We start from the raw sequence: 55,454 nt of genomic DNA, 5'->3' as shown, positions 1-55,454 counted from the left end.
AACTTCTTTTTGTGGGAGCGGGCCATGCCCGCAAGATCGTAGGCACACGCTGCTGCGAAAGCCGTAGGGTGGGCTTCAGCCCACCAAATAGACGCTGCACTCGAGGCCCTTGGGAAATAATCGCCAACACCTCTGCTACCCTGCCCACCACCCAACCCCTTAACGAAAAAGCCCATGCGTCTACCCAGCCGATACAGCCTGTTGCCCTTCCTGCTCTGGTGGCCGAGCGTCACCCGGCGCACCCTGGGCACGGATTTGCTGGTCGGCCTGAGCGGCGCCATCCTCGCCTTGCCGCAATCGATCGCCTACGCGCTGATCGCCGGGCTGCCGGCCGAGTACGGGCTGTATGCGGCCATCGTGCCGGTGATCATCGCCTGCCTGTGGGGCTCGTCGTGGCACCTGATCGGCGGGCCGACGGCGGCGATCTCCATCGTGCTGTTCACCAGCGTCAGCCCCATGGCCAGGCCCGGGAGCGAGGAGTTCGTCGCCCTGGTGTTGGTGCTGACCTTTCTCGCCGGGCTGTTCCAGTGGCTGCTCGGGCTGCTGCGCTTCGGCAACCTGGTCAACTTCGTGTCGCCCTCGGTGATCCTCGGGTTCACCCTGGGCGCCGCGCTGGTGATCGCCCTTGGTCAGCTACCGAATTTGCTGGGCCTCGACGTCGACAGCCAGCGCACTGCCGTGGCCACCCTGCTCGATCTCGGCCAGCACCTGCACCAGGCCGACTGGCACGCGCTATTGGTAGCGGCCTTCACCCTGGCGGTCAGCCTGCTCTGCCGGCGCCTGTGGCCACGCTTGCCGGCCCTGCTGATCGGGGTGATTGCAGGCAGCCTGCTGGTCGCCGCCCTGCCCGGTTTCTTCGCCGGCATTCGCCTGGTCGACGCCTTCGAAGGCACCTTGCCGCCATTCACCCTGCTGCATTTCGAGGTCAACAGCCTGCTCGAACTGCTGCCCGCTGCCATCGCCTGCGGCATGCTCGGGCTGGTCACCAGCCTGTCCATCGCCCGCTCGCTGGCCGCCCGCTCCCAGCAACTGCTGGATGCCAACCAGGAAGTGCGCGCCCAGGGCCTGTCCAACCTGATCGGCCCGTGGTTCTCCGGCTCGTTGTCGGCCGGCTCCTTCACCCGCTCGGCGCTGAACCTGCAGAGCGGCGCCACCTCGCCGATGGCCGGGGTGTTCTCGGCGCTACTGGTGGCCGCTTTTGCACTGTTCTGTGCGCCGCTGATCGCCCATATCGCCCTGCCCAGCATGGGCGCGGCGATCCTGCTGATCTGCTGGGGGCTGGTGGATGTCGCCGGCGTTCGCGCGTTGCTGCGGGTCAGCCGTGCGGAGTTCGTGGTGATGCTGCTGACCCTGCTCGCCACCCTGGTGCTGGAGTTGCAAACGGCGATCTACGCCGGCGTGCTGGCCTCGCTGTTCTTCTACCTCAAGCGCACCTCGCAACCGCGCTTCAAATACACCCGCGACGGCGACGACGAGCTGCTGCGCCTGGAAGGCTCGATCTTCTTTGGCGCCTGCCATTACGTGCAGCAGATCCTGCAGCTCAGCCATGGCGAGCGGGTGGTGGTCGACGCCCGGCACATCAACTTCATCGATTACGCCGGCGTGGAAATGCTCCACCTGGAGGCGCGCCGTCTGCAGGCGCAGAACCGCCAGTTGGTGCTGCGCCACGCCCGCCCCCATGTGGTCGAGGAAATCCACAAGCTCGAAGGCGCCAACTGTCCGGTGCAGTTCGAGGATTGAAACTGCAACGGCCCGTGGCCTGGCCTTGAGCGCAGCGATACCCAGGAATCCCCCGGGTGTCGCTACGCTCGACCCGGGCTACGGACGATCCGCAGGCTAGCGCCAGCCATACCGACGAAAGTAACGCCCCACCAGCAGCAATGCCGCCAGCCCCAGCCCGCCGGCACACACGAACAACCCGTCATAACCCAGCGCCTTGGCCAGCACACCGCTGGCCGCACCGACGAAGCCGCCAAGCAGAATCTGCGTGGAGGCCTGCAGGGTGAAGTCCGCACCTTCGTGGCCGGGGCGGCACTGGCGCATCATCGCGGCGAACAGGGCGACTGTGGACAAGCCATCGGCCGCCTGCTCGCACAGCGTCAGCCCATACACCAGCGATGCATCGCCGCCACGGCTGACCAGCAGCGCCAGCGCGGCCAGGCTCAGCGCCTGCAAGCCGCCGAAGATCAGCAGCGCGCGCAGCACGCCGAGGCGCGCATACAGCAAACCGCCCAACAACGCGCCGCCGATACCGACCAGGCTGCTGATCAAGGTCAGTTGGCCCAGTTCGGCATTGCTCCAGCCCTGATCCACCAGCATCGGCTTGATCATCGGCGAGCCCAGGGCGTCGCCGAGCTTGAAGGTCAGCACCACGGCCAGCCACAAACCCATGCCCGGCAACGCCAGCAGGCCGCGGTAATGGCGCCACAACAGGCCGACGCCCAGCGGCTCGGCCGGCGCGCTGGCAGGCGGCAATTGCCGGGTTTCGGCGAAGCGCCATACCGGCAGCAGCATCAGGGCGACCAGCAGGGTCAGCGCCAGCAACGACAGGTTCCAGCCCACGCGATCGATCACCAGCAACAGGCCACTGCCGCTGACGATCATGCCCACCTTGTAGCCGCCCACCTGCAGGCTGTTGCCCAATCCGCGCCAGCGCTCGGGCAACAGGCGCACGGTCAGGCCGTCGGTGGCGATGTCCTGGGTTGCCGCCGCCAGGTTGACCAGCACCAGGAGGCCAAGCAGCAGCGGCAAGTGTGCGCCGAACAGCGCATCCGGCGAGAGCAGTGCCAGGGCCAGCAGGATCGCCACCACCGTGCCCTGCAGCGGTAGAATCCAGCCCCGATGATGACCCAGGCGCCGCGACGACAGGCGATCCACCCACGGCGCCCAGAGCACCTTGAGCAGCCAGGGCAGTGCCAGCAGCTTGAGCAGCCCGATCACGGCCAGGTCCACACCGTGCTGACGCAGCAACACCGGCAACGCATGGGCGATCAGCCCCGACGGCAAACCCTGGGCACAATACAGCGAGGCCAGGAGCACCAGGGTGGCACCGGCCGGGCGGCGCAAATCGGCAGGAGTGGGCGTCATGGTGGCGTCCGCAGGAGTTCAGCGGCGCAGCATAGCGCAGGCTTGAAAGCGCCAGCAGCCCTGTCATGCTGCGGTAACAACTCGATACCCGAAACCGCCGAAACCGACGAACGTCGGCAGGGCGTTTCGGTCTATTCGCCTATCACCTGCCCCTGCCCCAGCGCCCCCCGTGAGCGAAGCGCGGCGCGCGTTACGTTTGCAACCTCCGCGGAGAACCATGGCCAGCACACTTATCCACACCCTGCGTCGTCGCTGGTTCAGCATCGGCCTGCTGCTGTGCCTGGCCGTCGGCCTGCCGGTCGGCTGCACCAAGCTGGAAGAAAAGGAGCGCGAGCTGGTGTTTCGTATCGAGCCGGGCACCGCCAGCTGGTTCCACGGCCTGCCCGCCGGCGTGAAAGACATGACCCTCAGCGCGCCCGAGTTCGGCGACAGCCAGAACATCCACGCCTGGTGGTGGCCGGCCCGCAAGGCGGACGCGCCGACCCTGCTGTACCTGCACGGCTCGCGCTGGAACCTCACCGGCCAGCTGTTTCGCATCGAGCAGCTGCACGCCATGGGTTTTTCGGTGCTGGCCATCGACTACCGCGGCTTCGGCGAGAGCCGCGGCGAACTGCCTTCCGAGCGCACCCTTTACGAGGACGCCGAGATCGCCTGGCAACGCCTAACCGAACTGCAGCCGGACCCGGCCAAGCGCTTTATCTACGGGCACTCCCTGGGCGGCGCGGTGGCGGTAAACCTGGCCGACTCCCTGGGCCGCGATCGCCATACGCCGCCGCTGGCCGGGCTGATCATCGAATCGACCTTCACCAACCTGGCCGATGCCGCCACCGCGGTGGCCGCCGAGTACACCTCGCTGCCGGTGCGCTGGCTGCTGTCGCAGAAATTCGACTCCCTGAGCAAGATCGGCGACATCAAGGTGCCGGTGCTGATCGCCCACGGCACCGGCGACCGCTACGTGCCGGCGCGCTTCAGCGAGAGCCTCTACCAGGCGGCCAACCAGCCCAAGCGCCTGCTGCTGATCGACGGCGGTAACCACAACAACAGCATGCGCACCGGCAGCCGCGAGTACCGCGAGGCGATTCGCACGCTGTTCTCCGAGCAGAAGATCGGCCAGGGCTGATCGCGCGCAGCCCGGCAGAGGACGAACCATGCAGGTCATCGATCACCAACCCCACGCCTGGTTTCTGCTGGAAGACGGCAGCGGTTTGCTGCTGGACGTGGAGTGCCATCACGGCGCCATCAGTTGCAGCGTGCTGATCCGCCTGAACGAGGAGGAGCTTGCCGAGTACCGCCGCGATGGCCACGCCTACCTGGATCGCCTGGCCGAGGCCATTCATTACAGCGCGCCGATCCTGGCGATCAGCACCTCGCCCTACAAAGCGCGCAAGCTGCGCGGCTACGAGGATCAGGTGCTGCAGGCGATCCGCCAGTGGCAAGCGCAGGCTCAGTCCGGTGGTAAGGCAACCGGGCAGGATTGAAGATCCGTCAGCTGCGCGGCTGAAAGGCGGCGCTTGGGAATCAGCCGCTGATCCTCGGGCTGCAACTGAATGACCACCGCCCGCGCTCCGGCTGCGGATGGTGCGTCGCTCATGGCTCAGCCTTCTCCCTGTCTGCTGCGGCGGCTGTAATGCAGGTCTTGGCGCCCGGCATGAATCGCTCTTAATGGCCTACTCAGCGGGTTAGTTCGCGGGCAGCCTGCAGTTCGCCAAAAACCGGCCGAGTAGCCGAGACGAATGGGCTAGCCACTTGTCAGATAACAGCTAACCTGTTTTTCGTATCAAGATCATTCCGGCCCGGCACCCGCTCCCCAGGCCGCTTGCGTTAGAACGACTCTCACAACAATAAAAGGAAGTTCGACCATGACCCACCCTCACCACCTGTTGTCCGGCCTGGCCCTCTCCTTGGCCATCGCCAGTACCGGCGCCAACGCTGCCGGGCTGACCAGCGAACACAAGCCCTTCGGCAAGACCCGCGACGGCACGCCTGTCGAGCAGTATCAGTTGCGCAACAGCCATGGCATGCAGGCCACCATCATCACCTACGGCGGTGTGCTACAGGCGCTGGAAGTGCCGGACAAGAACGGCAAGGTCGAAGACGTGGTGCTGGGTTTCGATGACGTACAGGGTTACGAGGCCGGCACGGCGTTCTTCGGCGCCACCATCGGCCGCTTCGGCAATCGCCTGGCGGGCGGCGCCTTCGAACTCGACGGCAAGCGCTACCAGGTGCCGCTCAACGACGGCCCGAACGCCCTGCACGGCGGCGCTGAAGGGTTCGACAAGAAGGTCTGGGAAGCCAAACCGGTGAAGGATAAAGATTCGGTCGGCGTGACCCTCACCTACCTGTCCAAGGACGGCGAGATGGGCTTTCCCGGCAACCTGAAAACCGAAGTCACCTACCGCCTCACCGACAACAACGAACTGCACATCGACTACAAGGCCACCACCGACAAACCCACCGTGGTCAACCTCACCAACCACAGCTACTTCAACCTCGCCGGGGCCGGCAACGGCGACATGCTCAAGCAGGTCGCCACCCTGCACGCCAGCCACTACACGCCGGTCAACAAGACGCTGATCCCCACCGGCGAACTGGCCCCGGTCAAAGGCACGCCGATGGACTTCAGCAAACCGACGCCCATCGGCCAGCACATCAAGGACGACCACGAGCAGCTCAAATTCGCCGAAGCCAAACAGGGCGGCTTCGACTTCAACTGGGCGCTGGATACCAAAGGCGACATCAAGCAACTCGCCGCCGAAGTCCACGACCCCGCCTCCGGCCGCCTCCTGCAGCTCTACACCACCGAGCCGGGCGTGCAGTTCTACACCAGCAACTTCCTGGACGGCACGGTGAAGGGCAAAGCCGGCAAGACCTACGCCCACTGGAGCGCCTTCACCCTGGAAACCCAACACTTCCCGGATGCGCCGAACCAGCCGACGTTCGCCTCCACACGACTTGATCCGGGGCAGACGTATACGCAGAACACGGTGTTCAAGTTTTCGGTGAAGTGAGGACGGGCGTTTATAACGAAAAAGGGGCAGATCTAGATCTGCCCCTTTATTTTCGGCTCGATCCCATGTTCAACCCGATATAGCGGCAGCAGGCGAGCAAGTAGCGTCTAACTCGAACCCACTGGACTTTATTCAGCATTTTCCATGAGCCAAAATAAATCTGTCCCTCTTACCTAGAGCTATAAACGTGGTCTGTCCCTGAGGAATCCCCACAAATCTACTCCAGCACCTGAGCTTTTTGGTGTACCTCGTCACGCAGCAATAGCTCCATCTTGGCGAGTGCCGAACAAGATAGATCGCTGGCCGAGCGCCTGAGGTATTCAAGGCCGATACGCCAGAGTGACAGCACGGTTCTATACTTAATGCTGTTGCTCTGAAAGCGGTACGAACTGCCTGTCGTTTTAGCCTGAAGGCCAACCAGGTACAGCGCATAACAAGCCAGTGCGGCGATCAGCAGCAGGCTCTCGATACGGCGTGGGCAGCGCGTCCGGTGCAGATCGAAAGCAAAGCCGAAGCGTAGGCTTTTCACATCGCGAAAACCTTCCTCGATCTGCATCCGCTTGCGGTAGACACCCACTATCTGGTGTGCCGTCCAGTTGGCTGGTGGCAGGTTGCTGGCGAGCAACCAGGGCTCTTGTTCACGGCGAGCGTTCTGCCGGCTGAGCTTGCTGCGCGCAATGCTGCCCGTCACGCGTCGATGCTTTCTGCCCTTGGGCGGTTGGTGAATGCCGTACAACGCAACCTTGTGCGGCGCCCTGCGCGTCATCTCGATTTGTCCAAGCGAGCGCGCTGTCGAGGTTGTCCGCTGGTAGAGCTGCTTGATCGGCTGCCATTGATTTTGCTCGTCGCGATACAGATCACGATTGCGTACACGTCCCACGTAATACCAACCCTTGGCTTCAACAGCCTGGAACCAGGGGCGACGAAACCCGGCATCTGTCACTAGGATCGGCACGCATTGATCGGGGAGCATAAGCTCAAGCGCATCGAGTAGTTGTTTCTGACGTTGGGGGCAGCCTTCACGATCATGCACGCTCTCATAAACGGGCAACGCCCTTCCGGCCAGCGGTATCGAAGCGCGCAGCAAGTAAAGATCAGAAGCCGCATTGATCGGTGACCAATCCACCAGGATCAAGGGATGATGCAGGGAGCCAAGCAGCGCAGTCAGCATTTTCCAGTAGAACAGCGGACGCTCCGACTGAAGCTGGGCGTTACCCAACAAGCGATCCACGCGCTTGATCGAATGCTTGGTGTAAGCCTCCCCAGGCATGGCCCTGCCCAGATCGGTCAGGGTCAGGCGATGCCCATGCAACAAGGCGCTGACGCAACTCATCAGCGCGGTCAGTCGCTTGGCGTGAACAGTGGGGAGTGCTTGGGAAAATGCCTTGTGTAAGAATCGTACTGCCTGCATGAGTCTCGGGGGTTGGTTGGTTTGGCGACTACCAAACTGCCCGATTCATGCAGGCATCCTCAAGCTATCCGATTGATCTGAATAGATATTTTGTGGGGATTCCTCAGGGTCTGTCCCTTATTGGCCCTCCAAGTTGAGTTGTTACAAACTCTACGTAATAGATGATCAGCAAAAAAATCCCGCACAATGGCGGGGCTCGACGATTAACTTTTACACTTCGCCTTCGGCGCCGGCTTGGGCTCGACCACTAAAGGCAACGCCTCTCCAGTGTTCCCGATTGGTAGCATCTTCCGCACAGCCAGGGCACAGAACAGCTTCGCTCCCTCTGGGGTCTGCCCTGGCCCCATGCCCACGAAGACCTCGTAGCTATTTCCCGCCTCAAGGTCGAAGACCTTCGCATCCATAGGGCAAGTCGGCTGGGTGCTGCCGTAGCTGCCCATCACCGCGCCTAGGGTTGAGATCATGAAGGGTGCGTTAGTCGGCACGAGATACTCGGTAGCGACTTCAACGTACATCCCTTCCGCCATACGGATGCCGGGCTTCAGATCGATCATCTTCGGCGCCATACGCTTCGGCATTCCCTCTACCGTCTTCGGCTGCAGCGGAAACTGGGGATACGTCTCGTGCATGCGTCCGCTTTCATACTGCCGGCCAGACACCGCCATCTTGTGGCGGATCTTCGGAATGCAGTTTTCGGTGAGGCTGTCGCCGTAGACGCTCGAATTCGTGATCACCCGAACCTTGGCGGTATCGGCAGACGGGCTCGGTTCTACGTACGGGACGGAGGAGATGCTGTTGCAGCCTGCGAGCGCACCGGCCAATAGGATAAAACTGATTTTTTTCATGAACGTCCTTGAGCTGTAAAGCGCTCCATCGGTAAGAAAAGGCCAAGCTCGGAGGCGAGGCCCTGATATCAACTGCTGCAAGTTTCAGAACAATAGGGGACAGACCACGATTTAGAGGAGGGTTAATCGTGGTCTGTCCCCTATTATTTTCCCTATTATTCTCTATTATTACTTTGTACTTTGGGGCCAATATTTTCTCTGCTGTCCGAAGTAAATGCCGGCCTCTTTTTCAAGGCTAGCAGTGGCTTTTGCAGCAATCAATCCGCCCTAAACGGATCAAACAAAACATTTTTTCTTAAAGACTTCGCCTTAAGCATCAGATCCACCATTAATTTAACCACTTCAGAAACTAAAGGGTTTATACTAGCAACAGCAAACAACTCATTTACAAGCGAGTCAATCTGCGCCCCAGAGAACATATCGTAGTCATCAAAGCTTAAGCTGGAAAGGATTGGAAATTGCTCGGCATCAAGCCGAAAGAAAAAATTTGCCACATCCAAAGGAATCTCAATTTTATCAAGGCAACCATCTCGCCCGATGGATGCTAGGCTCTTATCCCATACCATTAAGCAATACATGATTAGAGAGTCTTTCCAGGAAATGTGTTCACCAAATTACCTTTTGAATCAGTAATCACTGTCATGAAATTTGTAGGCTGCCCCCCAGCTTTGGCATCAATTCCAATAGGCCGTCCCATATCAACTGTTCGAATAAAATTACCAGACATTGGTGATTGGTACGCAGGCGTCTTGACGACCTGTGGACTCTGCAGAACAACCTTCAATTCATCCTTGGAAATTGTAAAAGCAGATTTATTCTCGCCCCAAGCGCCACCATGCTTTTTCCAAGCGTACTCAAGTCCACTACCCTTGACGTTTGCAGCGCCCGTCCGCACATTGACTCGCGAGGCAACAACTCCTTTCGCAGCACTGAGAGCGTTATTAGCTTCTGTTGCTACCGCAGCGTTCCCTTTTGCACCTGAGGCAGCACTCGGCTGCCCCCAACTATGATCCGGTGCTCGCCCGGGATCAATGGTTTCCGGATTGTTCTTCGGCCGCCCTGAGTTGGCATTGATTCTGTCCGCGCTCGACCAGATACCGCTTACAGCCCTTCCTACGGCCGAACCTACACCATCCAATGCCAGATCGACCAGCCCCTCGGCACCCTGAACATAAACATTACGCTCGTTAATCAGTTTTCCGTCGCGATCAACGGCCCCGTTGGCATGTAGCTTCTGGAGGTATTCGTCAGAGGCTTTGCGAAAAAGGGGACAGATTTATTTACTCCGCCACTGCCACGGCCAAAAATAAATCTGTCCCCTTTTCTCTCCAAAGAAGAGCAATTTCAGATTTAAGCTTTTCCAAACTCACCACATAGCCACACGATTCTAAAAACTGAAGAACTCTCCATTCGTCGAACAGATGTCCTTTATCTACTGCCTGGTGAACATCAACTACTAAAAAGGGTTCAGAGGTTTCTCTTAAAAACTTTAGACCTGCGCCATGCTTTTTAAAGACCCAAACATCGTTACCTACAACAATAGACCCGGCCTTAGGAAAGTCTAGCAGCCACCTATGATCACTTGCTTCTGGATAACAAGCCTTAAACGCACCCAGGAGCGAAGACTGTAGCTGGATGTAATCCCTAATGACGTGCTCTAAATTCATTATTAATACCTAGACCTCGACTCAGCGACTTCTCTCATTAGCTGCTCGGCTTCAGCAGGCGTAACTTTATGTACTTTAACAGCAATACATTAAAATCGATGGAATCAGAGTCATTGATTCGAGCATGCGGCTAAATCAATGACCCTGACCCCATCGATTGGGGTGCAAAAACACCGGCGCAAGGCCGGTGTCGAGGGTGTCAGATCAGGTCTGAGGCTTTTACATTTTATACATGCAGGCCTGTCATCCCTGAATTACACATATAGCTGTAATAAGCTGGTTCGGCTGTTCCTCCAGAGGAACCCCCCACCCCGTAACTTCAAGGGCCCCATAATCACGACCGGTATAAAACCACTCTTCGGCCTCATCAAACTCTAAGCTAGTAAATGGCAAAATATCAGATACAAGACTTCCCAAACCTATGCACTCAGACAAAAGCCCCTTGTAAACAAGTCTATGCGCAGGCTCGCCTGGAAAACTAAAGTCATAAACTTTAACTGCGTACACCCTCCCACTACGAATAAGAACAGATAATGCAGGAACTCCTTTTTTTAACTCACTGACAATCTCATCATCAAAAATTGAAAAAGAATAACCGCCATTACCGCGATCATCCAGACCATACCTACTCAAACAAAGTTCTGGCGCCCCTTCAAACCTATACAGCGAAGAATTCTTATCAGTCAAATATTTCGAAAGCACAGCCTCCAGATCGACAGCACTAGCATGTAACGGTATTCCTGCAAGTGATACACCAGGAATAATTGAAGCATCCCAAACTATAGAAAAACTACCTAGCGGCATCATTCGGAAATCCACGCATTGGTTGCAGGGTTGAACTTCACTTTCTGACCTTGCGGATTCAAGTATGTCGTATTCGCATCATAAATGGGCTTAGAAGGCCCCTGAAATGTCGGCCTGTAGGTCGCAGGATCAATAACCTTAGCCTTACTACCATCAACGTATGTAATTTTATAGTACTCCCCCACATGCACTGATTTAACCGAGGCATCAACAGTAGATGGACTATATTGAATCTCTTTAATGCCAGTTGTACCACCTTCAACTTTGTAAACCTGCGCGTTACCAGATGTTCCAGCTTTCGGTGGCACGTATGTGAGATTGGCACCATCCATCTTGAACGACTGCTGAATATCATCAATGGATTTCCCCCAAACATTCGCCGGAGTTTCCACCATATTTCGAGGGATTCCGGCTTGCGCTGCAAGGTCTTCCCGCAGTCCTACCCGTGCAGTTGCAGACGTGGCCGGTACTTCAGCTGCACCAGTTGCTTTTGCACCCTTAATCCTACGCTCAGCCTCAACCTGCCCAGCAAGATTTCCACCAGCCTTAGGTCGCAGTCCGTTTGCGGTCTCATAGTAGAAAACCCCATCCGACGACACCACTTCGGTATTGCCGGTCTTGGTATTGAGCACCCGCCGATAACCATCCGGCAACCCGCCAGCTTCGTTGAAGGCAGCGCCGACTGAACCTCCTTCGCGGTAGTGTTCGGGTAGGCCGGCCAGCGACGTGCCGCCGTGTCCTTGTTTGGGGTCCAAATTGGGAGCGTCAGCCTCCAGCTTGCCCTTCGCAATCGGACCGGCCTCCCAGACATCCGCGCCTGACCTTGGTAGTTTTCTCAGCGCACCACTGCCACCACCTGCAAAGTTGAGTGCAAAGTTGGTTTCCCACTGCGCTTCGACTTTGGCAGCGGCCTCGGGATTACCCTGCAGGCGATACAGAGCAGCCTGGATCTGTGCATCATCACGAGCTTGGGTGTAATTCGCATAGGCCTCGTTAGGCTGGAATGCAGTCTGACGTAGGCCGTTGGCGATCTGTTCGCTAGTCGAAAGCGGCTCGGTTACCAAGCCTTTGCCTAGCTCATACGTACCAACAACAGTGTCGCCTACTGCATTACCTATACCTTTGCCGACGCCAACCAACTGAGCCCCAACGCCAACACCGTCGCCGTAATTGAGGTTGTTCCTGTAGAAGTCCTGATACTCCCAATCGGATGGTGACCGACCGATCAGGTGCTCTGCATTGATCTTGCTATCGAAGAAATCGGTGTGGTTGGACTCGTAACGCTCCAGCAAACCAAGTGTCTCTGCAGCGGTATAAGTCCGCTCGCCCATTTGCGGAACATCGCTCACTGCCTCGTAGCGATTGGCCAGTGGCGCCAGTGCCTTACCCAAATTCGCTAAGGTCGACTCTTCTATCAGCACCTCTTTGCCGGAGATGGTCGATCGCCAGTCTTTGTCGGTGTAGTAAGCAAAGGCCTCAGCCATACGACGACTGGCCTCGTCCTCGCTGATCCCCTCCTCTCTGGCCATTTGTTTAGCCTGACGCTTGATCAGGCGAACCTCTTCAGGGTGCATCTGGCGGTTGTAGGCTGTCGCGTTCTTGGCGAGCTCTGCAGCCTTCGCGAGGTCACCGCCTGTCGCGGTTGCTGCGGCCACACCGACCAGTTGGGAAACCGCCAGCTCGAGATTCTTGTCCTGTTTTATCTGGCCTGACAGTTGTTCGACCAACAGCTCGTTGGCGCCAGCGGCCAAGCCGCCGGTTGCAAAATCACCGCCGGTCGCTTCGCTTAGTAAGCCTCCAATCACAGCGTGCAGTGCAGCTTTCTGTGCACTGCCTTCAGCCCAGTTGACGTCGGCCCACTCACCCAGATTGTCGCTCCAACGACCTTCTGCAAAATCGCCAGCAAAGGTGAAGCCGGTAGCCTGCATCAGGTGATAGACCTGATCGGTCAACGAAACCTGCAGATTATCCGAGAAACTGCCGCCTTGGATCGCCGTCCGGGCAGCCGCCTGTACGGTGCCTTGCACGCCCAGGTAAGTGCCGAACTTGCCAATATCCGATGCCTTACTTAGGTCGAAACCCTTGGTCACCTTGTTGACGTTGTCGCCAGTGACGCCGAAAGCACTATCGAGCACGCCGGTCGTAAACCCGGCAGCGAACGCGGATACCGCGTAGCCCTTCATTGCATCCGAGGATGTAACATCCTTGAACACCGCACCCAGGTTGCCACGATTATTGATCGCGCTGGTTGTCGCGTTGGTCGCAGCGCCAACAGCCACGGCCTGGCCAACGACACCTCCGTATGCTCCTGCAAGCGGTCCTACAATCATTGACATGGCAATAGCAATGATCAGCTGTGAAGCTGGCCCTAATCCAGAATGCTGATATTTGAAGCTTTCATGGATTTCCTTTACCAAACGCCAGTCAACATCTCCCCGCTGCTCAGCCTCCTTCAGCCAAGCCATGTCCGGGTCAGCTTTGACCATGGCATCAATGGTCTGACTAACGGTCTGCTGGTTGACTTCCTTGATGTCGATCTTCAGTCCTTCGACTGCTGAGATTGCAACATCACCTTTGGCGACAAGCGCACTCTGCAACACGGTCTCGTCGGTAGTTCCTTTACCCTTCATCGAGGTCCAGAAGGCATTGTCCTTGCTCTTCTCGTGGCTCTCCTGATCCAGATCCTTCACCGCCTCGAAGGTGATGCCACCGCCGCTTTGCAGTGTCAGGTCGGCGCCGCTGTCCAGGCTCGCGCGTTGGTACAGCTGGTCACCTGCGCTGGCCAGGGTCAGGTTGCTGCCGGTGGTGATCTCGGTGCCGATATGGCGGATGGTGGTGACTTCGTCACGCTGTGTTTCCTTGCTACCCCAACCGCCCTTTTTCTTCTTGTCGTACAGCGAATAGTCGGTGTTCTGGTTGGCGATCAGCGCCAGTTGCTCGCCTGCGTAAAGGTAAGCCTCGTTGCCGGCCTTGAGCTGGCTGGAGGCGAGGACGAGATTGCCGTCAGCCTGTGCCTTCAGGTTGCCGCCCGCTTCGATGACCGAAGCTACCTGTTTGACGTGATCCTCCTGGGAGATGACCGTCTTGCCGCCGCTCTTGCGGTAGTAATCGGAGTGGTTCTCGTCGGCTGACGAGATGATGCTCATGTCACCGCCAGCCGCCAGGTCGATATCACCACCAGCCTTGACGGTGCTGCCGACGACCAGCAGATCGCGGCCGGCAACCGCTTGCAGATCACGGCCAACCTGCACATCGCTGCCGTACTGAGTGATGCTGTTCTGGTAGGAGTGGCCTTTGCGGTCCCAGCTGTTCTGGCGGTTTTCGGCTTCGGCCGAGCCGAGGATCAGATCGTTGCCCGCTTCGAGCGCCGCATCGCCGCCCGCGCTGATGGCACCTCCAATGTTGCGAATGTCCTTGCCAGCCCTGATCAGCAGATCATTATCCGCCTCGATGCGCGCGGCGCTGTCGACGAAGCTCTGCTGACGGTCTGTGTTGCTCGTTGCACTTTGGTGCTCGATGACAGAGCGCTCGTTTTCGATATCACCTGTCAGCGCAACCAGGCTGACGTCCTGGCCTTTAAGAATGCCGCCACGGGCATTACGGATACTGTCCTTGGCCAATAGCTGCAGACGCCCATTCGTCTGCATCAGCCCGGTGTTGCCAATATTCTCACCGCTAGCCTGCAAGTTCTCTGTCGCGCGCAAAGTGCCTGCGTTATTGAGCGCTCCGCCACTGATCAGCGAGAGTTCCCGCCCCTGTATCAGCGCCCCATTCGGCGCCAGCCGGCCTTCGGCCTGGGCCAGGTAGACCACGGGTGCCAGGACTTTCTGGCCATTCACCTCGCGCTCTTCCATCCACACGATGTCGTGGGTCAGGGCGGCGACCTGCTCGGCCGACAGGCCAACGCCCACGGACAGCTGCAGCGCATCCTTGCTGGCGATGGCGTTATCCATGAGGTAGCGGAACTGCGCTTCGTCACTGGTCAGGCCGGCCAGGAAACGCTGCCCGGTGCGGGCCACGATGGCATCGCGGATCAGGCGTTGTTCATAGAGGCCATCGCCGAGCAGTTTCTGCGCGTGATCGGGGTTGTAGTCGAGCTGGTCGAGTAGATAGCTGGAATTGAGGAAGTTGCCCAGGTCGGCGAACGCCGAGTTGGTCTCGATCAGGTAAGGATGAGCGGGGTTGGTGCTCAGGCTGAACAGGCCGTTTTGTCCACTCGGCAGGTTGAAGGTAGGCAATGCAAGCGGGTCGACAGCCTGCTGGGCCAAATCAGCCGGCAGCTGAGGATTGAGGGTTACATAGGTGGCAATACCATTGCCGACCCCGGTGTCTCCTACTCGGTTGCCGCCGGAGGTGTAGGCGAAGCCGGGGCGGATCACATCGCTGTTAAGCTCTTTGTTCGCTCGAATATCTACATTGCCGGCGGCCTGAAGAATGCCGGAATAATCGACCCGGTTGCTGTAGACCGGCTCACCATTGACCTTGATCTTGTATGCATGGCGAGCCAGAAAGCTATTGACCTCAGCCGTGATGTCGCCGGGGTTGTAGCTGGGGCTTTCAATCCAGTTACGGGCGGTGAAGGCGTTTGCTTCGGCTCGACGCGCACGCACGTACTTCATGCGAATCCGGTGGGCATGCACCTCTCGGCTGGTCAGTACGTCTGCGCCTTGGGCGCCGAGATTGGACAGGCTATCGGTATCGATCAGCAAATTACCGGCGGTAGCGATCAGGCTGTAGCGATTATCCAGCGTATCGCTGTAAAGGCTCATGTCCTTGCCGGCCAGCAGTTGGGCCTGCGGGTTGTTATTGGAACCGCGAGTGCGGTCTATTTCTTCCAACGTGAAGTGGGATGATTCTTTGGTACCGCCGCAATCACCGCAACGCAGGTAGATCAGGCGCGCAGACACCTTCTCTTTGACGATATCGAAATCTTCGCGCAGGTTTTCCAGCAGGCCAGCGGCAATGGTCAGCGTGCCCGCGCTTTCGACGGTACCGGATGCGTTACTGAAACGCTTTGCCTTGTCGCCCACCTCGTTTTGGGCAAAGAACAGATTGCCCAGGCTGTAGATATCACCCTGGCGGTTGCTCAGCTCGTCGCCGAGCAAGGTCATGTCCGTGCCGCTGAAAATCAAACCACCGTCGTTGTGCATTTTCGGGGCCTGCACCAGTAGCTCGCCCGCTGCGCCAAGCGCGCCACGGTTGTTGAGCTCACCCACAGCCAGCTTGAGCCAGGTGCCGGCCGTCAGCTGGCCCGTGTTGGCAAGCTCGCCCAATACGCTGACGGTGACTGAACCCGCGCCGCGAACACGGGCGTTGTCGCCCAGCTCAACACGCTTGGCATCGAGTAGCAGATTGCCTTGGCTGAGCAGGCTGCCGTTGCCACGGTAATCACCGCTCAGGCGCAGGTCGAGGCTACCATTGGTTTCGATACGGCCATCGTTGATCCAGCTTTCGCCCGTGGTGCTGAGGCTGTTGACTGCCAGCAGGCCGCCGCCGGCGGTCTGGGTCAGGCGGTCGATGTCCAGGGTGATGGAGGCGGCCTGCAGCAGGCTGTTGTTGACCCATTCCTCGGCACTCAGGCTCACCGCGCTGTTGGTGATGAATTCACCACCGGCCTGGCCGAGCAGATCCATGTCGAGATTCAGCCCGGCGCTGCCGAGGTGACGTACCACACCGCCACGGTTGCTCAGGGCCGGGGTGTCGAAGGTCAATGCCGCGCTGGCCACCTCCAGCACGCCGCCGTCGTTATTCAACGCGGTGCCGATGGCGAAGCGGCTCTCACCGCCGCTGCCCAGGGCACGCAGGCGGCCACCGGCATTGCTCAGGCTGTCGGCTTCTACATCGAGATGACCGCCGGCCTCCACCAGGCCGCCGTCGTTGTTCAGTGCGTTGCTGACCTTCGCGGTGATGGTGCCACCGGCGGCCAGGGTGCCGGCTTGGTTATCCACAGCCTCGGCCTTGATGGCCAAAGCCTGGCCCGCCAGGGCGCTGCCTTGGCGATTGTTCAGCGTATCGGTGTCGAGGGTCAGGTTGCCCTGGGCAACGATCTGCCCGCCCTGGTTGGCGAGCGCCTTGGCCTTGAGCGTGGCGTTACCCGCCGCAGCGACCTTGCCGCCGGCATTGTCGAGTTTCTGCAGGTCGGTGTTCAGGGAACCATGGCTGGTGAGCTGGCCAGCGTTGCGCACGTTGTTGCCGCTCAGTTGCAGGTGACCGGCGCTGTTGGTGCTGCCGTCGGCGCGCACGCCGGCCTCGATGGCGCCGGCGTTGTTCAGGCGCTCGGCCTGCACCCTGACCTGTTCACCGGCGGCGAGGCTCTCGCGCACGTCCACCTGCCTGGCCTCGAGCCGGGCAGTGCCGCCCGCATAGGTATCGCCCTTGAGATCGACGCTGTCGGCCACCAGGGTGGTGTTGCCACTGGCCGCGCTGCGGTTCATGGTCAGCTGGCCGCCGGCATCGATCTGGATATCCCCGGCAGTGGCCGCCATGTCGCCGGCCAGCTTCACGCCCACGCCCGCTTCGGTGCCCACCAGGCGGATCGCCCCGGCATACATGCCGCCCAGGGCCGAGCTGTCGATGGCCACCTGGGGCTTTTCGCTGCCGTCGTCGGCCTTGGCGGTGGCTTGCAGGGTGGCAACGTCCACTTCGTTGCGGCCGGCAATGACGTTCAGGCGCTTGGCGTGGATATCGGCGTTGATCTTGGCGCTGCGGGTGATCAGGTCGAACTGGTCGACGTTGCTGGCATTGAGGCCGGCGCCTTCGATGGCGATGTCGCCGCCGTCGACGTCGAAGCCCTTGAGGCGGCCATCCTGAATCTGCGGCGCACCGGTGCTCAGGGTCGCGCGCGGGGTGTTGATGAAACCGCAGCCATCGCAGGTGATGCCATGGGGGTTGGCGACGATGACATGGGCGCCCTGCCCGGCCACTTCGGTATAGCCCTTGAGCTGGCTGCGGTTGCTACCGGTCACCTCGTTGAGGATGACGCCCGCGGCACCGCCCTTGAGATTCGGGTTGCCATTGATGTAGCCGCCCAACTGGCTCGGTACGAAAGCCTGGGCGCCATTGTTGAGGATCAGCCCCTGCTGGCCGACGTTGTAGTCGGTGAACTTGTTGTGCGACAGACCACTGCCATTGGGCGTGGCGATATTCACCACCGGCACGCCATTGCCGGCCTGGCCGATGCTGGTGTTGCCACCGGCAGCGGCGTCGACCGCCAGCTCGGCAGCGACGGCGCGCACCGGGTCGAACAGCATGACGCCGATGAGGATACGGGCGATGGCACGGTTCAGGGGGCTGCGAACGTCCATGTGGATAACTCCGTTACGCGTTGAAATCAAAAGAACACATCGAGGCGGAAGTACACCGGCCGCTCACCCTCGGTGAAGGCGGCGGGGCGTTCCAGGGAATGGGCGAAGGTCACGCTGGCAGCCAGGTGTTCGCCACGGGCGCTGAGCTCCAGGGCATGACCGCTCAGGCGGCCGCTGGCGCCGCTGTTGTGGCTGTCATGGCTGATCACGCCAAGGTCATAGGCCAGGGCGGCGCCGTACTGCTGCACGAAGGGTTGCAGCGGCGCCCAGGTCACCGGCCGCGTCCAGCGCAGCTGGTTGCGCCAGTAGCCGCCGCTATTGCCGGACAGCGACTGGTCCTTGTAGGCGCGCACCGAGTTGAGGCCACCAACGCTGATGCGCGCCGGGCTGAACAGTTGGTCTTCGCTCTTCTGGCCGGTGGCCAGACTCTCGAAACTGAAGCGCTCGCCGCCCAGGCTGAAGGGCTGCAGGTAGCTGAGGGTCAGGGTGTATTTGTTGTAACGGGCGACCGGATTCGGGCCACGGGGATGGCCGTTGCCCTGGGCGTCGAAGGCACCGATGCCGCGCTGCCAACCGATGTCGGCGTTGACGAAGGCGCTGCCCACGCGACGGCCATGATTGAAGCCCAGCTGCCATTCGCTGAGGCGATTGCTGGAGATACCTATGTGGTTGTCTTCGATGAAGTTATTGGTGCGAACGTGACTCAGGCCGGTGCTGAAGGCGGTCTTGCTGACGCTGTCGCGGTGCAGCACGCGCTCGGCCAACAGGTTATGGCTCTGGTAGTCGCCATCGGTCTCGACCGGGAAGCCATTGAGCTCGGCCTCGGTACGGTAGTAGGACTGACCGTAGTTGTAGCTGAAGGTCCACCAGCCATAGGGCAGGCTGTAATAGAGGCTCTGGCTGTGCGAATGACGGTAGCTGTCGCTGACCGCATCGCGGCTGGCGCGCAGGCTCAGCTGGTCGGCCAGGCCCAGCGGGCTGTCCCAGTCCAGGCCGACGCCCCACTGCTGCTCGCCGGTGCTGAGCTGGCCATCGTTGTGACGCGACAGGCTGGCGCGCCACGGTTTGCTGCGCTCGCCCTGCAATTGCACGCGGCTGCCACCCACCTGCTCGCCCGGCACCAGCTCCAGCTTGGCGAAGCGCGATGGCAGGCGATTGAGGTTCTCGACCAGTTGCTCCAGTTCGCGCAGGTCGAGCACCTCGCCGGTCTTGCCGGGAAAGCTCATCGCCAGTTCGCGGTCGCTGGCCAGGGTGGAACTGTCGAGGCCTTCGAGGCGGCCTTCGACCACGATGATCTTCAGGGTGCGGGCGGACAGATCCTGCTGCGGCAGGTAGGCACGGGTGGTGACGTAGCCGCGGTCGATGTAGTGATCGGTGATGGCCTTGAGCAGCGCGTTGAGCTGGCTGACGCCCAGGCAATCGTCAGCAAATGGCGCCAGGATCGCGGCGCGGTCGGCCTCGGACAGCAGGCTGGCACCGCTGATCTCGATGTCATCGATGGCGAAGCAGCGTTCGTCATCCGCTGCAGGCGCGGCAGGCTGTTGTGCCTCGCGGCCCGGGAGCCGTTGCAGCTCCTGCAAACGCTGCTGCTGCTCCTGCAGGATACGCTCCTGGCGATCACGCTGCAGCTCACGCTCACCGGGTGTCTGGGCGTTCACCCACACAGGAAAAACAGCCAGACACAACCCTACAACTGCAGCTCCATTGCGCACCGCCATGCATCCCTACCTGTCGTAAAAACCGTTCGTTCGTCGCTACGACGGACTGACGCCGGCTGGGTTCCCGAATGTTCCGAAAACCCGCTAAACGGTCGATTTTTATGGCAAAGAACTGGCGATTGAATTGCAATTTACTGGCACGCAGGCGTTGTTGCACAGAGGCCCAACGCCCCGGTCAAAGCCGAGGCGTCAGCAATACAGACACCGAATCAATAACGAATCATCACCGACTTCAGCTCGGTGTAATCCTCGATGAACGCCGAGCCGAATTCGCGGCCCAGGCCGGAGGCCTTAGTGCCGCCGAAGGGCACGGCAGGGTCGAGGAAGGTGTGCATGTTGACCCACACGGTGCCGAATTCCAGTTTGGGGATCAGGCTCAGGGCCTTGGACAGGTTGTTGGTCCAGATGCTGGCGCCGAGGCCGTAGGGGCTGTCGTTCATCAGCTCGACCAGGTGCTCTTCGTCGTCGAACGGCAGGATGCAGACGATCGGGCCGAAGGTTTCTTCGTGCAGGAAGGGGTCGTCCGCGCCGCTGGCGAGGATCACCGTCGGCTCGACGAAGTAGCCTTTGTCGCCATGGGCCTTGGCACCGCAGATAACCGTGTTGGAGCCCTGGGCGCGGGCGAAGAAGGCCAGCATCTTGTCGTAATGCGGCTTGTTGGCGAGCGGGCCGAAGTGCACGCTCTCGTCCATCGGCGAGCCGATCTTCAGGGTCTGCAGTGCCTGGCCGAGGGCCCTGGCGAAATCGTCGGCGATCGAGCGGTGCACGTACAGGCGCTCGGGCGAGGCGCAGATCTGCCCCTGGTGGGAAAACGCGGCCATGACGATGCCCTGCACGGCGCTGTGGATGTCCACGTCGGCGAGCATCGCCGCCGGGTTCTTGCCGCCCAGTTCCAGGGTGGCGCGGGTCAGCTTGGCTTCCATGGCGGCCTTGCCGACGGCGATGCCGGTCGGCACCGAGCCGGTGAACGACACCTTGCTGATGCGCGGGTGGCCGATCAGTTGCTGGCCAACCGAGCCCAGGCCGTTGACGACGTTGATCACGCCCGCCGGAATGCCGGCTTCGATGGCCAGCTCGGCGACGCGCAGCAGGGTCAGCGGGGTGAATTCGCTGGGTTTGACGACCACGGTGCAGCCGGTGGTCAGCGCCGAGGCGATCTTCCAGATGCCGATCATGATCGGGAAATTCCACGGCACGATGCCGGCCACCACGCCAATCGCCTCGCGGCGGGTGAAGGCCATGTACTGCTCGCCGGCCATCGAGGGCAGCGACGGGGTCATGGTTTCGCCGTTGATCTTGGTCGCCCAGCCGGCGAAGTAACGCAGGAACACCGCGCTCTGCGCCACTTCCAGGCCGCGCGCCAGGTTGATCGCCTTGCCCGAGCAGAGGCTCTCGAGCTGCGCCAGCTCTTCGCTGTGCCGTTCGATCAGGTCGGCCAGGCGGTTGAGCAACACGCCACGCTGGTAGGGCGAGGTTTGCGCCCAGCTGCCTTCGAACGCCGCACGGGCGGATACCACCGCCTCCTCGACCTGGGCTGGGCTGGCGCCGGTGAAGGCGGCAAGCGCCTCACCGGTTGCCGGGTTGATGACCTCGATGGCGGCGCCGCTTTCGTCATGCACCGCGCGGCCGGCGATGAATGAGCCGTGCCGGCGTTGCAGAAATTGCTGAACAGCCGGCGTGATCGAAACGTTGGTCATGGCAGTACCTCGGATATAGGCATTGAGAAGGCGCGTGCCAGCGGCAGCGCTCGGCAGGTGGTTATGCGCCCATCCTAGCCAGGCCCCCACGCAAAGCTTGTCGATGCCGGCCATCCCCGTGTCCGAGCGTGCCGTCTTGCCCGTCGGTGCTCAGCACAACGGTGAGAAGCTGGCCGGCAGGTACACCGTGGAGTTCATCTTCTGCAATTGCGGGCCGGAGTTTTCCGGCGGCCACACGCCATCGGCCACGGCCCGGGTACGTACATCGAGGCGCTGTTCGAGGCTCGCGTAGGGCCAGATATGCAGGTAGCGCGGCAGTTGCCCGGAGGTGGCGTAGAACGCCGCGTAAACCGCCGAATACTGCGGCCCGGTGCGTGGCCCGACGGCCTTCGCCCAGCCCGCCAGGGTCGGTGCCAGGCCGGAGGGAATCAGGTTGTATTCGCGCAGCTCGTAGAACGGCCCGTGGGCGCCGGGCGCCAGCGGTTCGAGAAACGGGAACAGGCTGTAATCGGCCACTTGCATCTCCAGCAGCAGGTCGGCGATACCGAAGGCATCCGCCGCCTGCAGGTAGCGGCCGCGCTCCTGTACGCGGGTTTCGGCGTCCGGGAAGCCGCGCAGCACGGCGATCTGGTTCTGCGGGCCGATCTCCGACACCCAGCAACCGGCCAGCACCACGCCCGGCTGGTGAATCTGCAGGCTCGCCTGCAGGCGGCCCATGGCCTCGGCCGGGGTGCGCACGCGTACGGTGAAGGTGATCAATTCATATAGGGTCATGTTGGCTCCCGGTGAGTCGTGCGAAAAAGGTCGGGCGATAAAAAAGCCCGCGCAAGCACGGGCAAGAGGGTTTCGAGAAAAGCGGCTTCAAGGTGTGCCGGTGCGGTACGGTGCCTGGCGGATGGTCAGCAGCGTGACGGTGGTGACGATGCCGAACAGCGCCAGCATCACCGACACCGGCCAGGCCGACTGGAAGTGGGCGAACAGCGCCGTGGCGATCAGTGGCGCGAAGCCACCGGCGAAGATCGAGGCGATCTCGTGCCCCATGGCCAGCCCGGTGTAGCGCACGTGGGTGGGAAACAGCTCGCCCATCAACGCCGGCTGGGTGCCGATCATCGCCGCGTGGCTGAGCGGCAGGCCAAGGATCAGCGCCAGGTAGACCAGCAGCGTGTCGTGGGTGTCGAACAGCCAGAAGAACGGGAAGGCGAAGACGATCAGCCCCACCGAGCCGATGGCATACACCGTGCGCCGGCCGATGATGTCGGACAGCCAGCCCCAGAACAGGATCATGAACGCCTCCAGGGTCATGGCGATCATCACCCCGATCAGCACGGTCTGGGTCGCCAGGCCGGTGAACTTGGCGTAGGCCATGGCGAAGGACAGGAAGATGTACGCCCCGCCGTTTTCCGCCAGGCGCAGGCCCATGGCCTGCAGCACCGCCTTGGGATGTTCGCGCAGCACCTGCATGGCCGGCAGGTGTTTGGCCGCCGCCTTGGCTTCGACATCCTGCTGGAAGTCGCGGCTTTCCGGCAGGCTGCGGCGGATGTACAGGCCCACGCCGAAAATCAGGATGCTGGCCACGAACGGGATGCGCCAGCCCCAGCTCATGAAGTCGTCGTCTGGCAGCAGCTGCACCAGGTAGAACGCCCCGGCCGACAGCAGAAAGCCGCCGGTCACGCCCAGCTGGCTCCACGAGGCATAGAAGCCGGTGCGGCTGGACGGCGCGTTTTCGCTGAGCATCAGCACGCCGCCGCCCCACTCGCCGCCCGAGGCGATGCCCTGCACGATACGCAGGATCACCAGGCTGATCGGCGCCAGATAGCCGGCCTGTTCGAAGGTCGGCAGCAGGCCCATCAGAAAGGTCGCGAAGCCCATCAGCGACAGGGTGATCACCAGCGCCAGCTTGCGCCCGTGGCGGTCGCCGATATGGCCGAAGACGATACCGCCCAGTGGCCGGGCGACGAAGCCCACGGCAAAGCCGGCGAAGGCGCCAAGGGTGCCGACCACCGGGTCGGTGCCGGCCGGGAAGAACAACGGGCCGAACACCAGCGCGGCGGCGGTGCCGTAGAGAAAGAAGTCATACCATTCCAGGGCGTTGCCGATCACCGATGCGGCAACGATGCGCCTGAGGCCGCCCTTTTGCGTCGTACTGGACATACACACTCCCATCGCCCCGCCGCAGCAGGGCTCAATCAATACCTGTGCGGCATCCAGGCGGGCGCCGCGCCGCGGGGCCTCAGAACAGGTTCCAGGTGTAGGTCACGTACAGGCGGTTCTCGTTGAAGTCGTTACCGAAGTCGTGCTGCTGCACCAGGTAGTTCTTCCACTCCACGCCCACGCCCTTGAGCGCGCCGCTCTGCACCACGTACTTGAGGGCCAGGTCGCGCTCGTTCTCGGCGCCCTTCACACCACGGCCGAGGTCGATGTCGCTGCCCTTGATGAAGCGGCTGCTGAAGGTCAGGCCCGGCAGGCCCAGCTCGGCGAAGTTGTAGCCATAGCCGATACCCCAGGAACGCTCCTGCGGGCGCATGAACGGCTGGTTGGCCCAGTTCAGCAGGTAGAACTGCGGGATGTAGCCGTTGAGGGTCGGGAACATGCTGTCGCCGAACATGCGCTGGTAGACGATGCTCGCCTTGTGGCCGCCCTTGGTCAGGGTGAAGCCGCCGGAGAAGGCGCGGTTGTCGATCTCGCCGTTGAGCGCGTCGCCGTTTTCCTTGTTGTCGAAATAGCGCGCGTCGGTGCGCAGGCCAAAGCCGCTGCCGAGGTCGGCGGTGTGGGCGAAACCGACGTAGTGCTGGCGGTAGATGTCGTGCACCACGGCGTGGAAGTAGCTGGCCTGCAGGCTTTTGGTGATGTCCCAGGTGGCGCCGCCGAAGTCCATGCCGCGGTCGCTGTCGAGGTTGTCGGTAGAGCCGAATTTGTAGAATTTCTCGTGGTTGGACGACTCCCGGGTGACCGCCGACCAGAAGCGCCCGCCGGTCAGCGTCAGCCCGCTGATCTCCTTGGATTCCAGCACGGCGCCCTGGTAGATGGTGTCCAGCTGGCGGCTCGGGTCATGCCAGGCCACCGGCAGCTCGGGGCGCATGTCGCCGACCCGCAGCTCGGTCTTGGAGTACTTCATCTTCAGCGTGGCGCCAGCACGGCTGTAGTCGTCGGCGGTGCGCCCGCTGCTCGAATCCATCGGCAGGGTGCCGTCATCGCCGTGGGAGTCCAGGCGGATGGCGTACTGGGCGTTGACGTCGACACCGAACTGGATCGGCGTATCGGTGTAGCCGGAGGCGAACTGCAGGTCGAAGCCCTGGGACCAGCTGCCGACCTTGGGGCTTGGCGCGTCGCTGTTGGTGAAGTCGCGGTGCAGGTAGAAATTTCGCATGTCCACCTTGAGGTGGCTGTCGTCGACCAGATCCGCCTGGGCGGTTATCGGGGCGAGGACGGCGCCCATCAGGCCGACTTTTTTCAGCACGCGTGCGAGCGAGGGTGTGGTGTGCATGTGATGCTCCTTTGTGTCCGGCAAGCCGGGTCTTGTAGGTGTGAGCAGATCAACAGTGGCAGTGAATTTGCGGGTGCTCTGAACGGCACGGTTATCCGCAAAGCGGGCATGAAAAGGCCCGTACCCGGCGCCGCAGCGCCAGGTTTTTTGTAGGCTGCAAGCTTTCTAGAACGCGGCCTTGGAGGCCTCGCAGAGGCGGTGGTAGGCGCGGTTGAAGTACATCAGGCCCTCTTCCGTGTCGCCCTGTTTGATGTGCAGCACCTCGCAGTAGAAGATGCTGTGCGAGCCGACTTCATGCACCTGGGCGATGCGGCAATCGAAGTTGACCAACGCCTGCTCCAGCACCGGCGAGCCGCTTTCCAGGGTCGTCCACGAGGTCGCGGCGAAGCGCTGGGTGGAGTCCAGTTCGCGGTTGGAGAACACCCCGGAAATATCCTGCAGCGCGGCGCTGAGCACGTTCACGCAGAGCACGCCGTTGTTCTTGAAATGCACGTTGGAGGTGGACGCGCGATTCATGCACACCAGCAGGGTGGGTGGTGAATCGGTGACGCTGCACACCGCCGAGGCGGTGAAGCCGAAGCGCCCGTGGGGGCCGTCGGTGGTGATGACAGAAACGGCGCCGCCGAGACGGGCCATGGCATTACGGAATCCGGTTACGTCGACCATGTCCGTTCTCCTAGATGTCCAGAACCAGTTTTGCGGATTTGGCGCGCGAGCAGCAGACCAGGATCTGATCGTTGGCCGCTTTCTCGTCGTCGGTGAGGTACACGTCGCGGTGGTCCGGCTCGCCTTCGAGCACGTCGCACAGGCAGGTGCCGCAGATCCCCTGCTCGCAGGAAATCTCGATCTTGATGCCGACATCCGCCAGGGCTTCGAGAATGCTTTGCCCTTCGGCCACCTGCACGCTCTTGCCACTGCGGGCGGCGACCACTTCGAAGCTGGCGCCGCTGTTGTCGACCTCCACCTGGAAGTACTCGCGGTGGATGTGGTCGTCGGCGTAACCGCGCCCCAGCGCCTCGCCGATCACCCACTCCATGAACCCGGTCGGGCCGCAGGTGTAGACGTGCACGCCGCTTTCGGCCTGGCCGAGCACGGCGTCCATGTCGAGCTTCTGCTCGGGCGCTTCGTCATCGAAGTGGGTGAACACCCGGTCGGCGAAGGCGACGCTCTGCAGCTGCTCGAGGAAGGCGCTGCGGCTGCGCGAACGGCCGCAGTAGTGCAGCTCGAAATCCTCGCCCTTGGCGTGTAGGGCATAGGCCATGGCGATCATCGGGGTGATGCCGATGCCGCCGCCGAGCAGGATCGAGCGCTTGGCGGCCGTGGCCAGCGGGAACAGGTTGCGCGGCGCGCTGATCTGCACCTCGGTGCCTTCGAGCAGGGTGTCGTGCACGCCTGTCGAGCCACCGCGCGAAGCGGGGTCCTTGAGCACGCCGAGACGGTAGACGGCAGGATCGGCCGGGTCGCTGCACAGCGAATACTGGCGAACCAGGCCAGGAGCGATGTGGATATCCACATGGGCACCGGCGTCGAACGCCGGCAGCGTGGCGCCGCCCACCGGAATCAGGTCAAGGACGACGACGCCGTCGCCCTGCAGCTGGCGCTTGTGCACTTGCACCGTCAGGAGTTGTTCAGTCATCTCGGGTTCACCCGCATTGCACGTCAAGGTAAAGGCGGTCGTTGGTTCGGCCGTCGTATTGGTTGGTCCAACTCAGCGCATGAATAAGCCGCCGTTCACATCCCAGGTCGCCCCGGTGGTGAAATAGGCTTCCGGACGTGCCAGCTGCACGACCAGGTCGCCGAGAAAATCCGCATCGCCCAGCCGCCCTACCGGGATGTTGGCGAGCATGCCCGGCATGCGTTCGGCCGATACCACCGCGTGCACCATGGGCGAGTCGATCGGCCCCGGTGCGATGGCATTGACGGTCACGCCGCCGGCGGCCAGTTCCTTGGCGAAGATCTTGGTCAGGGTGACGATGGCGCCCTTCGACGCGGCGTAATGCGCGCCGGTGGCAGTGCCGCCGTTCTGCCCGGCCAGCGAGGCCATGTTGACGATGCGCCCGTAGCCGGCCTGGGCCATGTGCGCGCCGAACACCTGGCAGCCGACGAACACGCTGCGGGTGTTGAGGCTCATGACGCGATCGAACTCTTCCGGGCTGATCTGCATGACCGGCGTGGCCATGGTCATCGCGGCGTTGTTGACCACCACCTGCAGGCCGCCGAAGCGGGCCACGGTGGCCTGCAGCGCGGCCTCGAAATCAGCCTTGCTGCCGACGTCGAGCTTGAGTGCCAGCACCCGCTCGCCGCTGGCGTCCAGGCCCTCGGCAGCCGCCTGGGCGCGCTCCAGCGACAGGTCGGTGATCACCACCGCGTAGCCGGCGGCGAACAGCCGGCTGGCGATGGCCAGACCCAGGCCCTGAGCGGCGCCGGTGACCAATGCGATCTGCGTCATGGTCAGGCCCTCAGAGGATGTAGCCGATGCCCGCGAGGGTATCGTCGGAGTTGATCAGGCGGATCAGCTTGCGCTGGATCTGGAAGCTGTCGCCGCTGCGCACCAGGTCGTAGGTCAGGTCGGCGCTGTAGTGCTTGAGCGAGTCCTTGCGAAAATCGCGCAGGTGCTGGGAGCAACGCACCCGCACCTGGTCGCCGTCCTCGGAGAGCACCCGGAAGTTCGCCGCGGTGCGCACGGTGCGCGGCTGCGGGCTGGTGGAAATCGACTCGCCACCGATCAACCGCTGTACCCGCAGCTGGCGCATGTGCGCGTCGTCGTAGGCGTAGTTGAGGGTGTTCTCGAAGTCTTCTTCCTTGGGGTCGATGGGGATGATGTAGGTGCCCTTGTCAGCCCACAGCGCCAGCCAGGTGTCGTACTCGTTGTGGTCGAGCATGTCGCCTTCGGCCCAGATGAAAGCGGTGACTTCTTGCAGCAATTGCAGATTCATTTTCGGTTCTCCGTCGCTCAGGCCGACATCATCTTTTTCCACTGCTGGTAGGCAGCGCGCATGCCGGTTTCAGCGGACACGTCGCTGACCAGGCCGTCTTCACTGGGTTTCTCGCCGGGCAGGCCGCGGTTGAGCATGATCCACAGGTCTTCGCCGGCGCTGGCGCCCTTCTGCACCCGCTCCCAGGCCTCGGAATCGTCCGGGGTGCCGAAGCCCATCGGGCCCTGGAAGTGCTCGTGCAGGCGCAGGCGGTAGCGGTTGGCCACGGCCGGGCCGCCGTCCATGGTGATCACCGAGTGGTGGATTTCCGTCTCGTTGACCGAGATCGGCTGCAGCACCCGGAAGAACGCCATCGAGCAGGCGATGTTGGGGAACAGGTTGAGGTTGAAGCCCGAGCCGCCGACCGCACGCACGATGCGCCGTACCTGCTGTTCTTCGATGCCTTCGTCACGCAACTCCTGAGCCAGGCTCTCGAAGCGCGTCGGAATCGGCAGGTCGAGGTTGGCTTCCAGGTCGATCAGGTCCGGGATCATCACCATCACGCTGTGGCCGTTGCCCAGGTCTTCGACGTAGCCTGCGCCGTCGACGAAATCGAGCATGTCCATGGTCTGCTGATCGACCGAGTGCAGGAACGACTTGTGCACCAGCGGGAAGTGGTAGGCGTCGGTGGTGTTTTCCAGCTGGATCTTCCAGTTGCCCGGGAAGCGGAAGCGGTGTTCGCCCGGCACCTTGATGCCGTAGCCGGCGCCCTGCTTCATGAACAGATCCATCCACTTCCTGGCCGGGCCGAGGAAGTCGACCAGCGGCTCGATGTCGTCCTTGAAGGTGGCGAAGATCATCCCGGCGTAGCTTTCGGTACGCAGGCTCACCAGCGGCAGTTCGCTCTTGTCCAGGCACTCGCCGTAGCTGTCCGGGTGCGGAATGCCGCGCAGCGAACCGTCGAGGGCGTAGCCCCAGCCGTGGTACGGGCAGACGAAGCTGTTGGTCTTGCCCTTCTTGTGTTCGCACACGGTGGCGCCGCGGTGACGGCAGCGGTTGAGCAGCACGTTGACCTGCTTCTTGCGGTCACGCACGGCGATCACCGGCTGCTTGCCGATGAAGGTGCTCTTGTAGCTGCCGGCGTCCGGAATCTCGCTCTCGTGGGCCACCCACACCCAGGTGCTGTAGAAGATCTTTTCCATCTCGGCGTCGAACAGCTTGGCGTCGGTGTACAGCGAGGTGTGCACGCGGTCGGCCTTGACCAGCTCGGCGGGGTCGCATTCGAGGTTCACGACATCGATCATGTTATTCACGGTTGGCTCCTGGTCGGCTTATCTGGCCGACTGCAAAAAAGTCTCGGGTCATTCGGCCGCGTTGTTCGGCACCGGCAGTTGTGCCTCGCTGTTCCAGGCGCTGACAGGCCGACTGAACAGGTTCTCGGTCTGGAAGTGCGCCATGCGCCACCGCCCCTCCTCCTCGGCGAAGCGCACGGTCAGGCGCGCCGCGTTGAGGTGCGAGGCGCCGCTGGCGAAGGTCGAGGTCTGCAACATCACCCAGCTGCCGGTCGCACCCTCGCCCTGCACCTCGATCAGCTCGCTGGTCAGGAAGTGCACATTGAGGGCGAAGTGCGCCGGGGTTTTCATGTAGGTGGCGAACATCGCGCGAATCGCTTCCCGGCCGCGGTAACCACCAAAGCTCGCGGCGTACTTGGCGCCCTTGCCTTCCCAAACGGCATCGCGGGTGAACAGGCCGGCCAGTTCGTCCAGCGGGGTGCTGGCGTCCAGGGCGTCGCACAACACCATGTAGCGGTTCATGCAGGCGCGCACGGCATGCTCGGTTTCGAAGCGAGCGAGGCGGGCGTGAAGTTCGGCGACGGTCGACATGGCATTCACGCGCGCTGGATGATCAGTTCGCGGCCGGTACGGGCCTCGATCTTCACGTAGCGCCACAGCTTGTACGGGCCGCTGCCCACCGCGGTGGTACGCAGCAGGTTGCAGGCGGCGTGCACGGTTTCGATGTCCGGCACGTCGGCCAGCAGGTAGGTGGTCCAGGGGTAGCCGCTGCTCGGGCCGACCATGCTCTGGTCGTCGTCCATGTTGCCGAACACGGTCACCCCCGGCAGGTCGTGGATGCCGTTCCACATGGCGCTGAACGCGGCCCAGACTTCCAGCTGCTCTTCACGGGCGGCGTCGAAGAAGTTCTGGTTGATGCCCATGCAGAACAGCACGCGCAGTGGTTTTTTCTCGCTCATGATTGGCTCCAGGAAAAGTTAGAGGTAGCCCGGCAGGGGCTGCTTGCCGAAGAAGATGGCGCCGGCGTTCTGGTAGGTGATGTCACCCATGAAGGCGTGCTGGGTCACCACCTGGGCGTCGTTGACGAAACGCGCCAGCGGGCTGCTGTTGTAGACGCCGGTCATGCCCGAGAGCATCTGCGCGCTACGCGCCACTTCAGCGGCAACGCGCACGGCGTGGGTCGACGACAGGCGCAGCAGGTTGACCTTTTCCGCCGGCAGCGGCTCGCCAGCGAGCACCAGCTGCCAGACATCGTCGATGGCTTCGTAGAAGAAGCAGCGCGCCGCGCGCAGGGCCGCCTCGGCCTTGGCGATCTCGACCTGGGCCAGCGGGCGGTCGGCGACGGCTGGCGCGCCGGTCACCGAGATGCGCCCGGAGGCCATGTCACGCAGCTCGTCCAGTGCGGCGCGGGCCACGCCCAGGCCGACCACCGACAACACCTGGGTGGCGAACGACAGCGACGGGTAACGGAAGAACGGCTCGTCGAGGTTGGCCGGGCCGCCGCGCACGAAGGTCCAGGCCTCGGGCACCACCACATCCTCGACCACCAGGTCGTGGCTGCCGGTACCGAGCAGGCCGACGGTGTCCCAGGTCTGGTCGATGCGCACCTGGCTCTGCGGCATGACCGCAAAACGTGGCAGGTCGAGTTTGTCGCCGTTCTTCGGGGCGATGCCGACGCCTACCAGCGAGGCGCCCATGCAGCCGCTGGAGTACTTCCAGCGGCCATTGACCTTGAAGCCGCCTGGCACCGGGTCAGCCGGCTGCGGCGGGAAGATACCGCCGGCGAACACCACGTTCGGGCCGCCTGCGTACACCTGCTCGATGGTTTCCAGCGGCAGCGAGGCCAGGTAGACCGGGCTCATGCCGAAGCTGGCGACCCAGCCGGCGGAACCGTCGGCCTTGGCGATCTCCTCGATCATCGCGCAGAACTCGCCAGGCGAGCGCTCGTCGCCACCGAAGCGGCGCGGCACCAGGGCGCGGTACACGCCGACGGCCTTGAACGACTCGATCACGTCCGGCGCGATATGGCCCAGGCGGTCGAACTCACCGGCACGGCCACGCCTCTTGATGTCCACCAGCAGATCCACGAAGGCCTGGCTGTCGGTAATGGGAGCGGCGGGCAGCTTGCCGGCCAGATTGAGCGAATTCATGACAGGCTCCGGGATCACAGGAGGTTGGAGTCGAGGCGCCGCAACAGCTCGCCGGCGACTGCCAGCAGCAGTTCGTCGGCGCCCTTGGCGGCGATCAGTTGCAGGCCGACCGGCAACCCGGCCTGCCCTTCGCAGGGAATGCTCAGTGCCGGGTGGCCAGACAGGTTGAAGGGGCGTACGAAAGCGGTCATGCCGAGTACCGCACGGGTGTCGGCGGCCTCTTCGAGGCGCAGCGGGTAATCGGGCATGGTCGGCAGGGCCAGTACGCTGAAGCGCTCGAGGGCGGCGTCCACTTCGGCAGTGAAACGCGTACGTACCTGTTCGGCCTCGGCCAGGGCGGCATCGCTGGTCTGCCCGGCAGCCTCGAGGCGCCCGGCGATGTCGGCGCCGACCAGGCCGGTGTCGAGCAGGTGGCCGCAGGCGTTCCAGGTTTCCCGGTTGATCACCGCCATGCCGGCGTCGTAAGCGGCCTGCAGGCCTGGCAGCTCGACACGGCCCAGGGGCAGGTCGCTGGCGTCGAGCAGGGCATCGATGGCGTTCTGAATATCGCTGGCGGCCTGCACCGCCACCACGCCGATACGGATGTCGCCCAGCTCGGGCGCCGCCCCGAACGACGGGTCGATCACCGCCATCGCCTCGTTCAGCGTCGACAGCTTGCGGGCGAATGGCCCGATGCAGTCCAGGCTGGTCTGGGCGGGCATAACGCCGCGGCGGTCGATACGGCCGAAGGTGGGTTTGAAGCCGAACACGCCACAACAGCAGGCGGGAATGCGCACCGAGCCGCCGGTGTCGGTGCCCAGGGAGAAATCACACAGGCCAGCGGCAACCGCAGCGGCCGAACCGCTGGAAGAGCCACCAGGAATGCGCCCGGGGTAGCGCGGGTTTTCCGCGGTGCCGGCATAGGCGTTGATGCCGGTGGTGCCGTAGGCCAGTTCATGCAGCACGGTCTTGCCGAGGATCTGGCAGCCGCCTGCCAGCACACGCTCGACCACTGCAGCATGCTGCTCGGCCGGCGCGGCATCCTGCAGGGCACGGCTGGAGGCGCGGGTCGGGTAGCCGGCGATGTCGAGGGTGTCCTTGACCATCACCGTCAGTCCGGTGCCGCCCAGCTTCATGTGCTCGATGACCATCTTCATGCCACTCACCTACTTGAACGTTGCGTCGGGCAGCCAACGCTGCCGATTCGCGTAAATCTAAAATCGTCAGAATTACGTGAATTGTCAATTGAATATTCAAAATTAATTGGTGAGTAATTTGGTGCACTTTTCCACTAAAAAGCACCAAGTGCGTGCATTTCGGTAACGCCATCAAAATCAGCAAACCAACCGAAGGATCGCCTAATAACCCATATAAAACAGTTATTTAATAAATCTCACATGAAAATCATCGGTGGGCACAGGTGTTACCTGACTATTTTTTGATCAAAAATAAAAATCGCTAAAACAGCGCTGATAGAAAAAATTTACACCTGAAAAAACACCATAAAAACACCATAAAAACACCATTTTTAAAGCTGAAAATAGCCGGAAAAATTCTCGCTCGAACCCTTGGTTTTGCTGCTCCCAGGCAGCTTTCCGCCGGGCCGAAATCGGGCCTCCGCCGGCCGCCTCGGCAGGCCACCCACCTGCGCTGCGCCAGCCCGGCTGGAAAATTTCTGGCATGCAACCTGCAATTTCCCCGTCAGCTGCACCGCTGGCTGTCCACCGGTTGCGCTATGCCGGTGACAACACCGAGCCCATTACGAGAAGGCGATACCCCTACCCCCGCGGTACGGCTGTTGAGCCCGTTATTAGCCCTGCACCCCGGAGTACGACATGCTGCTCAAAAAAGCTGTGTCCACCCTGCTACTGGGCGCGCTCTGCGCGTCGATAACGGCTCAGGCCGACGTGAAGATCGGCGTCATCACCTCCTCGACCGGGCCTATCGCGCTGGTCGGCATCCCGCAGAAAAACAGCATCGCGCTGATGCCGAGCGAAGCCGGCGGCGAGACCATCCGCTACGTCGCACTCGACGACGGCAGCGACCCGACCGCCACGGTCAAGGCCTTCAAGAAGCTGCTCGATGAGGAGAAGGTCGACGCCATCATCGGCCCGAGCGGCTCACCCAACGCCATGGGCGTCATCCAGTTCGCCGCCGAGTCGGGCACGCCGCTGCTCGCCCCGGTGGGCACCGCCGCCGTGGTGCTGCCGATGAACGAGCAGAAGAAATGGGTGTTCAAGACCACCCAGAACGATGAGCTGATCGCCGAGGCGCTGACCGAACACATGGTCAAGAACGGCGTGAAGACCCTGGGCCTGATCGGCACGGCCGACCCCTACGGCGAGAACTGGGGCAAGGTGATGACCGCCCTGGCCGCCAAGAACGGCATCAGGATCGTCGCCAACGAGCGCTTCCAGCGCCAGGACACCTCGGTGACCGGGCAGAGCCTGAAAGTCCTTTCCCAGCGCCCTGACGCCGTACTGGTCGCCGCACCCGGCGGCTCGGCGGTAATGCCGCAAGCCACCCTGGTCGACCAGGGTTACAAGGGCCAGGTCTACCAGACCCACGGCGCGGCGCTGCCGGCCTTCCTGCAGCTCGGCGGGCGCAAGGTCGAGGGCACGGTGCTGGCGGCCAGCCTGATGCTGGTGCTCGACGAGATGCCGGACGACCACCCCTCCAAGGGCGTGGCCCGCAGCTATATCGATGACTACACCAAGCTCAACGGCAGCGCGCCGGCGACCTTCGGCGCCAACGTCTATGACGCCGGCCTGCTGCTGGAGAAGGCCATCCCTACCGCCCTGCAAAAAGGCCAGCCGGGCACGCCGGAGTTTCGCGCCGCCCTGCGCGATGCCCTGGAGCAGACCCACGAACTGGCCGGCACCCAGGGCGTGTACAACATGAGCCCGGAAGACCACAGCGGCTTCGACGTGCGTGGCCGTGAGCTGATCACCGTGAAAGGCGGCAAGTGGGTACTGCTCAAGTAACCCAGGCCGGTGCCCGGCACCGCTAACACGCTCGCCGTCAGATGCGCCTCGGCCTGTGGGCCGGGGTCTATCGCGCGCGTGCCCAGCCCTGCATGCGAAGGATGTTGCCCCCATGAATTTCCAGATAGCCCTGCTGCTCGGCCAGGATGGCGTGACCAATGGCGCGATCTACGCGCTGCTGGCGCTCTCCATTCTCCTGGTGTTCACCGTGACCCGGATCCTGCTGATCCCGCAGGGTGAATACGTGACCTACGGCGCGCTGACCATGGCCGCCCTGCAGGCCGGCCAGCCGACCGCACTGGTCTGGCTGCTGCTCGGCCTGACCCTGGTCGACTGCAGCCTCGACCTGATCGGCGCGCTGCGCAGCGGCCACGCCTTCCGGCTGCCGCGCTGGGTGCCGGTGAAGCTCTTGTACGCCGTGGCGATGGTGCTGCTGGTGCGCAACCTGCCCCTGGCCGAGCTGCCGATGGCCCTGCAGGCACTGCTGACCCTGGCCCTGGTGGTGCCGCTGGGCCCGCAGATCTACCGGCTGTTCTTCCAGCCGGTGGCCGGCGCCCATCCGCTGGTGCTGCTGATCGTCTCCATCGCCGTGCACGTGGCCATGGTCGGCGTCGGCCTGCTGCTGTTCGGCCCGGAGGGCGCACGCACCCGGCCATTCTCCGAAGCCGGCCTGGAGCTCGGCCCGGTGACCCTCAACAGCCAGACGCTGTGGGTCATCGCCGTGTCGCTGATGCTGATCATCAGCCTGTTCCTGTTCTTCGAGCGCAGCCTGTATGGCAAGGCACTGCGAGCCACTGCGGTGAACCGCATGGGCGCACGGCTGATGGGCATCTCGCCGACCCTGGCGGGCAAGGCCACCTTCGCCATGGCGACCTTCATCGGCGCGCTGTCGGGGATTCTCATCGCGCCGATCACCACCCTGTATTTCGACTCCGGCTTCGTGATCAGCCTCAAGGGTTTCGTCGGCGCCATCATCGGCGGCCTGGTCAGCTACCCGGTGGCCGCCCTCGGCGCCCTGGCGGTCGGCCTGATCGAAGCCTTCTCGATGTTCTGGGCCAGTACCTATAAAGAGATCATCGTGTTCACCCTGATCATTCCGTTCCTGCTCTGGCGCTCGCTCACCAGCCGTCACGTGGAGGAAGAAGAATGAACCTGCGCGCCCTGCTGTTCGTCTTCGTCCTGCTGCTCGGCATCGCGCCCCTGGCGCTGCCGACCTTCCAGATCACCCTGCTCAACTACATCGGCCTGTACACCCTGGTGGTGCTCGGCCTGGTGCTGCTCACCGGCGTGGGCGGCATGACCAGCTTCGGCCAGGCGGCGTTCGTCGGCCTGGGTGCCTACACCAGCGCGTACCTGACCGCTACCGAGCAATTGCCTGCCTGGCTGGCCTGGGCCGGTGGCTCGCCGTGGCTGGCGCTGCTGCTCGGCATCACCCTGACCGCCACGGTGGCGCTGCTGCTCGGTGCGCTGACCCTGAAGCTGTCCGGCCACTACCTGCCGCTGGGCACCATCGCCTGGGGTATCTCCCTCTACTACCTGTTCGGCACCCTCGACGGCCTTGGCGGCCACACCGGCATGAGCGGCCTGCCGCCCATCTCGCTGTTCGGCATGCTGCTGGATAAGGGCTGGAAGATGTTCTACCTGATCTGGGTGATCCTGCTGCTGGCCATGCTGCTGGTGCAGAACCTGCTCAACTCCCGTGAGGGCCGGGCGATTCGTGCCCTCAAGGGCGGCCAGGTGATGGCCGAGTCGATGGGCGTGAATACCTTCCGCGCGAAGCTGGTGATCTTCGTCATCTCGGCGCTGCTGGCCGCCCTGTCCGGCTGGCTGTACGCCCACAACCAGCGCTTCGTGAACCCCACGCCGTTCGGCCTGCACATGGGCATCGAGTACCTGTTCATGGCGCTGATCGGCGGCGTGGGCAGCGTCTGGGGCGCGCTGCTCGGCGCCGGCATCCTGACCCTGCTCAAGCAGTGGCTGCAGGACTGGCTGCCGCTGCTGCTGGGCAGCCAGGGCAACTACGAAACCATCGTCTTCGGCCTGCTTATCGTGCTGCTCATGCAACGCGCACCGGGCGGCCTGTGGCCGCTGCTGCTGCGCCTGACCCCGGCCCGCTGGCGCCAGGGCAAGGGTGCACCGAGGGCCGATGAGCAACCACCCGAGTTGCCGCGGCGGCAGTTGCCGGCGAGCGGCGAGCTGATTCTCCAGGCCCGTGAGGTGACCAAGCGCTTCGGCGGCCTGGTGGCCAACGACCGCATGAACCTGAGCATCCACGCCGGCGAGATCCTCGCCCTGATCGGCCCCAACGGTGCCGGCAAAAGCACGCTGTTCAACCAGATCTCCGGGGTGGACTTGCCCACCGAAGGCGACGTGCTGTTCCTTGGCCAGCGCATCAACGGCATCGCCTCGCGGCGCATCGCCCGGCTGGGCATGAGCCGCACCTTCCAGCACGTGAAACTGCTGCCGACCATGAGCGTGCTGGAAAACGTCGCCATCGGCGCGCACCTGCGCGGCAACAAGGGCATCGTGCCGGCGCTGCTGCACAGCGAGCGCGGCGAGGAGGCCGAACTGCTGCGTGAAGCGCGTCGCCAGCTGGAACGCGTCGGCCTCGGCGACTACCTCTACGAGGAAGCCGGCAGCCTGGCGCTGGGCCAGCAACGCATCCTGGAAATCGCCCGCGCGCTGTGCGCCGACCCCTGCCTGCTGCTGCTCGACGAGCCCGCCGCCGGCCTGCGCCACAAGGAGAAACAGGCGCTCGCCGAGCTGCTGCGCAAGCTGCGCAGCGAAGGCATGGCGATCCTCCTGGTGGAGCACGACATGGACTTCGTGATGGGCCTGGTGGATCGCGTGGTGGTGATGGAATTCGGCCAGAAGATCGCCGAAGGCCTGCCAGACGAGGTGCAGAAAAATCCGGCGGTACTCGAAGCCTACCTGGGCGCAGCGGAGTGAAGACGATGAGCAATCAACCCGGTAACACCCTGCTCGAAGTGAAGGACCTGTGCGTGGCCTACGGCAAGGTCGAGGCGCTGAGCAACGCCAGCCTGACCGTTGGCGAGGGGCAGATCGTCACCGTGATCGGCCCGAACGGCGCCGGCAAGACCACCCTGCTGTCGGCGATCATGGGCGTACTCGGTTCCCGTGGGCAGGTGAATTTCGATGGCACGCTGGAGGCCGTGCCGGAAGTCGAGGTGCTGGTCGGCCGCGGCCTGGGCCTGGTGCCGGAGAAGCGCGAGCTGTTCCACAGCATGAGCGTGGAAGACAACCTGCAGCTTGGCGCCTTCCAGCGCGTGCGCCAGGGCGACCGTGACTGGCGCAAGACCTTGAGCGAGGTGTATGGCCTGTTCCCGCGCCTGCACGAGCGCCGCGGGCAACTGGCCGCCACCCTCTCCGGCGGCGAACGGCAGATGCTCGCCGTGGGCCGCGCGCTGATGGCCAAACCCAAGCTGCTGATGCTCGACGAACCGAGCCTGGGCCTGGCACCGCTGATCACCCGGGAGATCTTCCGGATCATCGCCGACCTGCGCCGCCAGGGCGTGTCGATCCTGCTGGTCGAGCAGAACGCCCGCGCTGCCCTGCGCGTGGCCGACTACGCCTACGTGCTGGAAACCGGGCAGATCGCCATGCAGGGCCCGGCCGCCGAACTGGCCGATGACCCGCGGGTGATCGAGGCCTACCTGGGCCTGGCCAGCAAGCATCAGGAAATGCTCGCCGGCTAGGCTCTGTACGAAAAGTACCTGCGCTCGGAGACTTTTCGTACAGACCCCCGGCGGCGCCCACTTCAACACACTGGCCAAAGGGAGTCGCCATGTCATCACCCACCCACCGCCGCGTGTGCATCGCCGGTGCTGGCGCCATCGGCTGCACCCTGGCCGCGAGGCTCGGCGCCAGCGGCCAGCCGGTCAATGTGCTGGCCCGCGGGAGAACCCTGACTGCGCTGCGCGAAAACGGGGTGTGCCTGAGCGACCTCGACGGCAGCCACCACAGCCCGGTGAACGCCAGCGACAGCTGCGCCGAACTGGGCGAGCAGGACCTGATCTTCATCTGCACCAAGGCGCCAGCACTGGCCGGCCTGCTGCCCACCCTCGGGCCGCTGATCGGCCCCCAAACGGTGGTGGTGCCGGTGGTCAATGGCGTGCCCTGGTGGTACTTCCATGGCCTGCCCGGGCGTTTCGCCGAGCGCCAGGTGCAGGCCGTCGACCCGGACGGCACCCTCAGCGCAGCCCTCGACCTGCAGCGGATACTCGGCTGCGTGGTGTTCATCACCGCCGAGACCGACGCGCCCGGCGTGGCCCGCTCAGACAACCCGCACCTGATGATTCTCGGCGAGCCGGACGGGCAGCTCAGCGAGCGCCTGCACTGGGTTCGCGCACTGGTCGAGCAGGCCGGTATCGAAGCCCGCGCCAGCGAGCATATTCGCGACCCGCTATGGACCAAGATCATCGCCAACCTCAGCTCCAACCCGCTGTCGGTGGTCACCGGCGCGACCCTGGAGCAGTTGTATGGCCGCGCCGACCTGCGCGGCGTGACCGCCAAGATCATTCAGGAAAGCCTGCTGATCGCCGCCGCCTATGGCGCGCGCATCACCTTCGACCCGGAGACCTTCATGAGGCTCGGTGCCGACATGGGCGCGGTGCGCACCTCGATGCTGCAGGACTACCAGCACGGCCGCCCGCTGGAGCTGGCAGCCATTGGCGATGCGGTGGTCGAGTTGGCCGCCTACCAGGGCCTCAGCATGCCGGTCACCCAGGACATTCTCACGCTGGCGCGCTTTCGCGGCGAACAGCCAACTACTCACTGACTCAGGAGGCCGCCCATGAACGCCACTCAAGATACCGGCAAGCCCGCCCACTGCAGCGATGAAGAATGGGCGCTGCGCGTCAAGCTCGCCCATTGCTATCACCTGGTGGATTACTTCGGCTGGACCGAGACCATCTTCAACCACATTTCCGCGCGCCTGCCCGGCCCGGCGCACCATTATCTGGTCAATCCGTTCGGCCTCAACTACAGCGAAATCACCCCGGCGAACCTGCTCAAGGTCGACCTGCACGGCAACAAGCTGGAGCCCTCGGACTACCACGGCAACCCGGCCGGCTTCGCCCTGCACAGCGCCGTGCACGGCGCCCGCGATGACATCCAGTGCGTGATCCACACCCACACCACGCCGATCTCCGCCGTGGTGCAGAAGAAGCGCGGCTTCACCCATGACGATTTCTACGGCGCCCAGCTCTACGGCCGTATCGGCTATCACACCTTCGAAGGCATCACCCTGTTCGATGACGAGAAAACGCGGATGATCGCCAGCCTCGGCGACAAGCACATCCTGGTGCTGCGCAACCATGGCATCGCGGTGGGCGAGAGCAGCATCGAAAAGACCTTCTTCCTGCTCTGGACCGTGCAGCGCGCCGCCGAAAACCAGTGCGCCGCCGGTGCCCTGGGTGGTGAGGACAACCCGCTGGGCGAAGGCGTCGCCGAGAAATGCGCCAGCCTCACCGCCATGCTGATCCGCGACAGCGGCTTCGCCGACACCGTCTTCGCCGCCATGGTGCGCAAACTGCGCGCCGAGCGCCCGCTGCCCTGGTGAAACCTCAGGCCCGCGCCCGGCTCCGGGTTGGCAAGCAGGTGCAAGAAACTGACCGCGAGGAACAATCTTTATCTGCCCATAGCGGTTTGAATGACCTGCATTCGCCCCTGATGCGGGCCAGCAGAGAAACGCTCCCATGAAGGAATATGACTACATCGTGATCGGCGCCGGCTCGGCAGGTTGCGTAGTGGCAGCCCGGCTGATCCAGGAAAGCGCGGGCAGCGTGCTGCTGCTGGAGGCGGGCGGCAGGGACAGCAGCCCCTTCCACACCATGCCGGCCACCGTGGTTCAGGTGTTCCAGCAGAAGTCCTGGCCGTACATGACCGTGCCGCAAAGGCATTGCAACAACCGCGAGATGATAATCGCCCAGGGCAAGGTGCTCGGCGGCGGCAGCTCGGTGAACGGAATGATCTACATCCGCGGCCAGCACCAGGATTACAACGACTGGGTGAGCGACTGGAATTGCCCGGGCTGGGGCTACCGCGACGTGCTGCCCTACTTCAAGCGAGCCGAGGCCAACGAGAGCCTGGGCAGCGAATACCACGGCCAGGACGGCCCGCTACCGGTCAGCGAAAACCGCTATCGCCACCCGATGACCATGGCCTTTGTGCGGGCCGGCCAGGAAATGGGCCTGCCCTACGTCAACGACTTCAACGGCGCCTCCCAGCAAGGCGTCGGCTTCTACCAGACCACCACCCGCAACGGCGCCCGCGCCAGCACCGCGCGCACCTACCTGAAGTCGGTGCGCGACAGCAGCAGGCTGCGCGTGGTGACCGGCGCCCTGGTACACAAGGTGGTGATCGAGCACGGCCGTGCCACCGGCGTGATCTTCAGCGAGAAAGGCGGCGCGCCCACCACCGTCAACGCGCGGGAGGAAGTGATCCTCAGCGCCGGCGCCTTCGGCAGCCCGAAGATTCTCATGCTCTCCGGTGTCGGCCCCAGGGAGCACCTCGCCGAGCACGGCATCGAGACGCTGGTCGACCTGCCGGTCGGCAAGAACTTCCACGATCACCTGCACCTTTCGCTCAACGCCGCCACCCATGAGCCCATCAGCATCCTTGGCGAAGACAAGGGTTTGCGCGGCATCAAGCACATGGCGCAGTGGCTGGCGTTTCGCAGCGGCCTGCTGACCAGCAACATTCTCGAAGGCGGCGGCTTCATCGACACCCAGGGCGTTGGCCGCCCGGACATCCAGTTCATGTTCCTGCCGGTGATGGACAACTTCGACAACACCCCGGGCGAAGTCGCCCCGGCTGCCGAGCATGGCTTTACCGTCAAGGTCGGCCACCTGCGCCCGAAGGCCCGTGGCGAGGTGCGCCTGCGCAGCACCGACCCGGCCGACCTGCCGTTGATCGACCCCAATTACCTGGGCGACCCGGAGGATCTGCAAGGCCAGATTCGCGCCGTGCAGGCCGGCCTGCGGCTCATGCAGCAGCCCGCGCTGCGCAGCCTGATCAAGAAGATCACCGCCCCCGAGAACATCGACTGGCGCGACACCGCCGGCGTCGAAGCCTTCGTGCGCAAGGCCATCAAGACCGTCTACCACCCCGGCGGCACCTGCCGTTTGGGCATCGAGCCAGGCGACTCGGTGGTCGACCTGCAGATGCGCGTGCACGGTGTGGCCAACCTGCGTGTGGTCGACCTATCGGTGTGCCCGCAGATCGCCAGCGGCAACACCAATGCTCCGGCCATCATGCTCGGTGAGCGCGGCGCCGACTTCATCCTCGGCAAGGCGCCGCTGGCACTCGATGCGCCAGCCGAGCAGACGCTCGATCTCAATCAGCTGATCGGCGTCAACGCCGCTTCGCTCGCCGAACCCGGCCGCTCCTGACTGCCCCTCCGCCAGCCCTGGCGCCAGCCGTACGCCAAGGCTGGCGCTCGCCTGCACATCAGCTCGAGGAATACCTTTCCATGCGCATTCTCTCCCAGCACAACCTGATCGCTCCGGGCCTCTTTTGCCTGCTCGCCCTCAGCCACAACGCCCTGGCCACCGAGGGCGGCGGCGGCGCATACGCCAATGGCAGCGAGGGTTTCATGACCGGCGCACTGCCGCCGCCCGGCACTTACCTGGTCAGCTACAACACCTATTACAGTGCCGACAGATTCGCCAACAGCAACCCGGCCTTCGACGATTTCAAGGTCACCACCGCGGCCACCATCCTCCGCGCGATCCACGTCACCGACAAACAGATCCTCGGCGGCAACTGGGCAATGCACGCCTTTCTGGTCGCCGCAGACGTAAACGTCGACCTGGGCGCCGGTGGCCGGCAGCGCCGCGCCGGCATGGGCGACTTCATCTTCGATCCACTCGCCATCGGCTGGCATAGCGGCAACTGGCACTGGATCGTCGGCATGGACATCTACCTGCCCACCGGCCGCTACGACGAGAACGAGCTGGCCAATATCGGTCGCAACTACGCCACCCTCGAACCGCTGTTCGCCTTCACCTACCGCAACGCGGCCGGCTACGAGTTCTCGATGAAAACCATGTTCGATCACAACTACGAGAACCATGACACCAACTACCGCTCCGGAGACGAACTGCACGCAGATTTCGTCGCCGCCAAGCACTTTGGCAACTGGGGCGTGGGCCTGGGTGGCTATGCCTACAAACAGGTCAGCGGTGACAGCGGGAAGGGTGCCGTACTCGGCGACTTCAAGGGCCGCGCCATGGGCCTGGGGCCGCAACTGACCTATACCGCGGCGAACGGCGTGAATATCCAGGGCCGCTACCAACACGAATTCGATGTGCAGAACCGCCCTGAAGGAGACAAGTTCTGGCTGAACATCGCCGTTCCGCTCTGAGGGTTCCACGGCAGCAGCCGGCAGCCGATAAATAGCTGCAGGCACGGCTGGAGGATCAGAGCACAGGACGCACGCCTCGCATTTACCCAAAACGGCCATGGCAGCTAAAACCGTCGCCTCACAGCTCATCTAGCGGGCAAACGCTGCTGAGTAAGAAGGCCAGTCCACCTTCCCTCTAAACGCCTCGACTCTCTCTACAGGCTCAACCCGCCGCGAGCTTCAGCCGTAACCACGGCGCGATCGGATCACGGTTCCTGGCCCAATAAATGCTTGAATATTCTCGTGATTAGTAATGTGTGCAGTTTCTGCACAGTTATGCACGATACCTATTACAAGAAGCCCTTGAGGTGCACCGTGAACGTGCCAAAAGCCCACGATTTCGATCACTGGAACCAGGCCGTCAGCGCCGTATGTGGCCGTTTCGTTACCCAGCGTGCGCAGAGCGCATTCATCGGTGATATCAGCCATCGCGACCTGGGCGGCCTGAACGTTGCCGATATCCACGTCAATGCCAGGTCGATCTGTCGCGAACACGCCAATCAGGATCGCGGTGAAGACCAGTTCTATTTTCTGGTGATGCAGCGTGAAGGGGTCATGGCGGTCAACCATGATCAGCAGCAGTTCGTGCTGCAACCCGGCGACATCGCCCTGCTGGACTCGGCGAGAACCCTGGAGATGTGCCCCCAGGGCCTGGTGCATCAGCTGTCGGTGCACCTGTGCCGCCGCACCCTGGATCGCGCGCTGCCAGCCAGAGCCAAGCGCTTTGGCAAGGTGCAGCACGCCAACCTCAGCGGCCGTGTGCTGGCCGGGCTGCTGGAGCAGATCGCCCGGCCCCAGGATGACGCCGCACCAAGCAGCCAGGATGGCGCGGCCGTGCAGGATGCGCTGATCAGCCTGTTGCAGCCCTGCCTGCAAGACCAGGCCGCCAGCCCGCGCAGCCGTCCGCTGCGGCGTATGGCCGAGCAGCTGATTCAGCAGTCGCTGCCCCACGCGCCCTCGCCCGCCGAGCTGGCGGCGCGCCTGAACATCTCGGTGCGCCAGCTGTACCGGCAATTCGAAATCGATGGCGACAGCATCTGCCGTTACGTGCAGCGCCAGCGCCTGGAATGCAGCGCCCGCGACCTGCTCGACGACGCCCTGCGCATCACCACCATCGCCTACAAATGGGGCTTCACCGACTCGGCGCATTTTTCCCGGGTGTTCAAGCGCCAGTACGGCATGTCGCCCCGCGACTACCGGGTGCAGGCGCTGCAGGGCTGAGCCGCTGCGGTGCAGAGGCGGCCGGCAAAGCACACTTTCTGGCAGGCAGTGCCAAGCCTGCATCACGGGCTGGGCCGCACACTGGAGCCGCCCGGCTACCCCGTGCAAAGGGCGCATGGACGGCCGGCAACAGGCGGCCGGGGTGCACCAATGCGTCACCCTGACGCGGCAAACCCATGGCTCGGCGGGTGCCGGAATTAGTAGAAATGTCTATGATTGCCCGTCGACCTTATAAAGCAGCCCAGTCATGTCCAGCGCCAAGAAACGCCGCAGCCGCTACAACCCCGCCAGCGAAGACTTCCACAAGGAAGAGTTTCCCTTCTACTGGCTGGCGCGCGTGTATGGCCGCTACTCCCTGGCCATGGAAAAACTGCTCAAGCGTATCGACCTCGACATCCCCCGCTGGCGGGTGCTCAACATCCTCTTCGAGAACGACAATTCGAGCATTTCGGAGATCTCCGAACACGCCGTGGCCAAGCTGTCGACCATCACCAAGATCGTCTACCGCATGAAGGACGACGGCCTGGTGGAAACCAGCCAGAGCGCCCAGGACGGCCGTGTGACCCAGGTCACCCTCACGGAAGCCGGGCGCAAGGCGTTCTTCGCCATGCACGAGCTCACCGACGAGCTGTTCCACAAGAGTTTCGAGGGCCTCACCGAAGCCCAGCTGCGCAAGCTCAACCAGGTGCTGGCGAGCATTTTCGCCAACCTGCCGGAACACTGATCGCCGCCGCCTGGTGGCCCAGGCCGACAGCTGGTCACGTCGCCATCAGCAGCGTTTGCCCTACCTGCGTCGCCCCCCTAGAATGCCGCGATGCAAAATGACCTCGATCAGCGACTCAGCTCTCTCAACCCAGCCCAGCACCATGCGGTCACCACGCCGCCCGGTCATCAGTTGGTGCTGGCCGGTGCCGGCTCCGGCAAGACCCGCGTGCTGGTGCACCGCATCGCCTTTCTGATCCAGCGCCTGGACGTCTCGCCGCACAGCATCCTGTCGGTGACCTTCACCAACAAGGCCGCGGCCGAGATGCGCCATCGCATCGAGGACGTGCTGGGCCAGAGCCCGGCCGGCATGTGGGTCGGCACCTTCCACGGCCTGGCGCACCGCCTGCTGCGTGCGCACTGGCAGGAAGCCAAGCTGGTCGAGAACTTCCAGATTCTCGACTCCGACGACCAGCAGCGGCTGATCAAGCGGGTGATCCGCGAGCTGGGCCTGGATGAGCAGCGCTGGCCGGCCAAGCAGGCGCAGTGGTTCATCAACGGCCAGAAGGACGAAGGCATTCGCCCGGCCGGCATCCAGGCCAGTGGCGACCTGTTCCTGGCCACCATGCGCAGCATCTACGAAGCCTACGAGGCCGCCTGTGCGCGTGCCGGGGTGATCGACTTCGCCGAACTGCTGCTGCGCGCCCTCGACCTGTGGCGCAACAACGCCGGCCTCTTGGCGCACTACCAGAAGCGCTTCCGGCACATCCTGGTCGACGAGTTCCAGGACACCAACGCCGTGCAGTACGCCTGGCTTCGCTTTCTCGCCATGGGCGGCGAAAGCCTGATGGTGGTGGGCGACGACGACCAGTCGATCTACGGCTGGCGCGGCGCCAAGATCGAGAACATCCAGCAGTTCGACAGCGACTTCGCCGACGCCGAGATCATCCGCCTGGAGCAGAACTACCGCTCCACGGCGAACATCCTCAACGCCGCCAACGCGCTGATCGCCAACAACCAGGGGCGTCTGGGCAAGGAGCTGCGCACCGATGTCGGCGACGGCGACCTGATCAGCCTGTACGCCGCCTTCAACGAACACGACGAAGCGCGCTACGTGGTCGAGACCATCGAGGACGCCCTGCGCAAGGACAGCCTGCGGCGCAGCGACATCGCCATCCTCTACCGCTCCAACGCCCAGTCGCGGGTGCTGGAAGAAGCGCTGCTGCGCGAGAAGATTCCCTACCGCATCTACGGCGGCCAGCGCTTCTTCGAACGTGCGGAAATCAAGAACGCCATGGCCTACCTGCGCCTGATCCACCAGCGCGGCAACGACGCGGCGCTGGAGCGGGTGATCAACGTGCCGGCCCGTGGCATCGGCGAGAAGACGGTGGAAACCCTACGCCAGTTCGCCCGCGCCAACGACCTGTCGATGTGGGCCGCGCTGCACGAAGCGGTCGGCACCAAGGTGATCGCCGGCCGCGCCGCCAGTGCGCTGAACGGTTTCGTCGAGCTGATCGACACCCTGGCGTTGAAGGTCGAAGGCCTGCAGCTGCACAGCACCGCCCAGCTGGTGATCGAACAGTCCGGCCTGCTCGCCTACCACCGTGACGAAAAGGGCGAGAAGGCCCAGGCACGGGTGGAAAACCTCGAGGAACTGGTGTCCGCCGCCCGCGCCTTCGACTCCTATGAGGGCGAAGACGGTGACGAGGCGCAGACGCCGCTGGCCGCCTTCCTCGACCATGCCTCGCTGGAAGCCGGTGACACCCAGGCTGCCGAGCATGAAGACAGCGTGCAGATGATGACCCTGCACAGCGCCAAGGGCCTGGAGTTCCCGCGGGTGTTCCTGGTCGGCATGGAAGAAGGCCTGTTCCCCCACAAGATGAGCCTGGAAGAACCCGGCCGCCTGGAAGAGGAGCGCCGCCTGGCCTACGTGGGCATTACCCGGGCCATGCGCCACCTGGTGATCAGCTACGCGGAAACCCGCCGCCTGTACGGCAACGAGACCTACAACAAGGTCTCGCGCTTCGTGCGCGAAGTGCCGCCGCACCTGGTGCAGGAAGTGCGCCTGTCGAACAGCGTCAGCCGCCCCTACGGCAGTGGCAGCCGCAGCATGAGCGGCAGCAGCCTGTTCGCCGGCAGCGCCGTACCGGACACGCCGTTCAACCTCGGCCAGCGCGTGCAGCACTCGCTGTTCGGCGAAGGCACCATCCTCAACTTCGAGGGCTCGGGACCCCAGGCACGGGTGCAGGTGAACTTCGAGAGCGAAGGCAGCAAGTGGCTGATGCTGGCCTATGCCAAGCTAGAGGCTATCTAAGAAGCTGTTGACGATCTTTCTGGGCATGCGTGCGGGCAACTGCAAGGCGCAAGCAGCCCTTCGTAGGGTGGACGACGCTTCATCCGTCCACCACTCTGCAACCGCGACGGTGGATGAAAAGAGCGTCATCCACCCTACATCCGCTACCGCCGCATTGCCGTCAAAATGAATAAAGCCCGACATAAAGATCGTGAACACGCTCTAAGTCAGCTCAACGATTAACAAGCTTGGCAGCCGCCATAACGGATGGCTGCCAATAACAAAAGCAATCAGGGCACGCTGCTCGACACTGCAAGGGAGAACACCATGAACCGCCGCAATCTGTTCGGCGCCGCTGTGGCGCTGTGCGCTGCCATCGGCCTGGCCGGCTGCAAGGAAGACAAACCCGCTGCCGACGGGGGCACCGCTGCCGCCGCCAAAGTGGAGGCCGTGCACTGGAAGATGGTCACCTCCTGGCCGAAGAACTATCCGGGCCTGGGCACCGCCGCCGAGCGCCTGGCCGAGCGCATCAACGCGATGAGCGCCGGGCGCCTGACCGTCAAGGTCTACGCCGCTGGTGAGCTGGTTCCGGCCCTGGAAGTGTTCGACGCGGTATCTCGTGGCACCGCCGAAATGGGCCACGGCACGCCCTACTACTGGAAGGGCAAGGTACCGGCGGCGCAGTTCTTCTCCTCGGTGCCATTCGGCCTGTCGACCCTGGAAATGAACGCCTGGCTGAGCAAGGGCGGCGGTCAGGCCCTGTGGGACGAAACCTACGCCCCTTATGGCGTGAAGCCGCTGTCGGCGGGTAACACCACCATGCAGATGGGTGGCTGGTACAACAAGGAAATCAACTCGCTGGACGACATCAAGGGCCTGAAGATCCGCATGCCGGGCCTCGGTGGCGAAGTGTTGACCAAGCTTGGTGCCATCACCGTCAACCTGCCGGGTGGCGAGATCTTCACCGCGCTGCAGACCCGCGCCATCGACGCCACCGACTGGGTCAGCCCTTACAACGACCTGGCCTTCGGCCTGCACAAGGCGGCCAAGTACTACTACTTCCCGGGCTGGCAGGAGCCTCAGGCGGTGGTCGAAGCGATGGTCAACCAGAAGGCCTTCGACAGCCTGCCGGCGGACCTGCAGGCCATCGTCGTCGAAGCCTCCCGCGCCGCGACCCTGGACATGATGGACGACTACGTCTTCCACAATGCCAAGTCCCTGGCCCAGTTGAAGGAACAGGGCGTGGCGATCAAGCGCTTCCCCGACGAGGTGCTAGCGGCGATGAAGCGTGAGTCCCAGGCCGTACTCGAGGACCTGGCAGGCCAGAACGAGCTCAATGGGCGCATCTGGAAATCCATGAAGGCCTTCCAGGATGAAGCCACGCCGATGGGCGAAGTGACCGAGAAAGAACTCTACAACTGGCGCTGAGGCAGCAGCCGCTGAGCACTGAAACGGAACCTGTTGGTTCCGTTTCGCCTCCCATCTCCATTGCCCTGGCGCGCCGCAAGCCGCCTCGCTGGGCAAAAGCTCGAAACATTCTGTTGCTGGTCATGCCGACCTGCCACGGGCAAGATGCCTGTCAGTGTTTCAATAACCGAGAGAAAACCGATAATGCAGCGTTTCCTCAGCATCGCCCTGGTACTTTGCCTGGGCCTGTCGTTCAGTTTTACTGCCGACGCCAAGCGTATGGGCGGCGGCAAATCCTTCGGCGCCGCGCCGAGCCACCAGACTCGCCAGGCCACGCCACCTTCCCAACCCAACGCCAATGCCGCAGCGCCTGGCCGTACCCCGGCTGCCGCCAGCGGTGCGTCGCGCTGGCTCGGCCCGCTGGCCGGTCTGGCCGCCGGTGGCCTGCTGGCCTCGATGTTCATGGGTGATGGCTTCGAAGGCCTGCAGATCATGGACATGCTGATCTTCGGCCTGATCGCCTTCCTGCTGTTCCGCTTCCTGGCCGCCCGTCGCCAGAAGCAGCAGCCGAACGTGGCTGCTGCCGGTGGTGCACCCTTCCAGCGTGAAGCCCATGGCCAGCCGCAGCCGGCTCAGCCGTCGATCTTCGGTGGCAGCAGCGCCGCGGCGATCAAGCCGGTGATCAACGCACCTGCCTGGTTCAACGAGCAAAACTTCATCAACGCCGGTCGTGAGCACTTCCTGAGCCTGCAACAGCACTGGGACGCGAACGAGATGGACAAGATCGCCGAGTTCGTGACCCCGCAGCTGCTGGAGTTCCTCAAGCGCGAGCGCGCCGATCTGGGTGATGGCTTCCAGTCCACCTACATCGACAACCTCGACGTGCAGCTGGACGGTGTCGATGATCACGCCGACAAGACCATCGCCACCCTGACCTTCAGCGGTATCTCGAAGACCTCGCGCTTCGATCAGGGCGAAGTGTTCAGCGAAAGCTGGCGCCTGGAGCGTGCCGTTGGCGATAACCAGCCCTGGCTGGTCGCCGGTATCCGCCAGAACGGCTGATCCCACACGCGTTAACCAAACCCGGGCTTGCCCGGGTTTGTTTTTTTCCGCGTCCGGCTTTTGGAACCTATGTCGGGCGCCGCACCCAAAGCGATGTGCAGCAGTCGCAGGCTCGAGATGGCTTTTTGCCTTTCGCCGCTTGTGACTATTTTCCATTCAGCGTAAAAAGCTGCGTTATCAAGAAGCACTAGAGCAGACGGCGACTATCGAACGCCCGTCTGCTTCGTGCTTTGCAGAATCTGATGAGAATCGTCGAACCCAGGTGGAGCCGCCGTGGAAGAAGTCATCGAACAACTGCGTGAATTGAACGAACCGGTGCCGGTGCCGCTGGAGCTGCCCGAAGAAGAGCTGCTGGTGGAGATCGAGGAGCAGATCCTCATCAACCTGCCGTTCGAGCTGCGCGAGTTTCTGCTCAAGGTCAGCGACGTGGTGTACGGCCGCCTGGAGCCGGTCACCGTCACCGACCCGCAATCGCACACCTATCTGCCGGAAGTGGCCTCGGTCGCCTGGTCGCTCGGCGTGCCGCGCGAGCTGGTACCGATCTGCGAAGACCAGGGCAACTACTACTGCGTCGAACAGGACGGCACCGTGCTGCTCTGGGACGGCGAAGAAGAAGACCTCACCGACGACAGCTGGGACTCGGTGTGGCACTGGGTGCGCGAAGTCTGGCTGGAGGAGTGATCCGCAGGCTTCCGGCAATCGCCGCCGCCCCTGGGTATCGCTTCGCTCAACACCAGGCTACGACCAATACAACAAGGGCGCCTATTGGCGCCCTTGTTGTTTCAGTGATGCCCCGGGGTTTCGGGCTTGTCGAGGGTCTCGAACAGGGCGATCTGCAGGCGCGTGTGCACGCGGATGAACCAGCGCCACAGCACCGCCACCACACCGGCGGCGACCACGCCAACCAACAGCAGCATGTCGTTGGATGGCAGGATGCTCGACGACAGCGCGGTGAGCAGCAGCATGATGCCGACCAGCGAGAGCAGCGGGATCACTTCGGCGATCACCTTGCGTACCCGCGCCGTATGGCGCCCGGCCTTCTCCTGGCGCACGCCCATTTCGGCGAGCAGCATGGAGAGCGCCTTGATCTTGCGGTAGGCGGCGATCAGGCAGGGCAGTGCCAGCAGCAGCGCGGCGCCCCAGATGAGTGCCTTGCGCAGGTTCTCCTGCTCGATCCAGCCGCTGAGCCAGGCACCAATCTGCCCCGCGAAGAACGCGATGCCGAGAAAGATCGCTATCACGAAGGCCAGGTTGACCAGCACCTGCAGCACGATCTTGCGGATCATGCCCGCCAGGATCGCGCCCTGGCCCTGGGGCTGGATGCTGCGCAGCCACTCGCCATACAGCGAGAACACCCGCGCGACGCCCTGCGGCATGCGCTTGCCCAGGCCCACCGCCAGCGGGTCGGCGGCGCGGATCAGGTACGGCGTGGTCAGGGTGGTGATCACCGACACGGCCACCGCCACCGGGTAGAGGAAGTCGCTGGTCACCTGCAGGGTCATGCCCAGGGTGGCGATGATGAACGAGAATTCGCCGATCTGCGAAAGCCCCATGCCGACGCGCAGCGAGGTGCGCCCGTCGTTGCCGGCGATGAAGGCGCCGAGGCTGCAGGAGAACACCTTGCCGACGATCACCGCCACGGTGATCACCGCGATGGGCCAGGCGTATTCGACCAGCACGCCGGGGTCGAGCAGCAGGCCGATGGCAACGAAGAAGATCGCACTGAACATGTCGCGCACCGGCTCGACCAGCCGCTCGATCTGCGCCAACTGACGCGATTCGGCCATGATCGCGCCGATCAGGAAGGCGCCCAGCACCATGCTGTACTCGAGCTTGACCACCAGCAGGCAGAAGCCGAAGCACATGCCCAGCACCGCCACCAGCAGCATCTCGTTGCTCTCGAACCTGGCCACGTAGGCGAGGATGCGCGGCACCAGGATGATGCCGATGACCAGCGCGACGATCATGAACAGCGACAGCTTGCCGACCGTGGCGAACACCTCGCCGGTTTCCACGCTACCGCTCAGGGCAATACCGGAGAGCAGCGCGATGATGCCGATACCGAGGATGTCCTCGACGATCAACACGCCAAAGATCAGCTGGGCGAAGCGCTCGTTCTTCATCTTCAGGTCGCCGAGCGCCTTGATGATGATGGTGGTCGAGGAGATCGCCAGGATGGCACCGAGGAACAGCGAATCCATGGTGCTCCAGCCGAAGTAGCGGCCAATCTCGAAACCGATCCAGATCATCAGGACGATTTCCAGGAACGCGGCGATGAACGCCGTGGCACCGACGTTGAACAGCTTGCGCAGGCTGAACTCCAGCCCCAGGCAGAACATCAGGAAGATCACCCCCAGTTCGGCCAGGGTGCGGATGGTTTCTTCTTCGTGGATCAGGCCGAACGGCGGGGTGTGCGGGCCGATCAGAAAGCCGGCGAGGATGTAGCCCAGCACCACCGGCTGCTTGAAGCGGTGAAACAGCACGGTGACCACACCGGCCACCAGCATGATCACCGCGAGATCCTGGATGAAGCTGATGGCATGCATGGCGAGACTGCTCCTTGTCGTTGGGCAACACGAACGCGCTCGGGCTGACGGCTCGGGGCGCGCTGACGGTTGCGGAAGGGGAAGGATTGGCCCGTTGCGGACCCTACTGCCCGCAGGTTAACACTCGGGCCGCGCCTCTCGCGACCCCACAGCCCGACGAACGGGCTGCCGCCCACGGAGGCCCCCTGCGCGTTGCGGCTCGCCTCGTGCGCCCTGCTCTAGAGCGGCGGCAAGGCCTGGCTCAGCGCGCCTGCGACGCCGGTTCAGCACTGACCTTCAGGTAACCACCGGCCACGCTGATACCGGCGCCACCGTATTGCTGGCACTGCTGATCGATGACTTCCAGCACCTGGATATCCAGCCCCTCGTGAAGCAGCTCGACCGAGCAGCCGCTGGGCAGGCCTGTATTCGTCAGCTGGTAATAGGCCTTTTCGCCCTGCAATGCGCCTTGCAGCTGGCCGATGGCGGCCGGGCCGTATTCTTCGACCTTGCCACCGGCGCGCAGCGGCGAGAAGTTCACCCGATAGCTGCCGTCGGCCTGACGGCTGATGTCCAGGCTGCTCCACACCGCCGCGCCGGCGTAACGTAGATAACGGCCTTCGATGCTGGCCGCCAGTTGCGGGTAGTCCACCGCCGCGGCCACCGAACGCAGGTTATTGCGGGTGGCGTTGCCCTGCATGCCGTCGGCCAGCGCGAGGTTCAACCAGGCGCGGGCCTGGCCGGGCTGCTTGAGGCGCAGGCTGGTCACCACCAGGTTGTTCAGCGCCAGCTCGCGGGCGGCACTGCTGTCCTGCTCCTGCTCGGCGCGGCGCAGTTGCCGCTCGAAGGCCTCGGCCGCGTCGGCGTAGCGGCCCGCCTGATAGGCCGCGGTGCCGGCGGCGTTGCACAGGCTGACGCTGTCGCAGGGTTGCGGCGCTGCCTGGGCAATACCGGCGAGCAGCGGCAATAGAGCTAGGCAAATAACGGGGCGCGTCATGGGATCGTCCTGAATGAGTGAGAGACTATGGCTCTAGGAGTGAAATGCCGGTACATACGTTGCAGCAATCGACTGCATAGGCACAATCGACCAGCCAAAGCCGCGCAGACGGCCGACAATCGCACCCCGTCCACCTGATGAGCGAGACCTTATGGAACCCGGCAACGCCCAACTGACTATGACCGTCCTGATGACCCCGGACATGGCCAACTTTTCCGGCAATGTACACGGCGGCACACTGCTCAAGTACATGGACGAAGTCGCCTATGCCTGTGCCAGCCGCTATGCCGGGCGCTACGTGGTCACCCTGTCGGTCGACCAGGTGACCTTTCGCGAACCGGTGCATGTCGGCGAGCTGGTGACCTTCATGGCCTCGGTCAACTATACCGGGCGCACCTCCATGGAAGTCGGCATCAAGGTGATCACCGAGAATATCCGCGAGCGCTCGGTGCGCCACAGCAACAGCTGCTTCTTCACCATGGTGGCGGTCGATGAAAACGGCAAATCCATCGAAGTACCGCCGCGTCAACCGGAGAGCTCCGAAGAGCGTCGACGCTTCGAGCAGGGCCGTCAGCGTCGCGAGATTCGTCAGGAGCTGGAAAGTCGCTACCGCGCCCTCAAAGGCGAGGCATGACGAGGCCTACAGCTGCCCCAAGCGGTGTCGACACATTCTGTATAAAGACCCTTTAGTTATAAGTAATATTTTAATATAAAATATCGGTCTTTACGGTCGAGCAATTCGACCCTGGCCGTTACGCTGTTCTGCTCGGTATCCGCTGCCGCGCGGGCATGCCAGGCCCTCTCACCAAGGAGACCGCATGCCGCATCACACACCCCTGATTGCGACGATCGCTGCCGGCTTCGTGCTGGCCTACCTGTTTGGCAGCCTGGCCAACCGCCTGCGCCTGTCGCCACTGGTAGGCTACCTGCTGGCTGGGGTGATCGTCGGCCCCTTCACCCCCGGGTTCGTCGCCGATAAAGAGCTGTCCGTCGAGATTTCCGAGATCGGCGTGATCCTGCTGATGTTCGGCGTGGGCCTGCACTTCTCCCTCAAGGACCTGATGTCGGTCAAACACATCGCCATTCCCGGCGCCGTGGTGCAGATCGCCGTCGCCACGCTGATGGGCATGGGCCTGTCCTGGGCGATGGGTTGGGGCTGGGGCGCCGGCCTGGTGTTCGGCCTGGCGCTCTCGGTGGCCAGCACCGTGGTACTGCTACGCGCCCTGGAAGAACGCCAGCTGATCGATACCCGCCGCGGCAAGATCGCGGTCGGCTGGCTGATCGTCGAGGATCTGGTGATGGTCCTGGCGCTGGTGCTGCTGCCGGCATTGTCCGGCGTGCTCGGTGGCATTCCCCAGGGCGACGGTTCCAGCAGCATCGGCATGCAGTTGCTGATCACCTTCGGCAAGGTCAGCGCCTTCGTGGCACTGATGATCGTGGTCGGCCGCCGGGTCATTCCCTGGCTGCTGGAGCGCAGCGCCGGCACCGGCTCACGGGAACTGTTCACTCTGGCGGTGATGGCCATCGCCATGGGCATCGCCTACGGCTCGGCGCAACTGTTCGGGGTGTCCTTCGCCCTGGGTGCATTCTTCGCCGGGATGATCCTCAACGAGTCGGAATACAGCCACCGGGCGGCCGATGATTCGCGGCCACTGCGCGATGCCTTCGCGGTGCTGTTCTTCGTCTCGGTGGGCATGCTGTTCAACCCGGCGATCCTGCTCGAGCAACCGCTGCTGGTGCTGGGCACCTTCCTGGTCATCGTGGTCGGCAAGTCGCTGGCAGCGATGCTCATCGTGCAGGCCTTCCGTAAACCCCTGAGTACGGCGCTGACCATTTCGGTGAGCCTGGCGCAGATCGGCGAGTTCTCGTTCATCCTCATCGGCCTGGGCGTGGGCCTCAACCTGGTGCCGGAAGCGGCCCGCGACCTGGTGCTGGCTGGCGCCATCCTGTCGATCCTCTGCAACCCGCTGCTGTTTCTGGTGATCGACCGCCTGCAGCCGTGGCTGGATCGCCGCGAAAACACCATTCCGGCCGATCAGGTCAGCCTGGTGAACAGCGAAGACAACGACCTGCATCCCGTCAGTGAAGTGGGCCATGCGATCCTGATCGGCCATGGCCGTGTCGGCAGCCGCATCAGCCGGCGCCTGCGTGACGAAGGCGTGGCGCTGGTGATCATCGACGACAACCGCGCCCATGCCCAGGAACTGCGCGAGGAGGGCTTCAGCGTAGTACTCGGCAATGCCGCCAGCGCCCACGTGCTGGAGCTGGCCAATGTCGCCCAGGCGCGCTGGCTGATGATCGCCATCCCCAACAGCCTGGAGGCCGGGCAGATCGCCCTTCACGGTCGCCAGGCCAATGCTGACCTGGACATCATCGCCCGCGCCCATTTCGACGATGAGGTCGACTACCTGCAGAACCACGAAGCCGATCTGGTGGTGATGGGCGAGCGGGAAATCGCCCGGGTGATGTTCGAGCGC

The 55,454-nt window shown here is 63.2% G+C and carries 45 protein-coding genes (1 of these 45 cut by a window edge); 20 read left to right on the top strand and 25 right to left on the bottom strand.

The features are described 5' to 3' along the window. Nucleotides 1-174: 174 nt before the first annotated feature. The gene (locus tag QYS36_RS09605) at nucleotides 175-1,740 is read left to right on the top strand and encodes a SulP family inorganic anion transporter (RefSeq protein ID WP_308839255.1); all 1,566 of its coding nucleotides are present in this window, start codon (nucleotides 175-177) and stop codon (nucleotides 1,738-1,740) included. Between the two features lie 96 nt (nucleotides 1,741-1,836). On the opposite strand, the gene QYS36_RS09600 is transcribed toward QYS36_RS09605, so the two are convergent. Beyond that, entirely contained in the window at nucleotides 1,837-3,087 is a 1,251-nt protein-coding gene (locus QYS36_RS09600) for an MFS transporter (protein WP_308839254.1), read from the bottom strand. A 217-nt stretch (nucleotides 3,088-3,304) separates the two neighbouring features. Between QYS36_RS09600 and QYS36_RS09595 the strand changes: the two genes are divergently transcribed. From QYS36_RS09595 to QYS36_RS09585, 3 genes are all read left to right on the top strand, one after another. After that, nucleotides 3,305-4,207: an alpha/beta fold hydrolase gene (locus QYS36_RS09595; RefSeq protein WP_308839253.1), complete on the top strand. Its 903-nt coding sequence runs from the start codon at nucleotides 3,305-3,307 to the stop codon at nucleotides 4,205-4,207. A 28-nt stretch (nucleotides 4,208-4,235) separates the two neighbouring features. After that, on the top strand, nucleotides 4,236-4,565 hold the full coding sequence (locus QYS36_RS09590) for a hypothetical protein (RefSeq protein WP_308839252.1): 330 nt from the start codon (nucleotides 4,236-4,238) through the stop codon (nucleotides 4,563-4,565). Nucleotides 4,566-4,946: 381 nt separating this feature from the next. Further along, nucleotides 4,947-6,095 (top strand): aldose epimerase family protein, encoded by a 1,149-nt coding sequence (locus QYS36_RS09585; RefSeq protein ID WP_308839251.1) that lies wholly within the window; start codon nucleotides 4,947-4,949, stop codon nucleotides 6,093-6,095. A gap of 217 nt (nucleotides 6,096-6,312) precedes the next feature. Here QYS36_RS09585 and QYS36_RS09580 read toward each other — a convergent pair whose 3' ends face one another. The 22 genes from QYS36_RS09580 to QYS36_RS09475 form a co-directional block, all read right to left on the bottom strand. Continuing rightward, nucleotides 6,313-7,506, bottom strand: coding sequence for an IS4 family transposase (locus QYS36_RS09580; RefSeq protein ID WP_308839250.1), 1,194 nt, complete (start codon nucleotides 7,504-7,506; stop codon nucleotides 6,313-6,315). 203 nt (nucleotides 7,507-7,709) lie between these two features. Further along, nucleotides 7,710-8,351, bottom strand: coding sequence for a hypothetical protein (locus QYS36_RS09575; RefSeq protein ID WP_308839249.1), 642 nt, complete (start codon nucleotides 8,349-8,351; stop codon nucleotides 7,710-7,712). Nucleotides 8,352-8,608: 257 nt separating this feature from the next. Further along, nucleotides 8,609-8,929, bottom strand: a complete 321-nt coding sequence (locus QYS36_RS09570; RefSeq protein WP_308839248.1) for a hypothetical protein — start codon at nucleotides 8,927-8,929, stop codon at nucleotides 8,609-8,611. Nucleotides 8,930-8,931: 2 nt separating this feature from the next. Then, nucleotides 8,932-9,489, bottom strand: coding sequence for a hypothetical protein (locus QYS36_RS09565; protein ID WP_308839247.1), 558 nt, complete (start codon nucleotides 9,487-9,489; stop codon nucleotides 8,932-8,934). Between the two features lie 142 nt (nucleotides 9,490-9,631). Further along, nucleotides 9,632-10,018 (bottom strand): DUF6896 domain-containing protein, encoded by a 387-nt coding sequence (locus QYS36_RS09560; protein WP_308839246.1) that lies wholly within the window; start codon nucleotides 10,016-10,018, stop codon nucleotides 9,632-9,634. A gap of 243 nt (nucleotides 10,019-10,261) precedes the next feature. After that, the gene (locus QYS36_RS09555; RefSeq protein WP_308839245.1) at nucleotides 10,262-10,825 is read right to left on the bottom strand and encodes a hypothetical protein; all 564 of its coding nucleotides are present in this window, start codon (nucleotides 10,823-10,825) and stop codon (nucleotides 10,262-10,264) included. After that, entirely contained in the window at nucleotides 10,822-18,126 is a 7,305-nt protein-coding gene (locus QYS36_RS09550) for a DUF637 domain-containing protein (protein ID WP_308839244.1), read from the bottom strand. The genes QYS36_RS09555 and QYS36_RS09550 overlap by 4 nt, the downstream gene beginning before the upstream one ends. Nucleotides 18,127-18,152: 26 nt before the next feature. Then, nucleotides 18,153-19,844 (bottom strand): ShlB/FhaC/HecB family hemolysin secretion/activation protein, encoded by a 1,692-nt coding sequence (locus tag QYS36_RS09545; RefSeq protein ID WP_308839243.1) that lies wholly within the window; start codon nucleotides 19,842-19,844, stop codon nucleotides 18,153-18,155. A 209-nt stretch (nucleotides 19,845-20,053) separates the two neighbouring features. Further along, complete coding sequence (locus QYS36_RS09540; RefSeq protein ID WP_308839242.1) at nucleotides 20,054-21,541, bottom strand: aldehyde dehydrogenase family protein; 1,488 nt, start codon at nucleotides 21,539-21,541, stop codon at nucleotides 20,054-20,056. 150 nt (nucleotides 21,542-21,691) lie between these two features. Further along, the gene (locus QYS36_RS09535; RefSeq protein WP_308839241.1) at nucleotides 21,692-22,315 is read right to left on the bottom strand and encodes an NIPSNAP family protein; all 624 of its coding nucleotides are present in this window, start codon (nucleotides 22,313-22,315) and stop codon (nucleotides 21,692-21,694) included. Between the two features lie 87 nt (nucleotides 22,316-22,402). Further along, nucleotides 22,403-23,692, bottom strand: coding sequence for an MFS transporter (locus QYS36_RS09530; RefSeq protein WP_177430860.1), 1,290 nt, complete (start codon nucleotides 23,690-23,692; stop codon nucleotides 22,403-22,405). A 79-nt stretch (nucleotides 23,693-23,771) separates the two neighbouring features. After that, nucleotides 23,772-25,025, bottom strand: a complete 1,254-nt coding sequence (locus QYS36_RS09525; RefSeq protein ID WP_308839240.1) for an OprD family porin — start codon at nucleotides 25,023-25,025, stop codon at nucleotides 23,772-23,774. A 165-nt stretch (nucleotides 25,026-25,190) separates the two neighbouring features. Then, nucleotides 25,191-25,691, bottom strand: coding sequence for a flavin reductase (locus QYS36_RS09520; protein ID WP_192426635.1), 501 nt, complete (start codon nucleotides 25,689-25,691; stop codon nucleotides 25,191-25,193). Between the two features lie 10 nt (nucleotides 25,692-25,701). Continuing rightward, nucleotides 25,702-26,661, bottom strand: a complete 960-nt coding sequence (locus QYS36_RS09515; RefSeq protein WP_308839239.1) for a PDR/VanB family oxidoreductase — start codon at nucleotides 26,659-26,661, stop codon at nucleotides 25,702-25,704. A gap of 72 nt (nucleotides 26,662-26,733) precedes the next feature. Further along, complete coding sequence (locus QYS36_RS09510; RefSeq protein WP_308839238.1) at nucleotides 26,734-27,474, bottom strand: SDR family NAD(P)-dependent oxidoreductase; 741 nt, start codon at nucleotides 27,472-27,474, stop codon at nucleotides 26,734-26,736. A 10-nt stretch (nucleotides 27,475-27,484) separates the two neighbouring features. Next, nucleotides 27,485-27,961 carry an aromatic-ring-hydroxylating dioxygenase subunit beta gene (locus QYS36_RS09505; RefSeq protein ID WP_308839237.1) on the bottom strand — a complete coding sequence of 159 codons (477 nt, stop codon included), beginning with the start codon at nucleotides 27,959-27,961 and terminating at the stop codon, nucleotides 27,485-27,487. Nucleotides 27,962-27,978: 17 nt separating this feature from the next. Further along, nucleotides 27,979-29,244: an aromatic ring-hydroxylating dioxygenase subunit alpha gene (locus tag QYS36_RS09500; protein ID WP_225606601.1), complete on the bottom strand. Its 1,266-nt coding sequence runs from the start codon at nucleotides 29,242-29,244 to the stop codon at nucleotides 27,979-27,981. Between the two features lie 57 nt (nucleotides 29,245-29,301). After that, nucleotides 29,302-29,823 carry a nuclear transport factor 2 family protein gene (locus QYS36_RS09495; protein ID WP_308839236.1) on the bottom strand — a complete coding sequence of 174 codons (522 nt, stop codon included), beginning with the start codon at nucleotides 29,821-29,823 and terminating at the stop codon, nucleotides 29,302-29,304. Between the two features lie 5 nt (nucleotides 29,824-29,828). Further along, nucleotides 29,829-30,191 carry an IacB protein gene (locus QYS36_RS09490; protein WP_111463051.1) on the bottom strand — a complete coding sequence of 121 codons (363 nt, stop codon included), beginning with the start codon at nucleotides 30,189-30,191 and terminating at the stop codon, nucleotides 29,829-29,831. An 18-nt stretch (nucleotides 30,192-30,209) separates the two neighbouring features. Further along, nucleotides 30,210-31,382: an indole-3-acetate monooxygenase gene (gene iacA / locus QYS36_RS09485; protein WP_308839235.1), complete on the bottom strand. Its 1,173-nt coding sequence runs from the start codon at nucleotides 31,380-31,382 to the stop codon at nucleotides 30,210-30,212. 14 nt (nucleotides 31,383-31,396) lie between these two features. Continuing rightward, entirely contained in the window at nucleotides 31,397-32,518 is a 1,122-nt protein-coding gene (locus tag QYS36_RS09480) for an amidase (RefSeq protein ID WP_308839234.1), read from the bottom strand. 285 nt (nucleotides 32,519-32,803) lie between these two features. Beyond that, nucleotides 32,804-33,043, bottom strand: a complete 240-nt coding sequence (locus QYS36_RS09475; RefSeq protein ID WP_308839233.1) for a hypothetical protein — start codon at nucleotides 33,041-33,043, stop codon at nucleotides 32,804-32,806. Nucleotides 33,044-33,196: 153 nt separating this feature from the next. Between QYS36_RS09475 and QYS36_RS09470 the strand changes: the two genes are divergently transcribed. From QYS36_RS09470 to QYS36_RS09405, 14 genes are all read left to right on the top strand, one after another. Continuing rightward, entirely contained in the window at nucleotides 33,197-34,345 is a 1,149-nt protein-coding gene (locus tag QYS36_RS09470; RefSeq protein WP_308839232.1) for an ABC transporter substrate-binding protein, read from the top strand. Nucleotides 34,346-34,457: 112 nt separating this feature from the next. Next, nucleotides 34,458-35,495: a branched-chain amino acid ABC transporter permease gene (locus tag QYS36_RS09465; RefSeq protein ID WP_308839231.1), complete on the top strand. Its 1,038-nt coding sequence runs from the start codon at nucleotides 34,458-34,460 to the stop codon at nucleotides 35,493-35,495. Further along, on the top strand, nucleotides 35,492-37,294 hold the full coding sequence (locus tag QYS36_RS09460; RefSeq protein ID WP_308839230.1) for a branched-chain amino acid ABC transporter ATP-binding protein/permease: 1,803 nt from the start codon (nucleotides 35,492-35,494) through the stop codon (nucleotides 37,292-37,294). The genes QYS36_RS09465 and QYS36_RS09460 overlap by 4 nt, the downstream gene beginning before the upstream one ends. A gap of 5 nt (nucleotides 37,295-37,299) precedes the next feature. Next, a complete protein-coding gene (locus tag QYS36_RS09455; RefSeq protein ID WP_308839229.1) occupies nucleotides 37,300-38,061 on the top strand; it encodes an ABC transporter ATP-binding protein in 762 nt (253 codons plus the stop codon). Nucleotides 38,062-38,150: 89 nt separating this feature from the next. Continuing rightward, nucleotides 38,151-39,143, top strand: coding sequence for a 2-dehydropantoate 2-reductase (locus tag QYS36_RS09450; RefSeq protein ID WP_308839228.1), 993 nt, complete (start codon nucleotides 38,151-38,153; stop codon nucleotides 39,141-39,143). 15 nt (nucleotides 39,144-39,158) lie between these two features. Next, the gene (locus QYS36_RS09445; RefSeq protein WP_308839227.1) at nucleotides 39,159-39,926 is read left to right on the top strand and encodes a class II aldolase/adducin family protein; all 768 of its coding nucleotides are present in this window, start codon (nucleotides 39,159-39,161) and stop codon (nucleotides 39,924-39,926) included. A 136-nt stretch (nucleotides 39,927-40,062) separates the two neighbouring features. Continuing rightward, a complete protein-coding gene (locus tag QYS36_RS09440; protein WP_308839226.1) occupies nucleotides 40,063-41,757 on the top strand; it encodes a GMC family oxidoreductase N-terminal domain-containing protein in 1,695 nt (564 codons plus the stop codon). An 80-nt stretch (nucleotides 41,758-41,837) separates the two neighbouring features. Then, the gene (locus tag QYS36_RS09435) at nucleotides 41,838-42,731 is read left to right on the top strand and encodes a transporter (protein ID WP_308839225.1); all 894 of its coding nucleotides are present in this window, start codon (nucleotides 41,838-41,840) and stop codon (nucleotides 42,729-42,731) included. A gap of 354 nt (nucleotides 42,732-43,085) precedes the next feature. Continuing rightward, nucleotides 43,086-43,991, top strand: a complete 906-nt coding sequence (gene feaR, locus QYS36_RS09430; protein ID WP_308839224.1) for a transcriptional regulator FeaR — start codon at nucleotides 43,086-43,088, stop codon at nucleotides 43,989-43,991. A 247-nt stretch (nucleotides 43,992-44,238) separates the two neighbouring features. Continuing rightward, nucleotides 44,239-44,715 carry a MarR family transcriptional regulator gene (locus tag QYS36_RS09425; protein WP_308839223.1) on the top strand — a complete coding sequence of 159 codons (477 nt, stop codon included), beginning with the start codon at nucleotides 44,239-44,241 and terminating at the stop codon, nucleotides 44,713-44,715. Nucleotides 44,716-44,805: 90 nt separating this feature from the next. Further along, nucleotides 44,806-47,007 (top strand): DNA helicase II, encoded by a 2,202-nt coding sequence (uvrD, locus tag QYS36_RS09420; protein ID WP_308839222.1) that lies wholly within the window; start codon nucleotides 44,806-44,808, stop codon nucleotides 47,005-47,007. Nucleotides 47,008-47,313: 306 nt separating this feature from the next. Further along, nucleotides 47,314-48,414 carry a TRAP transporter substrate-binding protein gene (locus QYS36_RS09415; RefSeq protein ID WP_308839221.1) on the top strand — a complete coding sequence of 367 codons (1,101 nt, stop codon included), beginning with the start codon at nucleotides 47,314-47,316 and terminating at the stop codon, nucleotides 48,412-48,414. A 183-nt stretch (nucleotides 48,415-48,597) separates the two neighbouring features. Beyond that, nucleotides 48,598-49,455, top strand: coding sequence for a Tim44 domain-containing protein (locus QYS36_RS09410; RefSeq protein ID WP_308839220.1), 858 nt, complete (start codon nucleotides 48,598-48,600; stop codon nucleotides 49,453-49,455). Nucleotides 49,456-49,728: 273 nt separating this feature from the next. Next, nucleotides 49,729-50,136 (top strand): SMI1/KNR4 family protein, encoded by a 408-nt coding sequence (locus QYS36_RS09405; RefSeq protein WP_074886822.1) that lies wholly within the window; start codon nucleotides 49,729-49,731, stop codon nucleotides 50,134-50,136. 101 nt (nucleotides 50,137-50,237) lie between these two features. Here QYS36_RS09405 and QYS36_RS09400 read toward each other — a convergent pair whose 3' ends face one another. Further along, nucleotides 50,238-52,001, bottom strand: a complete 1,764-nt coding sequence (locus QYS36_RS09400; RefSeq protein WP_308839219.1) for a cation:proton antiporter — start codon at nucleotides 51,999-52,001, stop codon at nucleotides 50,238-50,240. Nucleotides 52,002-52,242: 241 nt separating this feature from the next. Then, nucleotides 52,243-52,977: a tetratricopeptide repeat protein gene (locus QYS36_RS09395; RefSeq protein ID WP_308839218.1), complete on the bottom strand. Its 735-nt coding sequence runs from the start codon at nucleotides 52,975-52,977 to the stop codon at nucleotides 52,243-52,245. A 151-nt stretch (nucleotides 52,978-53,128) separates the two neighbouring features. On the opposite strand from QYS36_RS09395, the gene QYS36_RS09390 reads away from it, so the two are divergent. Next, complete coding sequence (locus QYS36_RS09390) at nucleotides 53,129-53,611, top strand: acyl-CoA thioesterase (RefSeq protein WP_308839217.1); 483 nt, start codon at nucleotides 53,129-53,131, stop codon at nucleotides 53,609-53,611. Between the two features lie 184 nt (nucleotides 53,612-53,795). After that, nucleotides 53,796-55,454, top strand: partial view of a YbaL family putative K(+) efflux transporter gene (gene ybaL / locus QYS36_RS09385; RefSeq protein WP_308839216.1) — the 5' portion only. Its footprint extends 66 nt past the window's final position; only the first 1,659 of its 1,725 coding nucleotides appear in the window; its start codon is at nucleotides 53,796-53,798; its stop codon lies off the right edge, out of view.

Origin of the sequence: Pseudomonas sp. G34 (assembly GCF_031119625.1) — a bacterium.
Taxonomy (GTDB): domain Bacteria; phylum Pseudomonadota; class Gammaproteobacteria; order Pseudomonadales; family Pseudomonadaceae; genus Aquipseudomonas.
The sequence above is the reverse complement of the archived record's forward strand: the minus strand, read 5'-3'. Positions and strand labels throughout refer to the sequence as shown.

Bases quoted from the DNA above. Each gene is read 5' to 3' on its own strand.
- QYS36_RS09390 (WP_308839217.1), top strand. From the start codon at position 53,129: ATGGAACCCGGCAACGCCCAACTGACTATGACCGTCCTGATGACCCCG.
- QYS36_RS09605 (WP_308839255.1), top strand. From the start codon at position 175: ATGCGTCTACCCAGCCGATACAGCCTGTTGCCCTTCCTGCTCTGGTGG.
- QYS36_RS09470 (WP_308839232.1), top strand. From the start codon at position 33,197: ATGCTGCTCAAAAAAGCTGTGTCCACCCTGCTACTGGGCGCGCTCTGC.
- QYS36_RS09425 (WP_308839223.1), top strand. From the start codon at position 44,239: ATGTCCAGCGCCAAGAAACGCCGCAGCCGCTACAACCCCGCCAGCGAA.
- QYS36_RS09495 (WP_308839236.1), bottom strand. From the start codon at position 29,823: ATGTCGACCGTCGCCGAACTTCACGCCCGCCTCGCTCGCTTCGAAACC.
- QYS36_RS09480 (WP_308839234.1), bottom strand. From the start codon at position 32,518: ATGAAGATGGTCATCGAGCACATGAAGCTGGGCGGCACCGGACTGACG.
- QYS36_RS09450 (WP_308839228.1), top strand. From the start codon at position 38,151: ATGTCATCACCCACCCACCGCCGCGTGTGCATCGCCGGTGCTGGCGCC.
- QYS36_RS09545 (WP_308839243.1), bottom strand. From the start codon at position 19,844: ATGGCGGTGCGCAATGGAGCTGCAGTTGTAGGGTTGTGTCTGGCTGTT.
- QYS36_RS09520 (WP_192426635.1), bottom strand. From the start codon at position 25,691: ATGGTCGACGTAACCGGATTCCGTAATGCCATGGCCCGTCTCGGCGGC.
- QYS36_RS09460 (WP_308839230.1), top strand. From the start codon at position 35,492: ATGAACCTGCGCGCCCTGCTGTTCGTCTTCGTCCTGCTGCTCGGCATC.
- iacA (WP_308839235.1), bottom strand. From the start codon at position 31,382: ATGAATTCGCTCAATCTGGCCGGCAAGCTGCCCGCCGCTCCCATTACC.
- QYS36_RS09465 (WP_308839231.1), top strand. From the start codon at position 34,458: ATGAATTTCCAGATAGCCCTGCTGCTCGGCCAGGATGGCGTGACCAAT.
- QYS36_RS09510 (WP_308839238.1), bottom strand. From the start codon at position 27,474: ATGACGCAGATCGCATTGGTCACCGGCGCCGCTCAGGGCCTGGGTCTG.
- QYS36_RS09410 (WP_308839220.1), top strand. From the start codon at position 48,598: ATGCAGCGTTTCCTCAGCATCGCCCTGGTACTTTGCCTGGGCCTGTCG.
- QYS36_RS09555 (WP_308839245.1), bottom strand. From the start codon at position 10,825: ATGATGCCGCTAGGTAGTTTTTCTATAGTTTGGGATGCTTCAATTATT.
- QYS36_RS09500 (WP_225606601.1), bottom strand. From the start codon at position 29,244: ATGATCGATGTCGTGAACCTCGAATGCGACCCCGCCGAGCTGGTCAAG.
- QYS36_RS09400 (WP_308839219.1), bottom strand. From the start codon at position 52,001: ATGCATGCCATCAGCTTCATCCAGGATCTCGCGGTGATCATGCTGGTG.
- QYS36_RS09395 (WP_308839218.1), bottom strand. From the start codon at position 52,977: ATGACGCGCCCCGTTATTTGCCTAGCTCTATTGCCGCTGCTCGCCGGT.
- QYS36_RS09550 (WP_308839244.1), bottom strand. From the start codon at position 18,126: ATGGACGTTCGCAGCCCCCTGAACCGTGCCATCGCCCGTATCCTCATC.
- QYS36_RS09445 (WP_308839227.1), top strand. From the start codon at position 39,159: ATGAACGCCACTCAAGATACCGGCAAGCCCGCCCACTGCAGCGATGAA.
- QYS36_RS09600 (WP_308839254.1), bottom strand. From the start codon at position 3,087: ATGACGCCCACTCCTGCCGATTTGCGCCGCCCGGCCGGTGCCACCCTG.
- QYS36_RS09435 (WP_308839225.1), top strand. From the start codon at position 41,838: ATGCGCATTCTCTCCCAGCACAACCTGATCGCTCCGGGCCTCTTTTGC.
- QYS36_RS09475 (WP_308839233.1), bottom strand. From the start codon at position 33,043: ATGCCAGAAATTTTCCAGCCGGGCTGGCGCAGCGCAGGTGGGTGGCCT.
- QYS36_RS09590 (WP_308839252.1), top strand. From the start codon at position 4,236: ATGCAGGTCATCGATCACCAACCCCACGCCTGGTTTCTGCTGGAAGAC.
- QYS36_RS09595 (WP_308839253.1), top strand. From the start codon at position 3,305: ATGGCCAGCACACTTATCCACACCCTGCGTCGTCGCTGGTTCAGCATC.
- QYS36_RS09570 (WP_308839248.1), bottom strand. From the start codon at position 8,929: ATGTATTGCTTAATGGTATGGGATAAGAGCCTAGCATCCATCGGGCGA.
- QYS36_RS09525 (WP_308839240.1), bottom strand. From the start codon at position 25,025: ATGCACACCACACCCTCGCTCGCACGCGTGCTGAAAAAAGTCGGCCTG.
- QYS36_RS09535 (WP_308839241.1), bottom strand. From the start codon at position 22,315: ATGACCCTATATGAATTGATCACCTTCACCGTACGCGTGCGCACCCCG.
- QYS36_RS09515 (WP_308839239.1), bottom strand. From the start codon at position 26,661: ATGACTGAACAACTCCTGACGGTGCAAGTGCACAAGCGCCAGCTGCAG.
- QYS36_RS09540 (WP_308839242.1), bottom strand. From the start codon at position 21,541: ATGACCAACGTTTCGATCACGCCGGCTGTTCAGCAATTTCTGCAACGC.
- QYS36_RS09415 (WP_308839221.1), top strand. From the start codon at position 47,314: ATGAACCGCCGCAATCTGTTCGGCGCCGCTGTGGCGCTGTGCGCTGCC.
- QYS36_RS09575 (WP_308839249.1), bottom strand. From the start codon at position 8,351: ATGAAAAAAATCAGTTTTATCCTATTGGCCGGTGCGCTCGCAGGCTGC.
- QYS36_RS09585 (WP_308839251.1), top strand. From the start codon at position 4,947: ATGACCCACCCTCACCACCTGTTGTCCGGCCTGGCCCTCTCCTTGGCC.
- QYS36_RS09580 (WP_308839250.1), bottom strand. From the start codon at position 7,506: ATGCAGGCAGTACGATTCTTACACAAGGCATTTTCCCAAGCACTCCCC.
- QYS36_RS09455 (WP_308839229.1), top strand. From the start codon at position 37,300: ATGAGCAATCAACCCGGTAACACCCTGCTCGAAGTGAAGGACCTGTGC.
- uvrD (WP_308839222.1), top strand. From the start codon at position 44,806: ATGCAAAATGACCTCGATCAGCGACTCAGCTCTCTCAACCCAGCCCAG.
- QYS36_RS09560 (WP_308839246.1), bottom strand. From the start codon at position 10,018: ATGAATTTAGAGCACGTCATTAGGGATTACATCCAGCTACAGTCTTCG.
- QYS36_RS09490 (WP_111463051.1), bottom strand. From the start codon at position 30,191: ATGAGCGAGAAAAAACCACTGCGCGTGCTGTTCTGCATGGGCATCAAC.
- QYS36_RS09505 (WP_308839237.1), bottom strand. From the start codon at position 27,961: ATGAATCTGCAATTGCTGCAAGAAGTCACCGCTTTCATCTGGGCCGAA.
- QYS36_RS09530 (WP_177430860.1), bottom strand. From the start codon at position 23,692: ATGTCCAGTACGACGCAAAAGGGCGGCCTCAGGCGCATCGTTGCCGCA.
- QYS36_RS09440 (WP_308839226.1), top strand. From the start codon at position 40,063: ATGAAGGAATATGACTACATCGTGATCGGCGCCGGCTCGGCAGGTTGC.